Below are 51,929 nucleotides of genomic sequence, written 5' to 3'. Positions count from 1 at the left end.
GTCGTCGGCCGCGAAGAGGTCGCGTCCGTCCATGTCCGCAGCCAGTACGCCGAGCCCCGCGGCCTGCGCGGCCCGCACCGCCGCCAGCGGGTCGCGCTCGAGCGCGATCGGGAGGTGGAAGACCGATCCGACCGAGGCCCGGATCGTCTTCGGGTTGTAGAGGTCGACGGCGTCACCGGCGAGGATGACGGCGTCCGCACCAGCCGCGTCCGCGCAGCGGATCACGGTGCCGGCGTTGCCGGGGTCGCGCACGTCGGCGGCGATGACCACCAGGCGAGCGCCCGCGAGCACGTCGGCGAGGGGGCGATCGAGGAAGCGGCCCACAGCCACCAGCCCGGCTGGCGTCACCGAGTCGGAGAGCGACGCGAGTGCGCGGTCGTCGACGAGGGTGACGGCCGCGTCGCCCAGCAACCCGGCGTACTGCTCGGCGGCGGCGGGCGTCGCGAAGACCTCGACGACGCAAGCCGGGATCGACAGGGCGCCCTCGACGGCCTTCGGGCCATCGGCGAGGAAGAGCCGCTGCTCGGCCCGAAATGAGCGACGGGCGAGCTTCCGCGCCTCCTTGACCCGGCTGTTTCCAGCGGTCAGGGGAGTCGGGAAGCTCGCCACGTCAGATGCTCAGTCGTCGACAGGCGACAGTGGCTCAGGCAGAGGCCGGAGCGTTGACGTCGGCCGGAAGGGCAGCCTTCGCCTGGGCGACCAGCGCCGAGAACGTGGCGGCGTCGTTGACGGCCAGGTCAGCGAGGATCTTGCGGTCGACCTCGACGCCAGCCAGGTTGAGGCCCTGGATGAAGCGGTTGTAGGTCATGCCCTCGGCGCGCGCCGCGGCGTTGATGCGCTGGATCCACAGCTTGCGGAAGTCGCCCTTCTTCTTGCGACGGTCGTTGTAGCTGTAGACCAGCGAGTGGGTGACCTGCTCCTTGGCCTTGCGGTACAGGCGCGAACGCTGACCGCGGTAGCCGGAGGCCCGCTCGAGGGTTACGCGGCGCTTCTTCGCCGCGTTCACTGCGCGCTTGACGCGTGCCATGTCGTACTCCTTGGTGCTAGCCCCGCGCCTTCTTCAGGCGCAGGGAAAAGATCGGGGAAAAAGGGAAGGTCAGAGACCGAGAAGCTTCTTGGCGCGGGCGTTGTCGGCCTTCGCCAGCTCCACGGTGCCGGTCATGCGGCGGGTGACCTTGGAGGCCTTCTTCTCGAGGTTGTGGCGCTTGCCGGCCTTCTCCCGAAGGATCTTGCCGGAGCCGGTCACCTTGAAGCGCTTGCTGGCACCGGAGTGCGTCTTGTTCTTCGGCATCTCTTTGCTCTCTATCTCTACTGGTCGCGTGACGAGCGGGATCTCGTCAGAGGTCGATGTCGGGGTCGAGCGCCTCGTTGGCGCGCTTGGCCTTGCGGACCTTGGGCTCGGTCGGCTTCGTGGCGTCGCGCGAGGCCTGCTCGGCGGCCTGGTCGGCGGCGCGGGCGGCCATGCGCTCAGCCTTCTCCGCCTCCACGTCGACGATCGCGTCGGCCTTCTTCTTGTTCGGTCCGAGGACCATGATCATGTTGCGGCCGTCCTGCTTCGGGTTGGACTCCACGAAGCCGAGCTCCGCGACGTCCTCGGCCAGCTTCTGCAGCAGGCGGTAGCCGAGCTCCGGACGGTGCTGCTCGCGACCGCGGAACATGATCGTGATCTTGACCTTGTCGCCGGCCTTGAGGAAGCGGACGACGTGGCCCTTCTTCGTCTCGTAGTCGTGACCGTCGATCTTGGGACGAAGCTTCATCTCCTTGATGATCACGTTCGTCTGGTTACGGCGAGCGTCACGCGCCTTCTGGGCGTTCTCGTACTTGAACTTGCCGTAGTCCATCAGCTTGCAGACGGGGGGCTTGCCCATCGGCGCGATCTCGACGAGGTCGAGGTCAGCTTCCTGAGCGAGCTTCAGAGCCTCGTGCGTGGGCACGATGCCAACCGTCTCGCCATTGGGTCCAACGAGGCGGACCTCGGGAACCCGGATCCGGTCGTTGATGCGCAGCTCGGTGCTGATGTGTCCTCCTGGTGACTTGTCTGCTGGGCCGACCCGGAGGAAGAAAAAAGGCCTCCGCTCGCAAGCGAAGGCCAGTCGACGGGTGCCCCGCACGGATGCAGCACACCTCTCGCAGAAAATGACGTACGTCGTACGCCGCTTCCGCGGGACCGGACCCGACGACCTGTGGCGGTCGATGCGGGTGGGAAGCCTGAGCCTCCGCTTGGTGGACCTGTGTCGTTGTGCGAGCACGCGGGCGCAGATCGGTCGAGCACAAGACTAACGGATGATCCCGCTCACTCCGAATCGTGCCGCGCGACGGCGTCGGCTGGCGTGGCCGGTGCTCATTCGGCCGGCGCCGCCCAGGCCCACTCGCCCTCGACCTGGACCAGCTCCCAGCCGGCGGCGACACCCTTGAGGTCTGCCCCGGTCAGCGTGAACGGCACCGGTCCGGCGATGTCGACGAGCAACGCGACCGCCTCCTCCTGCAGCGCCGAGTTGGCCGCGACGGGAGCCGGCGCGGGCACCGGGCGGGCCTCGGCGTTCCATGCCGCGAGGCTCGCGGTCGAGGTGAAGGCGAGCAGCCCCTTCTCCCCCGCGGCGTTCTGGATCAGCACGGTCGCCATGTCACTCGACTTGTCGTGCGCCAGCCCGTTCTCGTCGTACTCGACCTCGCCGAGCAGCGCGACGACCGGGACCAGCAGGCGGCTCGGCTGCAGCGCACGGACCACCTCGACATAGGCACCCGGCTCCGCCGCTGCGTACGACGTGAGCGCGGCCGCGAGATCCGGCGCCTGGGAGCCGTCGTCGTCGGGGAAGTTGGCCTCGATGAGCTTCGCGCCGTCGAAGCGCCCGGTGTTGACCATGCGCCCAGCCTAGATGTCGCGGAGAAGGAGGCGCGGGTCGATCGCCGGCGTCCGCCACGGTTCGGGCAGACCTCTACTCTCGGAAGGCATGAGCGACGCGACCGCACGAGACATCATCGACCTCGCCCTGTCGCGCCCTCCCACGCTCGGCAGCGGGCGGCTCATCGCCGTCGACGGCCCGAGCGGCAGCGGCAAGTCCACGCTGGCGCGGCGGCTCCTCGCGGCCGCTCCCCCGGCGCTCAGCGCGCGGATCCTCCCCTTGGACACCCTGTACGCCGGCTGGTCCGGCCTGCCCGGCATCGGCGGCACGCTCGACGCACTGCTCCGGCCTCTCGCGCAGGGCCGGCCGGGCGAGGTCACGACCTGGGACTGGGAGGCCGACGCCCCCGGTGACGAGATCCGCGTGACCCCGGTCGACCTGCTCGTCGTCGAAGGCGTGGGCGCCGGGCACCGGCGCATCGCCGACCTGCTCACGACGCTGGTCTGGCTCTCCGGCGAGACGGGCGGGGCAGCCGGCCGCCTGGACCGCGCGCTCCGGCGCGACGAGCTGCTCCACGACGTCGCGGCGGCCGACCCGTCGGCGTACCGCGCGCGGCTGGAGGCGTGGCAGCGCGCGGAGGCGGCGCACTTCGCCGTGGACGCCCCCGCGGAAAGGGCCGACTTTTCCCTAGGCTGACTCCATGGTCAGCCCGTCGGGAGAGCAGTTCGAGATCAGCGCCGGTGGCTACCGCGCCGTCATCACGGAGAGCGGGGCCGCGCTGCGCGTGCTCACGTTCGAGGGCGAGGACCTCATCGACGGGTTCGCCGACGACGAGATGGCGAGCCTGGGGCGCGGCCAGCTGCTGATGCCGTGGCCGAACCGCCTCGAGGACGGGCAGTACTCCTTCGGCGGCGCCGACTACCAGCTCGCGCTCACCGAGCCGAAGCGCAACAACGCCTCGCACGGCCTGGCCCGCTGGGCCGCGTGGTCGGTGCTCGAGCACACCGACACCAGCGTCGCGCTGACCTACCGGCTGATGGCCCAGAGCGGCTACCCCTGGCTGCTCGACCTCCACGTCCAGTACGACGTCAGCGCCGACGGGCTCACCGTCACGCAGAGCGCGACCAACCTGAGCGAGGCCCCCGCGCCGTACGCCTCGGGTGCGCACCCCTACCTCACCGTGGGCGCGCCGCTGGAGGACTGCGAGCTGCTCCTTCCCGCCGGCACCCGCGCGCTCGCCGACCCCGAGCGGCTCCTGCCGGCCGGCAGCGAGGACGTCGAGGCCACCGATTACGACTTCCGCGTGTGGCGCCCGGTCAAGGAGACCGTGTTCAACGACGCCTTCACCGACCTGCGGCGGGGCCGCGACGGCCGCGCCGAGGTGGTCCTGCGGGCCGACCGCGCCGTCCTGCTCTGGGTCGACGAGCAGCACCGCTGGCTCCAGCTCTACAGCGCCGACGACGTCGCCGGCCACGCCCGTCGTTCGCTCGCGGTCGAGCCGATGACCGCCAACGCCAACGCCTTCCGCACCGGCGAGGACCTGGTCACCATCGAGCCCGAGGACACCTTCTCGGCCGTCTGGGGAATCCGCGCGGTCTGACCTGCCGGCAGCGCGCGCCGCTCAGCGAAGCTGAGTCAGCCGACGAGTGCCTTCAGCGCGACGTAGGCACGCTTCGCGCGCAGGCCGTCGGAGCCCTGGATCGCCATGACGGCGCAGGTGGTGCCGTCATCGAGGTCGAGCGAGAGCCACGGGGCGCCGGCCGGCATGCGGACGGCGACGATCTGTGCCCACTCGAAGCGGCGGGACCGGTAGCCGTTGACGACGGTCAGGCCGTCGCTCGTGGCCGTGGCGCGGCACCGCATGAGCCCCCACTCGACGGCGAGGAAGCCGCCGAAGAGGGCGATCGTGGTGATCCGCTGCCACAGCGTGAACTGCTCCCGCACCGAGGCCGGGAACGAGATCCAGGCGGCGACCAGGACGATGACCAGGGCGAGGCCGAAGATGCCCCCCGCAGCCCGGACGCCGAACGGGCGCCAGGTCCTCGGCAGGCTCACGCCCTCCGCGCCGCTGGTGGGGCCCGTCGCGGACATCAGAGCCGGCAGGCGTGGATGTCGGTGGTCAGGATGGCCCGGGCGCCGATGCCGTAGAGGTCGTCCATCAGCTTCTGAGCACCCTTGCGCGGGACCATCGCGCGGACGGCGACCCAGCCCTCGCGGTGGAGCGGCGAGACGGTCGGCGACTCCAGGCCCGGGGTCAGCGCGGTGGCGACCTCGACCTGGTCGGCACGGATGTCGTAGTCCATCATCACGTAGCTGCGCGCGACGAGGACGCCCTCGAGGCGGCGCAGGAAGACGTCGTAGTCCTCGCCGAGCTCGGCGCCCTCGCGGGTGATGAGCACGGCCTCGGACTCCAGGATCACCTCGCCGAACGTCGCCAGGCCGGCGGCCTTCAGCGTCGAGCCGGTCTCCACGACGTCGGCGATGACGTCGGCGACACCGAGCTGGATCGAGGTCTCGACCGCGCCGTCGAGGTGCACGACGGTCGCGTCGATGCCCTTGGCGGAGAGGAACGCCTCCACCACTCCGACGTACGACGTGGCGATGCGCTTGCCCTCGAGCTCGGCGAGCTCGGAGTACTTGCCGGCGGGACCGGCGAAGTGGAACTTCGAGCGGCCGAAGCCGAGGCTGCGGACCTCGTCGGCCTTGGCACCGGAGTCCTGCAGCAGGTCACGGCCGGTGATGCCGACGTCCAGCGTGCCGTCGGCGACGTACAGCGCGATGTCGCGCGGGCGCAGGTAGAAGAACTCGACGCCGTTCTCGGCGTCGATGAGCGCGAGCTCCTTGGTGTGCGAGCGCTGCCGGTAGCCGGACTCCTGGAGGACGGCGGAAGCAGACTCGGACAGCGACCCCTTGTTGGGGACGGCGATGCGCAGCATGAGAGGACCTCTCAGAGGTGGGAGTAGACGTCGTCGAGCGTCAGGCCGGAGGCGAGCATCAGGACCTGCGCGTGGTACAGCAGCTGGCTGATCTCGAGCGCGGTCGCTTCCTTGCCCTCGAAGCGGGCGGCCATCCAGGACTCGGCGGCCTCCTCGATCAGCTTCTTGCCGATCGCATGGACGCCGGCGTCGAGCTGCTTGACGGTGCCGGACCCCTCAGGACGGGTCTGGGCCTTCTCACTGAGCTCGGCCCAGAGCTCCTCGAACGTCTTCACGGGGCACAAGCCTACGGCGTACGCCGGGGTGCGGGCGCACCAGTCCGGCGCCCGGTCGAGTGGCCGGTCGAGTGGCCGGTCCGGCGACGCGTCCGCTACTCGGTGAGGGAGGCCGCCGGCAGCCAGTCGGCACCGAGCAGCGCGGCCACGTCGGCGAGCCCGGCGGTGTCGCCACCGACCGTGTCGGACGCCGCCGCGATGCGCTCGACCATGGCCCGCCCGACCTGCTCCTCGACGGTGTCCTCAGCCCACGCGATGTGCCACGGCGAGACCTGGTGGTCACGGTGGGTGCGCCCGGTGACCTGGCGCCCGGCGATGCCGGAGAAGCGGGCCTGGTGGAAGAGGCCGACGCGCGGCTCGGTCGACGCCTGCGTTCCGTCGGGGAGCGACTCCCCCGCGTGCAGGCTGATCGAGGCGACGGTTGTGAAGACGACGACCTTCGCCCTGCCCGTCTGGAAGCGGAGTCGCTCGGCCTCGGTGTCGAAGCGGTCACGCCCGTAGATGCAGGCGACCTCGAGCCCGGCATCGCGCAGCCTCTCGACGATCGGGTCGGCGGCGGTCTCGACGAACTCCACCGAGCAGGCCACCTGCCGCTCCTTCTCGACCTGCTGCGCGATCCACTGCACGGTGGAGTCGACGCGGATCAGGCCCGCCTTCTGCCGGAACCGCAACAGCGCGGCCCGGCCCTTCGCGGAGTTGCGGCCACGGCGGGCGAGGTCCATCTCGCGGCAGAACTCGCCCCAGCCGGCCTCGTAGGCCTCGCGCTCGGCCGGCGTCAGCTCGACGGGCAGCCCGGAGATCGGCACCGGCCCCCACGGTGCGGCGCGGTGGAGCATCGCGGCGGGCTCGGCGTCGGCGAGCCAGCCGCGCACGAGCTCGAGGTCACTGCGCCGGCGCTCGGGGTCGGTCGTCCAGGACGCCCCGTAGCGCCCGGGCTCGACACCCACGCCATGGCGTTCCAGCGCGTCGGCGAACGCCTCCGCCGGCGCGGTCGCCTTGTGCCAGGCGCTCATCGGCTCGTCGTGGACCTGGGCGTAGCCCGGCGCCAGATACGGCAGCTCGAGCGGGGTGTGGCCCGGCGTCGCGGTGGTCGCGATGACGAACGGCGCGGTGGCGTGGGGCTTCGCGAGCCCCGACACCTTCACCCACTGCTTCCACCGCTTCGTCGTCGTACGCCGCAGGGCGTGGGCCTCGTCGGCGACGACGACGTCCCAGGCGTAGGGGGCGACCTTCTCCAGCCGGTCCCAGGTGGTGACCACCCAGGTGAGGCCGGCGTCACCGAGCGCGTCGATCGTGCGGCACCAGTGGCCGATCGTGATCGCAGCCGGGCGGTCCGCGACGACGAGCACCTGCGAGCCACCCCGCAGCTCGGCTGCCGCGATCGCGCCCAGCACGGCCGTGACGGTCTTGCCGACGCCCGGCTCGTCGGCGAGGAGGAAGAGGCGCCCGCCGGCAGCCGCGCGCTTGGCGATCGCGTCGGCGCCTTCGTACTGCAGCTGGCGCGGGTCGAAGAGGTCGGTCGGCTCCGGCGTCGGCAGGGGGTCGCCCTCGTTGTGCAGGTCCTCGAGGAAGCGGCCGAGCGTGTGCGCCCGCGGGTGGTACGCCGCGAGGTGCGCCGGCAGCGAGCGGCCGACGTACACGTGCATCTTGACGGCGGAGTGCCAGCTGGCGCCCTCGACCGTGGTGCCGTAGGGGACGTCGAGGATCCAGAGCCGCTCCCCCGGGCCGACGAACGGAAGCGGGCGGGGCGTCGACTTCGCGCGCGACGAGGTGCTGCTGCGACGTCTCCGGGCCATTGCTGAATCCTCTCCCGGTGCGGGCCACGGAGCGCGCGACGACACGGCGGAGAAATGACCGAAGGCCCGAGACTTTGCAGTCTCGGGCCTTCGAGATTTCGCGTGCGCGAGGGGGGACTTGAACCCCCACCCACTATACGTGGACTAGCACCTCAAGCTAGCGCGTCTGCCTATTCCGCCACCCGCGCGAGATCGAGAGAAACTTAGCAGGAACATCGGGAGCAATGCACATCGGCCCCATGCGTTCCGGCTCACAGGACAGTCGACCCGGGCATGCCTCCCACGTCACAGCACTAGCCTGACCGCATGCAGGAGCCCTTTCGCGTCGCGTTCGTCGCCGGCGTCTCCCCGGACAAGTGGTCGAAGCGGTGGCGCGAGCGCTATCCGGAGGCTCCCCTCGACCTGACGATCACCGACGTGGCCGACCAGCTGGCCGTCCTCCGCGACGGACGAGCCTCGATGTCCTTCGTGCGCCTGCCGGTGGAGCGCGACGGCCTCCACGTCATCCCCCTCTACGAGGAGCTGTCGGTCGTGGTCGTCTCCGTGGAGGACGACCTGAGCCTCCACGAGGAGCTCACGGTCGCCGACCTGGCCGGCCACCAGCTGGTGACCGATCCCGCCGACCTGCCCGCGTGGGCGGAGGTCGCGACGGTCGAGCGGCTCCCCTACCCCGCGATGTCGGCGAGGGACGCCGTCGAGGTCGTCGCGTCGAGCGAGGGCGGCGTCGCCGTCCTCCCGATGTCGGTCGCGCGACTGCACCACCGCAAGGACGTCGTGGCCCGGCCCCTGGCCGACGGCCCGCTTCACCCGGTCGGCATCGCCTGGCGCGCGGACGACGAGGACCCGCGCCTCGAGACCTTCGTGGGCATCGTCCGGGGCCGCACCGCACAGAGCTCGCGCGAGACGCCGACGCCCGCCACCCCGAAGAAGAAGGTCGCGAAGAAGCCGCAGCAGCCCGCGAAGAAGACCGTGGCCAAGCGTGGCGCCCAGCCTGCCCGGAAGCAGGCCGCCCGCAAGGCGGCGCCGAAGCGCGGCAAGCGGCGCTAGCCCTCAGTCGAGCACGGCCTCCAGCCAGGCACCCAGCTCGCGGGCGGACCGGGCAACCATCGAGGGCCAGTCGAACGAGCCCTCGTCGGCGTTGTCGGAGACGTGCTTCGCCATCCGCAGCGGTACGCCGAAGCGCGCGGCCACGTAGGCCACGGCGTACCCCTCCATGTCGACGAGGTGCGCCTGCTCGGCGAGACGGGCACGGATGAGCGGGTCGGTGACGAAGACGTCGCCGGTCGCGAGCACGGTCGATCGCGCCGCGTCGAGGACCAGGCGCTCCTGCGGGTCGTAGCCCAGCGCACGGATCGCCTCGGCATTGATGTCGTGGTTGAGCACCACGCCGGGCTCGTGGAGCCCCACGACGTCGTCGCGCAGCGCGCCTGCCGTGCCGATGTTGACGATGACGAGGCGCGTCAGGTCACGCCCGGCGAGCGCCTGGGCGGTCGCAGTCGCCGCCGCCGTCTTGCCCAGGCCGGTCACGATGACCTCGAGGCCCGCCGGCACGTACGCCGCCTCGGCGCGCGTTGCCGACACGATGAGGGGCGTCAGACCCCGCGGCAGGATCTGGGTAGTGTCGATATCCGAGACGTGAGTCACGGCTTGAACCTAGCTGTGACAGCGTCACTCCTGCATGTCCCCTCTCGGGGTTCCACCAATCGGAAGGACTCACCATGCGCATCCAGCGTCTCGCCGCTGCTGCCGCCGCCACCGCCCTCGCCGCCTCCCTCGTGGGCTGCTCCGACGCGAAGGACGCCGCCGACAAGGCGAAGTCCGCGGCCTCCAGCGCCGCCTCGTCGGTCGGCACCCAGGCCAAGGAGAAGGCCTCCGACGCCGCCTCCAAGGCTGCCGACAAGGTCAAGGACCACGTCAAGGAGAAGGCCAGGGAGAAGGGCCGGGCGCTCTTCGAGGACGCGACGGCCAAGCTCAGCCCGGAGGCCCAGAAGAAGGTGGCGAGCCTCGCGACCGTCGGCCTCGGCGCCAAGGGTCAGCTCGCCGATGACGACGACTCCGTGACGGTCGCCGAGTTCTTCGGTGCACGCCAGGCGATGACCGCCGACACCGGCATGGACCGCACCGCCCTCGAGGCTGTCTCCGACGGCGCCGCGCTGCGCAACGCGACCGTCTACGTCAGCCGGTACATGAACAAGAAGATCCCGTTCTCGGTCGACGTCATCTCCTCCGAGAACGGCACCGTCGAGGCCTGCGTCGGCGCCAAGGCCGACCGCCCCCGCACGCTGACCGTCAAGGACGGCAAGGTCGTCAGCAACGTCGCGGGCGACCACACCTGCTGACCCTGCTCGTCCCCGCCGAGCGGCTCGCCACCTACTCGTGGCGGGCCGCTCCGCATTTCTGACGGGTGCATCTGCCAAGGTGCTCCCATGCACCTGATCGACCCCGGCTCGGCGGGCGAGCACGTCCAGCGTGCCGCCACGCTGCTCCAGTCCGCGCTGGGCACCGTCCCGGTGGCCGCCGGGCGCGCCTCCGGCCGGGTCAACCTGATCGGCGAGCACACCGACTACAACGGCGGCCTCTGCCTCCCGCTGGCGCTCCGCCACGCGACGTATGCCGTCGTGGCGCGGCGTCGCGACCACCTCGTCCGCGCGGTGAGCACGCTCGCACCCGGTGCGTTCGCCGGCGACCCGGCGAAGGCGAGCGGGTGGGCGGCGTACTCCGCGGGCGTGGTGTGGGCACTGCGCGAGGAGGGCGTCGACGTGCCCGGCGTGGACATCGCGGTCGCCTCCTCCGTGCCCGTCGGCGCGGGGCTCTCGTCCTCCGCCGCGCTCTCCTGTGCCGTCGCGATGGCCCTCGCGGCGCTCGTCGGTCCGATCGACCCCGAGGTGCTGCTGCGCGCGACGATCCGTGCCGAGCACGAGCGCGCCGGTGCGCCGACCGGCGGCATGGACCAGACCGTTGCGCTCCTGGCCACCCCGGGCGAGGCGCTGCTGCTCGACTTCGCCGACGGCAGCCGCACCCCGGTCGGCTGGGCGCCGCCCGACCTCGCGCTCCTCGTCATCGACACCTGCGCGCCACACGAGCTCTCCGACGGTCAGTACGCCACCCGGCGGGCGGACTGCGAGACGGCGGCCAAGGCACTCGGCGTGGGCACCCTCCGCGACGTCGACGAGGCCGACCTGGTGACCGCGCACGGTCCCTGGCTCCCGCTCGCGCGCCACGTCGTCACCGAGAACCGTCGCGTCGAGGAGTTCGCCCAGGCGATCGCCACCGGCGAGTGGGCCGAGGCCGGCGCACTGATGACGTCCAGCCACGAGTCGCTGCGCGATGACTTCGCGGTCTCCTGCGAGCAGCTCGACACCGCCGTCGACACCGCGCTCGCCCACGGCGCCCTCGGCGCCCGGATGACCGGGGGCGGCTTCGGCGGCTCCGCGATCGCCCTGCTCCCCCACGACCGCGTCGAGGAGACCGCCGAGGCCGTGCTCGCGGCGTACGAACGGCGGCACTGGCGCAAGCCGCGCTTCCTGCTCGCCTGACCGCGGAGCCCAGCCCCGCAACGCGACGACGGCCCGTCCCCCTCGGGGACGGGCCGTCGCGCGTGCGTCAGGCAGGACTCACTTGAGCTCGGAGCTCGACAGGCCCAGGACCCGGCGCGCCACGATCAGCTGCTGGATCTGCTGGGTGCCCTCGAAGATGTCGAGGATCTTGGAGTCGCGCGCCCACTTCTCGAGGAGCTCGGCCTCGGAGTAGCCGATGCCCGCGCAGAGCTCGACGCACGAGAGCGTGACGTCGGAGCCGACGCGACCCGCCTTCGCCTTGGACATCGAGGCCTCGAGCGAGTTGGGCTTCTTGTTGTCCGCCATCCAGGCCGCCTGGAGGGTCAGCAGGTGCGCCGCCTCCCAGTCCGCCTCGAGCTGGAGGAACTTCGCGGCGGCGGCGTGCTGCAGGGTGGCCGCCTTGTCGTAGTCGATCTCGACGCCGGCCTGCGCGAGCAGGTCGCGGGTCAGGTCGAGCGACGCCCGCGCGCAGCCGACCGCCATCGCGGCGACCAGCGGACGCGTGTTGTCGAAGGTCGCCATCGCACCGGCGAAGCCCTCCTGGACGTTGATCTCCGGGTTGCCCAGGAGGTTCTCCGCCGGGACACGGACGTCGGTGAAGGTGATGACGGCGGTGTCGGAGGCGCGGATGCCGAGCTTGTGCTCGAGCCGCTCCACCTTCACGCCCGGCATGTCCTTGGTGACGACGAACGACTTGATCGCGGCCTTGCCGAGCGACTTGTCGAGCGTCGCCCAGACGACGATCGAGTCGGAGCGCTCACCCGAGGTGACGAAGATCTTCTCGCCGTTGAGGACGTAGGCGTCGCCGTCCTTCTTCGCGGTCGTGGTGATCGCGGACGAGTCCGAGCCGAACGACGGCTCGGTGATCGCCATCGACGCCCAGGTGCCCTTGAACTTCTCCAGCTGAGCGTCCGTCGCGACGGAGGCGATGGCGGAGTTGCCCAGGCCCTGGCGCGGCATGGCGAGGGTCAGGCCCGTGTCGCCCCAGCACATCTCCAGGACGGAGAGGGCGGAGGCCATGTTGGAGCCGTTCTTGTTGGACGTGTCGTCGTCCGCGCTGCGGCGTACGCCGGTGGCGCCGGCGCCCTCGGAGGCACCCGACTGGTCCAGGCCGTCGGCCATGGCCGCCAGCATGTCGAGCTCCTTGGGGTACTCGTGCTCGGCGAGGTCGTACTTGCGCGACACCGGGCGCAGCATGTTCATCGCGACCTGGTGGACCTGGTCGACGAGCGCGCGGTGCTTCTTGGGGGTCTCGAGATAGATCATGGCTGTTTCTCCTTCATCTGAGCCGGGGCTCAGACGAGGACGCCTCCTTCCAGGATGCCGATGGCCCGCAGGTCGCGGTACCACCGCTCGACCGGGTGCTCCTTGGTGAAGCCGTGGCCACCGAGCAGCTGGACGCCGTCGAGGCCGATCTGCATGCCCTTGTCGGCACAGATCTTGCGGGCGAGGGCGACCTCGCGGCTGGCGTCGACGCCGCGGGCGATGCGGCTCGCGGCCTTGTAGGTGACCAGGCGCATCGCCTGGAGCTCGATCGCGATGTTGGCGACCATGAACGCGACCGCCTGGCGGTGGGCGATCGGCTCGCCGAACGCCTCGCGCGTCTTGACGTACGGCACGACGTAGTCGAGCACGGCCTGGCCGGTGCCGAGGGCGAGCGCGCACCACGCCAGGCGCGAGTAGCGCACGGCCTCGGTGTACGTCGAGCCGTCGGTCGCACCGAGGATCGCGTCGGCGTCGACGGTGACGTCGCGCAGGTGGACCTTGGTCAGGCTGGCTGCCTTGAGGCCCATCGCGGGGTCGGCCTCGATGCGGATGCCGTCAGTGCTCGCCTCGACGAGGACGAGGACGTTCTTGCCCTCGAGCGACGCGCCGATGATGAAGAGCTCGGCCTCGGCACCACGCGGCACGAACGACTTCACGCCGTTGAGGACCAGCTTGTCGCCCTGGCGGACGGCCGTGGTGGAGGGCTGGAAGACGTCGAAGAGGACGGCCGGCTCGGTGAGCGCCAGCGCGGCGGCCGGGACGTTGGCCGCCTCGGTGAACTCCGGCAGGTAGGTCTTCTGCTGCTCGTCGGTGCCCCACAGCGACAGGGCGGTGGCGACGGCGCCGGGCGCGAGCGCGGCGACGGCGATGCCCATGTCGCCCTTGGAGAGCGCCTCGTGCACCAGCGTGCCGGCCACGGCGGAGCGCTCCTCGGCGATGCCACCGAGCTCGGCGGAGACGCCGAGGATCGGCAGGCCGATCTCGAGCGTCGCGGCGAGGACGTCCTGCGGCGTCGCGGCGGCCTCGTTGGCCTCCGCGGCAACCGGGCGGACCGCCTCGGCGGCGAACTCCGACACGACGTCGACGAGCATCTGCTCGTCCTCGGTCGGGGTCAGGTCGAAGAGGCCCTTCGCCTGCGCCTTGGGCACCGTGGTGCCCGGGGCGCCCTTCTTGCCCTTGCGGGAGAAGGTGCGGCTGGCCGCAGCAGCGACCTTGAAGCCGCCACGCGTGCTCTGGAAGATGATCTCCTCCGCCTGCTTGCGCATCTTCAGCTTGTCGAGGAGGGGGCTCTGACCGAGCTTGTTGAGGGCGAGGATCGCGATACCCATCGGGTCGCGCTTCTCCTTGCTGGACAGGCCGTACTTGCCGCCTGCCCGCGAGACAGTGTTCTGGGACATGCGAGCAACTGTAACTCTCAGTTACACACTGCGCTACAGAGACGCGCGCCACACTTCGGGACCACTAGGATTCGGGGCATGTCCGACGCCGCCACTCCCCCGCTCACGCCCCACGGACCACTGCCCACCGGCGGCACGGTCCGCCCGATCACGCGCTGGGGCGAGCCCGTCATGCATCGCGCGCTGCAGCGCGTCACGGCGTACGACGAGTCGCTGCGGGCGCTCGTGGCCGACATGGTCGCGACGATGTACGCCGCGGAGGGCGTCGGCCTCGCGGCGAACCAGATCGGCGAGGACCTCGCCGTCTTCGTCTTCGACTGCCCCGACGCCACCGGCCAGCACGTCGCCGGCGTGGTCTGCAACCCCGTGGTGACCGTCCCGACGGGCAAGGCGCGCAAGCTCGACAAGGGCGACGAGGGCTGCCTCTCCTACCCCGGCGCGTTCGTGCCGTGCAGCCGCCCGGACTACGCCGCGGTCGACGGCTTCGGCCTCGACGGCGAGCCGGTGCACTTCGAGGGCGACGGACTGCTGGCGCGATGCCTGCAGCACGAGACCGACCACCTCGAGGGCACGGTCTTCGGAGACCGGCTCGCCTTCGGCGCCCAGAAGAAGCTGCGCAAGCAGATGGAGCAGGCGATCGAGGAGTTCCCGCTCACCTGGCCGGCCAACGAGGCCTGATCGGCCTCCTGATCAGCCCTTGCGGCCGGTGCCGTAGACCTGGCCGAGCATGAGGTCGGTGACGCCCTTGGGCATCACGTCGAACGAGCCGCGGACCAGGTGCGCGCCCTTGCCGACCGGGTAGACGGCCTTCGGCCGCTTCGCGGTGGCCACCTTGGCAATCTTCCGGCCGACGACATCCGGCGTGCACGACATCGCGGGGCCGTCGGCGGTCTCGAGCACCTTGAAGGCCCGTCGGGCCCAAGGCCCGTAGGCGGTGCCGCCGGAGGTCTCGAGCAGGGAGTCACGCGAGATGGTGTTCCACTCGGTGACGACCCCCGCGGGCGCGACGCACGAGACGGAGACGCCGAAGGGCGCGACCTCGAGCCGCATCGAGAAGCTGAGCCCCTCCACTGCGAACTTCGTCGCGTGGTACCACGCACCGAACGGCTCGTAGAGGCGCGCGCCGATGCTGGAGATGTTGATGATCCGGCCAGACCTCTGGGCCCGCATGTGCGGCAGGACCAGCTGGGACAGCCGTGCGAGGCCGAAGACGTTGACCTCGAACTGTCGCTTCGCCTCCTCGATCGGGACGTCCTCGACCGCACCGTAGGAGCCGTAGCCGGCGTTGTTGACGAGCACATCGATCCGCCCCTGCTCGGCGATGATCCGGTCGACGCAGGCGACCATCGAGGCGTCGTCGGTGACGTCGAGCGCCACGACGTGCGCGCCCTTCTCCCCGAGACCCGCCATCCGCTCCGTACGCCGCGCCGCGGCGTACACGGTGAAGCCCTTGCCGAGGAGCTCGACCACGGCGGACTCGCCGATGCCGCTCGAACCGCCGGTGACCAGTGCGACCTTCTTCGTCATGCGACGCACCCTAGCGAGCGCGAACCGGGCGTGGCGTCCGCCCGTGGGAGGAAGTTCAGGACGTCAACGCGTGGCGTAGAAGGTCACCGCGGTGGCAGCGGCGACGTTGAGCGAGTCGACGCCGGGCTCCATCGGGATCAGGACCCGGTGGTCGACCTGGGCCTCTGTCTTCGGGTGCACGCCGGCGCCCTCGGTGCCGAAGACGAAGGCGAGGCGCTCGTGCTGCATCGCGGCGAGCTCGTCGAGCGTGATCGCGTCGTCGGCCAGCGTGAGTGCCACCGGCACGACGTCGTGCTCGCGGAGCACGCGCAGGATGTCCTCCATGCCGCGGACCCTCGTCCAGGGCATCGCGTAGACGTTGCCCATGCTCGTCTTGCTGGCGCGGCGGTAGAGCGGGTCCGCGGCGCGCTCGGTGAGCACGACCGCGTCGACGCCGAGCGCGGCCGCGTTGCGGAAGATCAGCCCCACGTTGCCGTGGTCGACGAGGTCCTCGAGGACGGCGATCCGCAGCCGCCCCGGGCGGCCGACCAGCGAGGCGAGGTCCGGCAGCGGCTTGCGCTCGAACGACGCCAGCGCGCCGCGGTGCAGGTGGAACCCCGTGACCTGCTCGATCTCCCGCTCGGGCAGCACGAAGCAGGGCGCGTCGGTCGCAACGAGCACGTCGGCCAGCCCGTCGACCCACTTCGGCTGGAGCAGGAACGCGCGCGGGGTGAAGCCGGCCTCGGCCGCACGGCGTACGACCTTGGCGCCCTCGGCCAGGAAGAGGCCGTGCTCCGCCTCGAGCGAGACGCGCAGGTCGACGTCACGCAGGTCGCGGAAGTCCGCGAGCCGCGGGTCCGCGAGGTCGGCGACCTCGACGATCTCAGCCATGACGGGCCTCAGCGGCCGTAGTGCTCCGGGTTGGCCACCGCGACGACCTCGCCGATCACGATGATCGCCGGCGGCGTCACGCCCTCGGCCGCGATGTCGGCGGCGAGCGTGCCGAGGGTCGAGAGGACCACGCGCTCGTCGGGCATCGTGCCGTCCATGACGACGGCCACGGGCGTCTCGGCGGGGCGGCCGCCGGCGACGAGCGCGGCCGCGATCGCGGGACCGTTCTCGACCGCCATAAGCAGCACGACCGTGCCCTGCATCTGCGCGACGGCGGACCAGTTGACCAGCGAGTCGGGGTGCCCCGGCGGGATGTGGCCGGAGATCACGGTGAACTCGTGGGTCACGCCGCGGTGCGTCACCGGGATGCCGGCACGGGCCGGGACCGAGATCGACGAGGAGAGGCCCGGGATGATCGTGACCGGCACGCCGGCGGCGTTGCAGGCCTGGATCTCCTCGTAGCCACGGCCGAAGACGAAGTTGTCGCCGCCCTTGAAGCGGACGACACGCTTGCCGGCCTTCGCGCGGTCGACGATGACCTCGTTGATGAACTCCTGGCTGGCGTAGCGCCCACGCGGCAGCTTGGCCACGTCGATCAGCTCGACGTCGGGGGCCAGGTCGGCGAGGAGCTCGCGCGGCGCGAGGCGGTCGGCGACGACGACGTCGGCCGAGAGGATCGCGTTGCGGGCGGCGATGGTGACCAGGTCGGGGTCACCCGGGCCGCCGCCGACGAGCGTCACGCCCGGGGTCCGCGGGGTGTCGGAGTCCGAGCGGATCGCGGTGCCGGAGCGCATCGCCTCCATGATCTGGTCGCGCACCGCAGCCGAACGCCGCGGCTCGCGGTTGGCGAGGACGGCGACGGTCAGGCCGTCGTGACGGCCGACCGCGGGCGTCCAGGCAGTCGCCTCGGAGGCGTCGTCGGAGCGGACGCAGAAGATCCTGCGCTCCTCGGCCGCGGCAGCGACCTGGGCGTTGGTGTCGGCGTTGTCGGTCGCGGCGATGGCGTACCAGGCACCGTCGAGGTCGGCCGGCTCGAAGTCGCGGATGGTCAGGGTGATCTCGTCGGACATGCCCTCGATCGCCATCGTCGCCTCGCGGGCGACGACGTGGACGTCGGCACCGGCCGCGATCAGCGTCGGGATCCGGCGCTGGGCGACGTGGCCGCCGCCGACGACGAGGACCTTGCGGCCGGCGAGCCGCAGCCCGACGGGGTACGTCGGAACGTCGGCAGCCATCACTGGCCACCCGCCATGACGGACTCGAGGGTCGCCATCTCGTTGAGGATGCGCGCGGAGGCCTGGACGATCGGGGTGGCGAGCACCGCGCCGGTGCCCTCGCCCAGGCGCAGGTCGAGCTCGAGGAGCGGGCGCAGCGCGAGCTTCTCGAGCGCGATGCGGTGGCCCGGCTCGGCCGAGCGGTGGCCGGCGACGCAGTAGTCGATCGCGGTCGGGGCGATGCCCTGCGCGACGAGTGCGGCGGAGCCGGCGATCACGCCGTCGAGGACGACCGGGACGCCACGAGCCGCACCACCGAGGACGAAGCCCGCGATGCCGGCGTGCTCGAAGCCACCGACCTCGGCGAGCACGTCGATCGCGTCGGCTCCCTCGGCGATCCGCTCGACGGCGGACGCCACGATGCCGGTCTTGAGCGCGAGGGTCTCGTCGTCGATGCCCGTGCCGCGACCGGTCACGACGTCGGCCGCGGTGCCGGTCAGGGCGGCGATCAGGGCCGCCGACGGGGTCGTGTTGCCGATGCCCATGTCACCGGTGACCAGCAGGTCGGCGCCACCGTCGACGAGCTGGTCGGCGACGGCGATGCCTGCCTCGAGCGCCTGGATCGCCTCGTCGCGCGACATGGCCGCACCCTTGGCGAGGTCGGACGTGGCGGGACGGACCTTCTTCGACACCAGCTCGGCGCCGGGGCCCGTGCCCTCGGCGTACGGGCCGGCGACACCCATGTCGACGACGGTGACGGAGGCACCCGCGGCGCGGGAGAGGACGTTGATGGCCGCGCCACCGGCCTGGAAGACGTTGCACATCACGAAGGTGATGTCGGAGGGCCACGGCGTGACGCCCTGCGCGAGGACGCCGTGGTCGCCCGCGAAGACGCCCACAGCGGGCTTCGCCGGGACCGGCGGCGGGCAGGCGCGCGCGATGCCGGCGAGCTGGGCCGACAGCGCCTCGAGGACGCCGAGCGAGCCGGCGGGCTTCACCAGGCCGGCCTGCGCGGTCTCGGCGGCGGCGACCGCCTCCGCGTCGAGCGGCTGGATGCGGGCAATCGTGCTGCTCAGGACTTCACTCACGCCGGCCATTGTTCCGCAACACACCCTTGACCCCGACACCGTTCCACCGGCGGGGCACGTGGTCCTAGTCTCGTTCGCATGAGCCTCGACCGCCCTGTGCACCCCGATCCCTATGCGCTGCTGCCCTCCGTCCCGTCGTTCACGGTGACCAGCACCGACGTCGCCGACGGCCAGCCGCTGGACCAGGCCCAGGTCCACGCCGGCGGCAACACCTCGCCCCAGCTGAGGTGGAGCGGCGCGCCCGAGGGCACGAAGTCGTACGTCGTCAGCTGCTTCGACCCCGACGCCCCGATCGTCTCGGGCTTCTGGCACTGGGTGGTCTGTGACATCCCGGCCGACGTGACCTCGCTCGACACCGGCGCCGGCGCGGGTGACGCCTCGCTTCCCGCGGGCGCCTTCCACGTGCGCAACGACCGCGGCAGCCTCGACTTCATGGGGGCCGCTCCCCCGCAGGGCGACCAGGTCCACCGCTACTTCTTCGTGGTGACCGCCGTCGGCGAGGAGAAGCTGGGCGTCGACGCCTCCGCATCGCCTGCCGTCGTGGGCTTCAACCTGGCGTTCAAGACGCTGGGCCGCGCGATCATCACGGGCACCTACCAGTTCTGAGCGTCAGCCCCCGAGCAGCTGGTCGAAGCTGACGAAGTCCGCTGCCTCGGGGTCGAACTCGGTGCTCCCCTGCAGCTTCCGTGCCGGGGGTACGTCGGCCCGGGCCGACGGACCGTCGAGCAGCGCGACCAGCTCGGCCGCGGCGCGGTCCACACGCGCGGCCAGTCGGCTGCCCTGCTCGGAGGCGCCGTTCGAGCCGAAGTCCTCCGAGGCGGCGAAGACGCCTGTCGGCACCGGCGTCGCCTTGAGGTAGCTGAAGAGCGGCCGCAGGGCGTGCTCGAGCACCAGCGAGTGCCGGGCCGTGCCCGCCGTCGCGCCCATCAGCACGGGCTTCCCCTCGAGCGCCCCCGGCTCCAGGACGTCGAAGAACGTCTTGAAGAGCCCGGAGTAGGACGCGGAGAAGACCGGCGTCACCGCGATCACGGCATCCGCCTGCGCCACCGCCTGCACCGCCTGCGCGAGCGCACCCGAGGGGAACCCGGTCAGCAGGTTGTCCGCCAGGGCCCGGGCGTGCTCGCGCAGCTCGATGACCTCGATGCGCACGTCCTCGCCGCGCCCGACGAGCCGCTCCTCGACCGCCGCGGCGAGCTGGTCGGCCAGGATCCGCGTCGAGCTCGGGCTCGACAGCCCCGCCGACACGACCACGAGGTGACGCGTCATCGCGCGTCCTCCGCCCGGCTGCCGGTCGCGGCGTCGGCCCCGGCGTACACCGTCGCGTCGTGGGCTCCGCCGGCAGCAGCGACGCGCGCGCCGTGGGTCGGAGCGTCGGGGATGTGCGCCGGCCGGCCCTCCGCGAAGCCGGCCCGCAGGTCCGGGAGGATCTCGCCGAGCAGGTCCATCTGCTCCAGCACCGTCTTGATCGGCAGGCCGGAGTGGTCGACCAGGAAGAGCTGGCGCTGGTAGTCACCGACGTAGTCGCGGAAGCCCAGCGTGCGCTCCAGCACCTGCTGGGGCGAGCCGACCGTCAGCGGGGTCTGCGAGGAGAAGTCCTCCAGCGACGGACCGTGGCCGTAGACCGGCGAGACGTCGAAGTACGGGCGGTACTCCCGGACGGCGTCCTGGCTGTTCCTGCGCATGAAGAACTGCCCGCCGAGGCCGACGATCGCCTGGTCGGCGTCACCGTGGCCGTAGTGCTCGAACCGCTGGCGGTAGAGGCGGACCATCTGCTCGGTGTGCGAGGCCGGCCAGAAGATGTGGTTCGCGAAGAACCCGTTGCCGTAGTACGCCGCCTGCTCGGCGATCTCGGGGCTCCGGATCGAGCCGTGCCACACGAACGGAGGTACGCCGTCGAGCGGGCGCGGCGTCGAGGTGAAGCCCTGGAGGGGCGTGCGGTACTTGCCCTCCCAGTTGACGACGTCCTCGCGCCACAGCCGGTGCAGCAGGTCGTAGTTCTCGATCGCGAGCGGGATGCCGTCGCGGATGTCCTTGCCGAACCACGGGTAGACCGGGCCGGTGTTGCCGCGGCCGAGCATCAGGTCCATCCGGCCGTCGGAGACGTGCTGCAGGTAGGCGTAGTCCTCGGCCAGCCGCACCGGGTCGTTGGTCGTGATCAGCGTGGTCGCCGTGCTCACGATCAGCTTCTCGGTCTGGGCGGCGATGGCGCTGAGCAGGATCGGCGGGTTGCCCGGGGAGGCGAACGGCGGGTTGTGGTGCTCCGCGGTCGCGAAGACGTCCAACCCGATCTCCTCGGCCTTCTTCGCCAGGATGATCGTGTTCTTGATCTTCTCGTACTCGGTCGGCGTCGTGCCGTTCGTCGGGTCCGGCGTCACGTCGCCGACGGTGAAGATGCCGAGCTGCATGTCCATCACTCCTTGGTAGATGACATGTCAACCATATACCGTCCTCCCCCATTCCCTCCAGCCGGGAACCTAGACTCCAGCGCATGAGCGAGCGGCGGCCCGGCCCGCGGATCTTCCTGGCCACGGCCGTGCTCGTGCTGGCGGCCACGATCGCCCAGCTCGCCGTTGCGACGTTCGTGCCCGGCATCGAGCGGTTCGAGGGCAAGGCGTTCGGCGCCCGGCTGGCGGCGTACCCGGTGATGATGCTTGCCGTCCCGGCCCTGTGGTGGCTGCACCAGCGGCGCTCCGGCCTCTACTCCCCCGTGCCGTGGGCGGCCTTCACTCTCGTGATGGTGCCGTGCTGGTCGACGTCACCGGCAACACGCTCGACCTCTACGACACCGTCGTGTGGTGGGACGACCTCAACCACTTCATGAACTGGATCCCGCTGAGCGCCGGCATCGGCCTGCTGCTGACCACCGGCATCACGCGAGGCTGGCAGGTGGTGCTCCTGGTGGCCGGGATCGGGGCACTGCTGGCCATCGGGTGGGAGCTCGGCGAGTGGTACACCTTCATCCGCCGGGGCACCGAGCTCGATACCGCCTACGAGGACACCCTCGGCGACGAGGCACTGGGAACGCTCGGAGGCTTCGTCGCGGGTCTGCTCCTCGTGCTGCGCCGTCGCCTGACAGACTCCCCCGCATGACGCAGACCGACGTCCTGGGCGACCCGTACACCGCCGAGACCATCGAGCTCCCCGACGACGACGAGGGCCGTGTCGTCGCCACCCTCGTGAAGCGCCCGGCGCACGCCACGACGCGCAAGGCCGTGCTCTACGTGCACGGCTTCTGCGACTACTTCTTCCAGACCGGGTACGCCGAGTGGTGGACCGAGCGGGGCTACGACTTCTACGCGCTGGACCTGCGCAAGTACGGCCGCTCGATCCTGCCCCACCAGACGCCGAACTACGTGGCCGACCTCCGGGAGTACTGGTCCGAGCTCGACGCCGCGTGGCAGCGGATCACCGAGCGCGACGGTCATGACCACGTCGTCCTCAGCGCGCACTCCACGGGCGGGCTGACGGTGCCGCTGTGGGTGGCGGACCGGGCCGTCGCGACCGCCGGCATCGTGCTCAACTCTCCGTGGTTCGACCTGCAGGGCCCGGCGTGGATGAGGAGCTGGGGCACCTCGGTGATCCACGTGCTCGGACGCCTCGCACCGATGGCAGTCATGCCGCGCAACGTGAGCGGCACCTACGGCCAGAGCCTCCACCGCACCCTCGCGGGCGAGTGGGAGTACGACCTCGGCTGGAAGCCCGCCGACTCCTTCCCCGTCCGCTTCGGCTGGATCAGCGCGATCCGCAAGGGCCACGCCCGCCTCCAGGCGGGCCTCGGCCTGACCGTGCCGGTCCTCGTGCTCGCCTCGGCACGCTCGGGCTCGTCGCCCGTGGTGGACGAGGTCGCGCTCTCGAGCGACGTCGTGCTCGACGTCGCGCAGATCGGGCGCTGGGCTCCGACGCTCGGCACGGACGTCACCGTGGTGTCGATCGACGGTGGGCTCCACGACCTGGCCCTGTCGCGGCCCGAACCCCGGGGCCGCTTCTACGACGAGCTCGGTCGCTGGCTCGACGCTCACGTCGACTGAGCTGGCTGCGCCCGGCCGGGTTGGCCGAGCGGGCTGCGGTCAGGCGAAGAGGAAGCGCACCAGGGCGATGGTGCCGACGACCACGATCAGGGCGCGCAGGGCGGGCGCCGGGAGGCGGCGGCCCCACGAGGCCCCGAGCTGGCCACCGATGGTCGCGCCGACCGCGATGAGCGCGACGACGAGCCAGTCGATCGAGCCGAAGGCGGCGATCACGAAGACGGCGCCTGCGACGCCGTTGCCGAGGGCGGCGAGGACGTTCTTGACGCCGTTGAGCCGCTGGAGGGTGTCGTCGACACCGGCGCCGAGCACAGCCATGCAGAGCACACCCTGCGCGGCGCCGAAGTAGCCGCAGTAGACACCGACGCCGAGGATCGCGGGCCACACCCAGCCCGCGCCGTTCGCCGGGAGGCCACCGAGCCGCTCGTGGCGGCGCGCGACGGCGCGCGAGATGCGGGGCTGCAGGACGACGAGGACCAGGCCGAGCAGGACGAGCACCGGCACGATCGCCCGGAACGCCGCCGACGGCAGCACCAGGAGCAGCAACGCTCCGGCGGTCGCGCCGATCAGCGTCGCGGAGGCCAGGCGCATCACCCGCTCGCGCTGCCCGGCGAGCTCGCGGCGGTAGCCGATGGCGCCCGAGACGGACCCGGGGACCAGGCCGATGGCATTGGAGATGTTGGCGGTCACCGGGGGGACGCCGAACGCGAGGAGGGTCGGGAACGTCACCAGCGTCCCCGACCCCACCACGGTGTTGATCGTGCCGGCGGCGACCCCCGCGAGGAGGATCGCCGCCATCTCGAGCGGGCTCACGCCTTCTGGTCGCCCTCCGGCGCGAGCCGGCCCAGGCCGTCGAGCGCCTTGCTGAACTCGCTCGGCAGGATCCAGACCTTGTTGGCCGAGCCCTCGGCCAGCTTCGGCATCGCCTGGAGGTACTGGTAGGCCAGCAGCTTCTGGTCGGGGTTGCCGTCATGGATCGCCTGGAAGACCTGGGCGATCGCCTGGGCCTCACCCTGCGCACGGAGGATCGCAGCCTCGCGGTCACCCTCGGCCGTCAGGATCTGCGACGCCTTGGCGCCCTCGGCGGTCAGGATCGCGGACTGCTTGTTGCCCTCGGCGGTGAGGATCGCGGACTGGCGCTCACCCTCGGCCGTGAGGATCGCGGCGCGCTTGGAGCGCTCCGCGCGCATCTGCTGCTCCATCGCGTCGGAGATCGAGGCCGGCGGGTCGATGCCCTTGAGCTCGACACGGTTGACGCGGATGCCCCACTTGCCGGTGGCGCCGTCGAGCTCGCCACGCAGGCCGGTGTTGATCTGGTCGCGCGAGGTGAGCGCGTGCTCCAGCGTCATGCCACCGATGATGTTGCGGAGCGTCGTCATGGTGAGCTGCTCGATCGCCTGGATGTAGTTGGCGATCTCGTACGTCGCGGCGACCGGGTCATTGACCTGGAAGTAGATGACGGTGTCGATGGACACGGTCAGGTTGTCCTCGGTGATGACCGGCTGCGGCGGGAACGAGACGACGTTCTCCCGCAGGTCGATCATGTAGCGCACGTTGTCGATGAACGGCACCACCATGTTGAGGCCGGCCGGCAACGTCGCGTGGTACTTGCCGAACCGCTCCACGATCCCCGCGAACGCCTGCGGCACGATCCGGACGGTCTTCACGAGGAAGACCACCACCAGGATCAGGCCGAGCGCGAGGATGACTCCTACGGCTTCCATCTCACTCCCCCATTTCTTCCGGGCCCTCAACAGTCGGGCGAACGACGGCTGTCGCACCCCGGATCTCGATCACGTCGACCGGCTGGCCGGGCTCGAGCACGACGCCCGCGGCAGCCGTCGCCGTCCACGTCTCGCCGTCGAGCCGGACAGCGCCCCGCTCGTGCGCGGCGATGCGCGACGTGACGACCGCGCGCATGCCGACGTAACGGTCCTTGCCCAGGGGCGTCTCGGGCGAGCTGTGCAGCCGGCGCAGCAGCGCGGGGCGCACCAGGCCGAGCGCAGCGACGGCCGCGACTGCAGCGATCACGCACTGCAGCACCCCGCCGGCCCCCGCGAGCGCGGCGACGACGCCTGCCAGCGCGCCGGCCGCGAGCATCAGCAGGACGAAGTCCATGCTCGCGATCTCGGCGGCGGCCAGCACGAACGCGAGGGCCAGCCAGGCCTCCCACGCATGGTCCCGGATCCATTCCATGGCCGGAATCTATCGGGAACCACCAACGAATTGACACCGATCTCCCCAGGCCCCGCTCCCGGGCCGGGAAACGGCTGGTCAGCCGAGGTGGCGGTGCGAACGGCGCGCCTGCCAGCGGCCGTCCTCGTGGGTCACCCGCAGCGGCATCCCGAACGTCGCCGACAGGACGCTGTCGGTGATCACCTCGTCGATCGGGCCCGCCGCCATGACCCGCCCGTCCTTGAGGACGAGTGCGTGCGTGAAGCCGGGCGGGATCTCCTCGACGTGGTGGCTGACGAGCACGGTCGCCGGCGACGACTCGTCGTACGCCAGGACCGCGAGGGTCGAGACGAGGTCCTCGCGGCCGCCGAGGTCGAGGCCGGCGCCGGGCTCGTCGAGCAGGAGCAGCTCGGGGTCGGTCATCAGCGCGCGGGCGATCTGCACGCGCTTGCGCTCACCCTCGCTGAGGGTGCCGAAGGTGCGGTCCATGAAGCCACCGCAGCCGAGCTCGCTGAGCAGTGCCTCGGCCTGCGCGTGGTCCATCTCGTCGTACTCCTCGCGCCAGCGCCCCACCACGCCGTACGCCGCGGAGACGACGAGGTCGCGCACGGTCTCGCCGCGCGGGATCCGCTCGGCGAGGACCGCGCTCGTGAGGCCGATGCGCGGACGGAGGTCGAAGACGTCGACGGCGCCGAGCACCTCGCCGAGGATGCCGGCGACGCCGGACGTCGGGTGCATCTGCGCGGAGGCGACGGACATGAGAGTGGTCTTGCCCGCACCGTTGGGGCCGAGGAGGACCCAGCGTTCGCCCTCGCGGACGGTCCAGTTCACGTTGTCCAGCAGCAGGGCGTCACCCCGGCGGACGGTCACATCGGCGAACTCGATCACGGCGGACATGGGGACGACCCTATACAGGCGGCAGGCAGCGCCTAACCTTGCCCGTCGTGACCCTCTCCGACGCTGCGATCCTCTGCTGGTGGTGGAGCGCCTGGCGCCGCGGCGACGCCTCGCTCGACGACGCCGTGGACGCGCTCGACGGCTTCCACCAGTTCGTGGGGCTCCCGGGTCACCGCGAACCCGTCGGCCCAGTCTTCGCCTTCGCGGCACTGCGCGACCTCGGCGCCACGAGCGCCGGACTCGCCCTGCCCGACGACGGCGACCCGCTCGGCCTCGGCGGTCCTGCCGACTTCAACAAGGCGGCACTGGAGGCCCGGGAGGGCGTCGTCCTCGCCGGCGCCGGAGCGGGCCTGGTCCCCCACCGTGCGGGCCACGGCGTCACGTGGACGCTGCTGCCCGCCCAGCGGCGCCAGCTCCCCGACCTCGGCGAGGCCGACCGCGGCCTGCGGCTCGCCCTCGCGCAGACGGCCCACGCCTTCGACGGGCGCAACCTCGGCCACGACCACCCCGACCTCGCCGACGCCCTGCTCGACCTGCGCCGGCGCGACCCCCTCCCCGCTCCCCCCGGTACGCCGGCCGCGTCGGTCGAGCTCGCCGCCCGCGGCCTGCAGGCATTCGGGATCGCCACACTGGCGCCGCTGGAGGAGCTGCGCCCGCTCGCGGCCGCCGCCCGCCGGGCACTCGTCGCCGCCTGCTCTCCCGAGGTCTGGCCGCCCGGAGCCTGAGCCGCCACACCGCGGACTCGCCAGGACCGCCCGGGTCCTGATCGCGGCCACCTCGTGGGCCCACGGAGCGATAGCCTTCCGCCGTCATGACTGAAGCCAGCACCAGCCCCTCCGGCGCAGCCCCCGAGACCCTGCTGATCACGCTCATGGGCGAGGACCGCCCCGGCGTGACCTCGAGCGTCTTCGACACGCTCGCCGGCGCGGGCGTGACCGTCGTCGATCTCGAGCAGATCGTGCTCCGCGGGCGTCTCGTGCTCGGCGTACTCGTGACGGCGCCGCGCGACGCGCGCCGGCTCCGGGCCAGCCTCGAGTCGACGGCGGCCGCCCTCGGCATGCAGGTCTCGATCGAGCGGGGCACCGGCGACAACGCCGCGCGTCCCGACGGGCGCAGCCTCGTCACGCTCATCGGCGGACCGCTCAAGGCATCGGCCGTGGCCGGCGTCTCCGGCCGCATCGCCGACCTCGGCGCCAACATCGACCGGATCCAGCGGATGGCGCGCTACCCCGTCACCGCGATCGAGCTCCAGGTCTCCGGCGTCCCGACCGACGTGCTCCGCACCGAGCTGGTCAAGGAGTCGCGCAAGCGCGGCGTCGACGTCGCCGTCCAGGAGGCCTCGCTGCTGCGCCGCGGCGCCCGCCTCATCGTCATGGACGTCGACTCCACACTGGTCCAGGGCGAGGTCATCGAGATGCTCGCCGCCCACGCGGGCTGCGAGGCCGAGGTGGCCCGGGTGACCGAGGCCGCCATGCGCGGCGAGCTCGACTTCGAGCAGTCGCTGCGCGAGCGGGTCGCCCTGCTCGAGGGGCTCGACGCCTCCGCGCTCAACAAGGTCTACGACGAGGTCCAGCTCAACCCGGGTGCGCGCACCATGGTCCGCACGCTGAAGCGCCTGGGCTACCGCTTCGCGATGGTCTCGGGCGGCTTCTCCGCGGTCACCGACCGGATCGCCGCGGACCTCGGCTTCGACTACGCCCGCGCCAACGACCTCGAGGTCGTCGACGGCAAGCTCACCGGCCGCGTCATCGGCGCGGTCGTCGACCGGGCCGGCAAGGCCGCAGCGCTGCGTGAGTTCGCTGCCGAGCTCGGCATCGACGAGAAGTCCGTGATCGCGATCGGCGACGGCGCCAACGACCTCGACATGCTCAACGCCGCCGGCCTGGGCATCGCCTACAACGCCAAGCCGGTTGTGCAGGAGGCCGCCGACACGGCGGTCAACGTGCCGTACCTCGACACGATCATGTACCTCCTCGGCATCAGCCGCGAGGAGATCGTCGCCGCCGACGCGGCCGCGGGCATCGTGACGCCCGAACCGCTCGTCTGACCCTGCCCGGCAGCCGGATCAGCGGCCGGGGCGGAACGCCGTGAGGGCGCCGTAGCCCTCGCTCACGCGCGCCCACTCCACGTCGAACGTCAGGACCGCTGCGGACGCAGGCGGGAAGTCGCTGGCCAGCCGGGTGGTCTGCTCGGCTGCGCCCGTGCCGTCGGAGAGGACCTGCGCGAGGAAGTGGATCGTCGGGTTGTGCCCGAGCACCAGCAGGGTCGCGGCATCGGTTGCTGCGAAGCGGATCAGGTCGAGCGCCGTGTCCGGCCCCGCGGCGTACAGCCCGTCGTCGTACGCCGGCTGGAGCTGCCAGCCGGCGGCGTCGGCGAGCGCGGCCCACGTCTCGCGCGTGCGTCGCGCGCCGGAGACCAGCGCTGCGTCGGGCGTGATGCCCTGGTCGCGCAGCCACTCGCCGAGGACGCCGGCGGCCTCCGTGCCGGCCGGCGTCAGCGCGCGCTCGACGTCGGATGCGGCCCAGGACTCGGCCTGGGCGTGACGGACGAGGACCAGCGTGCGGGTGATCGCCGGGTCGCTCACTGGGTCACTCGTCGTCCTCGAGGCGGAAGCCGACCTTGAGGGAGACCTGGAAGTGGTCGACCTGGCCGTCGATGACGTGGCCACGGACCTGCGTGACCTCGAACCAGTCGACGTGGCGCAGCGTCTTGCTGGCCCGCTCGACGCCGTTGCGGATCGCCTGGTCGATGCCCTCGGGGGACGTGCCGACGAGCTCGGAGATGCGGTACGTGCGACTGGACATGGGCGGCCTCCAGGGCTGTGTCGAGATGATGGGGACGACCCTCGTGGCCGTCGACCCGGCCAGCCTAGCGACGCCGGCCGCGACGTAGGCTGGAGGCATGTCGGAACCGGTCAGGATCACCTCGGCGCCGATCTCGCCGGCCGACGAGATGGCAGGCCGGATGCGCCGCTACATCATCGCGATGACGATCCGCACGGTCTGCTTCATCGGCGCCATCGTCTTCCGCGACACGTGGGCGATGTGGGTGCTGCTCGTCGGTGCCGTCTTCCTGCCGTACGTCGCCGTGGTGCTCGCCAACGCGGTCAACCGGCGTGACGACGCCCCGATGGCGACCGTGCTCGACCCGACGCACATGCTCGAGCGCTGAGCCGGGATACTGGAGCCCTCATGGACTCCCCCGACATCCCGCTGACCTGCTCCGCGAAGGGCTGCGCCGCCGACGCTGCGTGGGCGCTCCGCTGGAACAACCCGAAGATCCACACGCCCGACCGCCGCAAGGCGTGGCTCGCCTGCGAGGAGCACAAGGCGTCGCTGACGGACTTCCTCGGCGCCCGCGGCTTCCTGCGCGAGACCGAGCCGATCGCCGACTTCGTCCCCGAGACACCCGCGTCGCCGGCAGGCGCGTAGGCCTCAGCCGCCGATCGCGCTCATCGGGCGATCGGGCTGGAGGAACGTCGGGTCCTCGATGCCGTGGCCGGGAGCCTTGCCGACCATCGCCGTGACCCAGCGATCGGCGATCTCCTCGTCGGTGGCGCCGGCACGCAGCGCGTCACGCAGGTCGGACTCCTGCCGCGCGAAGAGGCAGTTGCGGACCTGGCCGTCAGCGGTGAGCCGGACCCGGTCGCAGTCGCCGCAGAAGGGCCGGCTCACGCTGGCGATCACGCCGACCGTGCCCACCCCGCCGTCGACACTCCACAGCTCGGCCGGTGCGCTGCCGCGCGGCTCGCTCGCCGGCACCAGGTCGTACGCCGCGGCGAGGCGCTCGAGGATCTCCTCGGCGGTCACCATCTGGTCGCGCTGCCACGCGTGCTGGGCGTCGAGCGGCATCTGCTCGATGAAGCGGAGCTCGTAGCCGCGCTCGAGGCACCAGCCGAGCAGCTCGACGGCCTGGTCGTCGTTGACGCCGCGCAGCAGCACGGCGTTGACCTTGATCGGGCCAAGACCGGCCGCCTGCGCCGCCTCGAGGCCCGCGACGACGTCCTTGAGCCGGTCGCGACGGGTGATCGTGGCGAACGTGTCGGCGCGCACGGTGTCGAGCGAGACGTTGATGCGCGCGAGCCCGGCCTCGGCCAGTGCCCCGGCGACGCGGGCCAGGCCCAGCGCGTTGGTCGTCAGGCTCACCTCGGGCGCGGGGGCGAGCGCGGCCGTGCGCCGGACGATGTCGACCAGGCCGCGGCGTACGAGGGGCTCGCCGCCGGTGAACCGCACCTCCCGGATGCCGAGGCGCTCCACGCCGATGCGGACCAGACGGACCACCTCGTCGTCGGTGAGCACGGAGTCGTCGGGCAGCCAGTCGAGCCCCTCGGCGGGCATGCAGTACGAACAGCGCAGGTTGCAGCGGTCGGTCAGCGACACACGAAGGTCCGTGGCAACGCGACCGTGCCGGTCAGCGAGGGCCAGGGTCATGAGTCAAGGATAGGGCGGCTACCCTCGCCCCCGTGCGCTCGCTGTCGTTCCTGATCAGTCGACGATGGATCTGCTTCTTCCTCGTCGTCGTGCTGCTGGCGTATTTCGCGTGGTGGCTGGGCGAGTGGCAGTTCCACCGGCTCGAGGACCGCAAGGCCCGCAACGCCGTCGTGGAGCGCAACGAGACCGGCCCCCCGGCGTCGCTGCGCGAGGTCTTCGCGACCGACAGCGCGCTGCCGGCGTCGCGCGAGTGGCAGCGGGTCACCGCCACCGGCACCTATGACGCCGACCAGACGCTCCAGATCCGCTACCGCACCTTCGAGGGCAACGGTGGCGTCGAGGTCGTCACGCCCCTGACCACCTCGACGGGCGCGGTCCTGCTCGTCGACCGCGGCTGGCTGCAGACCGAGGGATCCACCGCGCCCGCCGCCGACGTGCCCGCTCCCCCGTCCGGCCAGGTCGTCGTCACCGGCTGGGCCCGGGTCGACGCCGGGGAGTCGTCGACGGTCGACAAGGAGAGCGGCGTGCTCTCCGCACGGGCCGTCTCCAGCACGGCGTACGCGAAGGTGACGGGGGCCGAGGTCTTCCGCGGCTGGCTGCAGCTGGAGTCCGAGTCGCCGAAGGCGACCGCGAAGCCCGCGCTGCGCCCCGGCGACCTGCCCGACCTCGGCAACGGGCCGCACTTCTTCTACGGCCTGCAGTGGTGGTTCTTCGGCATCCTCGCGGTCTTCGGCTTCGGCTACCTGGCGTACGACGAGTGGGCGGTGCTCGCGGGCCGTCGCCTGCCGCGCGACCAGCGGATCTCGAGGCGCTCCGACCAGTCGGCGTGAGCGCGGAGCGGGCTCAGGGCGCGCTCCGCGCAGGCTCAGAGTGAGCGCAGCGCTCCGCCGTCGACGGGAAGCATGACGCCCGTCAGGTAGGACGCGGCCGGGCTGAGCACGAACGCCGCGGCCCGACCGAACTCCTCCGGCTCGCCGTAGCGGCCGAGCGGGATCGTCGCGCTCGCCCGGGCACGGGCCGCGTCGGGGTCACCGCCGAGCGCGTCGAGCTCCTTGAGGCGGTCGGTGGCGATCCGGCCGGGAAGCAGCCCGTTGACGCGGATGCCGCGCGGGCCGACCTCGTCGGCGAGGTTCTTGGCGACCATCGCGAGACCGGGACGGAGGCCGTTGCTGATCGTGAGGCCGGTGATCGGCGACTTCACCGAGCTGCTGAGCACGAAGGCGATCGAGCCGCCGGCAGGCAGCGCCGCCGAGACTTCCCGGCCCAGGCGCACCGCCCCGAGGAAGACGCTCTCGAACGCCGTGGTCCACTGCTCGTCCGTGCTGCTCGCCACGGTGCCCGGCGCGGGGCCACCCACGCTCACGAGGGCGCCGTCGAGGCGGCCCCAGGTGTCCTGGGCGGCGGCGATGAGCCGCGCGGGCGCGTCGGCCTGGGCGTTGTCGGCGACGACGGCGACCGCGTGCGACCCGCCGAGCACGTCGACCGCGTGTGCAAGGCTCTCCTCGCTGCGTCCGCTCAGGACGACACGCGCCCCTTCGGCCACGAGCACCTCGGCGGTCGCCCGCCCGAGCCCGCGGGCTCCTCCGGTGACGATGAAGACGCGGTCGGCCAGCTGCAGGTCCATGCCGGTGAGCCTAGGGCGTACCTCGTCAGGGCATGGTGCGGCGCGGCGCGGGGAACCGGGAGGTGCTGGGTTGTTACATGGAGACGTTGGAGGTGGCGGCATGGCCGAGCACGAGCACGAGTGGCACCTGGCCGCCGTCGATTTCGAGGACACCGTGGTGGTGCGCGAGTACGCGTGCGCCGGCTGCCCCGAGGTGATGATCGGCGAGTAGCGCCCCGCCTCACGCGTGCGGCGGGGCGCTCACTCCTGGAAGAGCTTCCCGCGGAACGTCTTGTGCTGCGCCGCCTGCGCGAGCGGACGCACGACGAGCCGGTCGACGTTGACGTGCGGTGGCAGCCCCACGGCGAAGGCGATGCAGGCGGCGACGTCGTCAGCCACGAGTGGTCGGTCGACGCCGGCGTACACCGTGTCGGCGCGGTCGCCGTCGCCCCGGAAGCGGTTGAGGGAGAACTCCTCGGTCTGGACCATGCCCGGGGCGATCTCGACGACCCGGATCGGCTCCCCGTTGAGCTCGAGCCGCAGCGTCTCGCTGAGCGCGCTCTCGGCATGCTTGGCCGCGGTGTAGCCACCGCCGCCCTCGTAGCTGATCAGGCCGGCCGTCGAGGTCAGGTTGACGATCGTCGCATGCGGCCGAGCCCGCAGGACGGGCAGCAGCGCCTGGGTGACGCGCAGGGTGCCGAGCACGTTGACGTCGTACATCCGCTGCCAGTCGTCGAGCCGGCCCTCGGCCACCGACTCGAGGCCGAACGCCCCGCCGGCGTTGTTGACCAGCACGTCGATCTCGCCGACCTGGTCGACCAGTGTCGCGACCGACGCGTCGTCCGTGACGTCGAGCTGGACGGCGCGGCCGCCGATGGATGCGGCCAGCTCCTCCAGGCGATCGAGACGACGGGCGGCGACGATGACGTCGAGTCCGTCGGCGGCGAGACGGCGGGCAGTGGCGGCGCCGATGCCGCTGCTGGCACCGGTGACGAGGGCGGTGGTCATGCCCGCAACCTAGCCGCCTACCGGTTGACGTAGGCGAGCATGGCGACCCACAGCGCGATCGCGACGCTCACCACGAAGCAGCCGAACGGCACGACGCTCGAGCCACGGACGATGTCACGCTCCTCTGGCTCCTCCTGACGTCCGGCGTAGACGATCGCACCGATGCCGAGGGCCAGGAAGCCGACCGGCACGACGACGTACAGCAGGAGGTGGCTGGCGCCGCCGGCCGCTGCCTCCTGGACGACGAGCAGGGCCTCCACGGCGGCCAGGGCGAGCGTGAGCAGGAGGAACGTCCGGGTGTGGCGCGGCATGCCCGAAGCATGCCAGCCAGAGGGCATGATCTCGGTCATGTCTGGTCCGTGGGTCCTCGTGCTCGTCGCTGCCGCCGTCGGCCTCCTGGTGGTCCTGCGCGGGTCGAAGATCGCCGGCGCCGCGCTCCTGCTCGGCGCCGCCCTCGTCGCGGTGGGGACGGCCCACCTCTCGCTCCCCTCCCACTCCGACCGCACCCGGGCCGACCACCACCGTGGGCCGTGGGTGCTGCGCGTGACCCTCGACGAGACCGCTCCCGCAGCCCTGCCCCGGCGGCTCTCCCAGCGCTGGGTCGACGTGCCCAGCGTCGGCAGCGCCCGCCCCGACGCGCGGGGCCGGATCATCGTCCGCGGCACGCCCGGCGCCGGCTACGTGCAGATGAACGCCGTGAAGCTCGCCCTGCGCGACATGCCGCACGTCGAGTCCGTGGAGCGGCTCCGCTGAGGCCGGTGCGGCAGACTGGTCGGGTGTTCCGACAGCCGCCGCGCCCGCTGCCGCGCTGGCTCGTGCGCGTCCTCCCGTGGGTCTACCTCGCAGGCGCCCTCGCCCTCGTGCCGTGGACGCTCTACCTGGCGCTGACCCTGCCGACGAACTACGTCACCGCGCACTACCGCTGGACGTGGGTGGTCTTTGACGCCGGCCTGGCCGTCGCGCTCGGCTCGGTCGGCTGGTGCGCGTTCCGGCGCAGCCCGGCGATCATCATCGCCCTCGCCGTGGCGGCGGCCCTGCTCTTCACCGACGCATGGTTCGACGTCTCGAGCGCGCGGGGCGCCGACCACCGGCAGGCGCTACTCCTCGCGCTGCTGCTCGAGGTCCCCGGTGGCATCGTCTGCCTGCGGCTCGCCCACCGCGCGCTCTACCGGGTGCTCGATGCGATCCCCCCTCGCGAGGCGTGAGTCGCGCCCGCGTGGTTGTCGGATCGGGCTGGCGCCACTCGTCGTACGGGTGAAGGCTGCTCACCAGGGCAACCCGGGTTCACGAGGAGAAGTGCCATGCAGTTCCTGATCTCCGTCATCGACGACGGCACCGGTCGCGCCACCGCCACCGAGGACGCCGCGATCGACCGCTTCAACAGCAAGCTCCAGGACGCCGGCCAGTGGCTCTTCGCCGGTGGTCTGGGCGCGGCCGCCGGTGTCATCGACAACCGGGGCGACTCCCCCGTCGTCACCGACGGTCCGTTCGTCGAGTCGAAGGAGTACCTCGCCGGCTTCTGGATCATCACCGCCGACTCGGTCGAGGAGGCGATGGCGCTCGGCACCGAGGCGTCCGCCGCCTGTCACCGGAAGATCGAGGTGCGGCCCTTCCACTGAGGGAGGCCCACCCGCTCCGTCCTTCTGGCGCACGGTGAGGCGAAGGTGGGAGCCGGCGCGGAGCCGGCTCCCACCGACGAGCTCCTGCCGATGTGGTCGGACCACTGTTTACGGATCACGGTCGCCGCGCGGGTGGCCCGCGGGGCCCGTCCGCCCCAGGAGCGAGGCGAGGACCCAAGCGTCGGCCATCGCGCGACGCCGGGCAACCGGGATTCGCTAGTCGTCGTCCGTCAGCGCACGCGCGTACGCCGCAGCCGAGCGCTGGTAGCGCGGCAGGTGCGCGACCAGTGCCTCGATGCAGAGGCGCAGCGCCTCGTCAGGGCGCCCCGCGTCCCGGAGGGCGAGCGCGAGGAACACCGCCCGCGCGTCCCCGATCGACGGATCGGGCTCGGTCGCCTCGAGCATGGCGATCGCCTCGTCGAGCCGGCCGAGGTTGCGGAGTGTCGAGCCCTGCTGGATGTTGAGCTGCGCGAGGCGAGCGCCCGACAGGCCGCGCTCGCGCGCCGCGGCGTACAGCTCGTGGGCCTCGGCCTCGAAGCCGGTCGAGTCGTGGATCCCGCCCAGCTCGAACAGTGCGTCGGGGTCCTCGGGGCCGCGCTCGCCGGCGAGCTCACGCATGGCAGCGATCGCGGCCTCCGGGTCGTCGAGGTCGACCGTGCTCCAGAAGCTCGCGATGCGCGCTTCCCAGTCCTCCGCGTGCGCTGGCATGGAGCCACCCTACGGACGGATGCGCGCGTGACCGCCCACGCCTGTGCTCACCGGCGGGCAACAGGCGCGCGAGCACCTAGGGTTGTCGCCCGTGGCTGAGAAGGTGCGGTTCCCGAGCTCGACGGGCGAGATGCTCGCCGGACTGATCGACGAGCCCGAGGGCGAGGTGCGGGGCTGGGGCGTCTTCTCCCACGGCTTCACCCTCGGCAAGGACTCCCCCGCGGCCTCGCGGATCTGCAAGCAGCTCGCGGCCGAGGGCATCGGCATGCTCCGCTTCGACGCGATCGGCCTGGCTGACTCCGAGGGCGACTGGGGCGACGGCTCGTTCACCCACAAGGTCGACGACGTCGTGCGTGCCTGCGAGTTCATGGCCGAGCGCGGTACGCGTGCGCACCTTCTCGTCGGGCACTCCTTCGGCGGCGCCGCCGTCCTCGCCGCCGCCCACCGCACGTCGGCGGTGGCCGTCGCGACCGTGGGGGCGCCGTTCGACCCGCGGAACGTCGAGAAGCAGTACGACGCCGTCGTGGACCGCGTGCTGGAGAACGGCCAGGCCGAGTGGCTCGTGGGCGGCCGGGCGCTCACCCTCAAGCGCCACTTCGTCGAGGACGTCCGCGCGTCCGACACACGCCGCGACATCGCCTCGCTGGCGCGGCCGCTGCTGGTGCTGCACTCCCCCACGGACGAGACCGTGCCGATCGAGAACGCCGGCCAGATCTTCCGGTACGCGCACCACCCGCGCAGCTTCGTGGACATCGAGGGCAGCGATCACCTGCTCACCGCGCCCGGCCAGGGCAAGCGCGTGGGACGGATCATCAGCGCCTGGGCGGACGCCTACCTCAGATGACCGGCACGCGGCTCCCGACGGGCAGGACGCGGGCCGGGACGGTCAGTTCGAGCCGGCGCGCGCGAACTGCGTGGCGTGCAGCTCGGCGTACAGGCCGCCACCGGCGAGCAGCGACTCGTGCGTGCCCGACTGGACGACGGTGCCGCCGTCGACCACGAGGATCTGGTCGGCGTGACGGATCGTGGAGAGCCGGTGCGCGATGACGAGGGACGTGCGCCCCTCGAGGGCCGCGTCGAGCGCCCGCTGCACGGCCACCTCGGACTCGGAGTCGAGGTGCGCCGTTGCCTCGTCGAGCACGACGATCGCCGGCGCCTTCAGCAGCAGCCGCGCGATCGCGAGGCGCTGGCGCTCACCACCGGAGAGCCGGTAGCCCCGGTCGCCGACGACCGTCTCGAGGCCGTCGGGCAGCGCCCGCACCATCGGCGCGATCTGCGCCGCCTCGAGCGCCGCCCACACCTCCGCCTCGGTCGCGTGCGGCCGGGCGTAGAGGAGGTTGGCGCGCATCGTGTCGTGGAACATGTGCGCGTCCTGCGTCACGTAGCCGACCTGCGCCTCGAGCGACTCCAGCGTCACCTCGCGTACGTCGTGCCCTCCCACGCGGACGACGCCGCTCGTCGCGTCGTACAGCCGGGCGACGAGGTGCGTGAGCGTGGTCTTGCCGGCACCTGAGGGGCCGACCAGCGCGACCATCTGCCCGGGCCGGACCGTGAACGAGACGTCGTGGAGCACCTCGCGCACGTCGCGCGACTCCTTGCGCGCGACCGCCTCGAGGGAGGCCAGGGAGACGTCCTCGGCGCGCGGGTAGGTGAACGAGACGCCGTCGAACTCGATCGAGGCGGCGCTGCGGGGCAGCTCGACCGCGTCGGGAGCATCGGCGATCGACGGCTTCAGGTCGAGCACCTCGAAGACGCGCTCGAAGGAGACCAGTGCGGTCATCACGTCGACGCGCACGTTGGAGAGGCCCTGGAGCGGCCCGAGCAGGCGCAGGAGCAGCGTCGCAAGCGCGAGCAGCGTGCCGACCGAGAGCTGGTGCGAGATGACCAGGTGCCCGCCGACGCCGTACGCGACGGCGGTGGCGAGCGCCGGGATGAGCATGAGGGTCGCGGCGAAGATCCGCGTGACGAGGGCGATCCGGATGCCGAGGTCGCGGACGACGCCGGCCTTCGCAGCGAAGGTGGCGTCCTCCTCGTCGCGGCGGCCGAAGAGCTTGAGCAGCATCGCGCCGCCGACGTTGAACCGCTCGGTCATGGCATTGCCCATGTCGGCGTTGCCGTCCATCTGCTGCCGCGCGAGGCCGGCGAGCTTGCCGCCCACGACGCGCGAGCTGAGGAAGAGGATCGGGAAGAGGCACAGGCAGAGCAGCGTCACCTCCCACGACAGCGCGATCATCGCCACGCCGACCACGAGCACGCTGATGATGTTGGAGACCGTCGACGACAGCGTCGAGGTGAAGGCACGCTGGGCGCCCATCACGTCGTTGTTGAGCCGCGAGACCAGAGCGCCGGTCTGCGTCCGGGTGAAGAAGGCGAGCGACTGGCGCTGCACGTGTGCGAAGACCCGCGTGCGCAGGTCGAAGATCAGGCCCTCGCCGATGCGCGACGAGAGCAGCCCGGACGCGACCGAGAGCAGCGCGTCGAGGAGCGCGACACCGGCCATTGCGAAGGCGATGGTCGTGATCAGCCCGCCGTCGCCCTTGAGCACACCGTCGTCGACCATCCGCTGCACCAGCAGCGGCGAGACCACGACCAGGCCGGCGTCGACGACGGTCAGCACCAGGAACGACGCGATCAGGCGACGGTGCGGGCTGGCGAACGCGAGGATCCGGCGCAGCGTGTCGCGCGCCAGCTTCTTCTCGAGGATCGTCCGGTCCGTGCGGAGGTTCCGCATCATCGGGCCCATGCCCTGCATCCCGCTCACGTCGCCACCTCCTTCGCCATCAATCCGTCGGTCAATGCGTCACGCCAGCGACACGAGGTCGGCGTACTCGTCACTCCACAGGTCCTCGTCGCCGTCGGGGAGCAGCAGCACCCGGTCGGGCTCGAGGGCGTGGACGGCACCCTCGTCGTGCGTGACGAGGACGATGGCGCCTTCGTACGAACGGATCGCGGCCAGCACTTCTTCCCGGGACGCCGGGTCGAGGTTGTTGGTCGGCTCGTCGAGCAGCAGCACGTTGGCGCTCGAGACGACGAGGGAGGCCAGCGCGAGGCGGGTCTTCTCGCCACCACTCAGTACGCCGGCCGGCTTGTGCGCGTCGTCGCCCGAGAAGAGGAACGAGCCCAGCACCGACCGCGCCTCGGAGTCGGTGAGCTGCGGGGCGGCGTACTGCATGTTCTCGAGGACGGTGCGGTTGTGGTCGAGCGTCTCGTGCTCCTGCGCGAAGTAGCCGATCTTGAGGCCGTGGCCCGGGATCAGGCGACCGGTGTCGGGCTCGGTCACGCCGGCGAGCATGCGGAGCATCGTCGTCTTGCCCGCGCCGTTGAGGCCGAGGATGACGACGCGCGAGCCCTTGTCGATCGCCAGGTCGACGGCGGTGAAGATCTCCAGCGCGCCGTAGGACTTCGACAGGTCCTCGGCCATGAGCGGCGTCTTGCCGCACGGCTGCGGGGCGGGGAACTTGATCGCGGCGACCTTGTCGGACTGGCGCTCGCCCTCGATGCCGGCCTTGAGCCGCTCGGCGCGCTTGAGCATCGACTGGGCAGCCGAGGCGCCCGACGCGCGGGCGCGCATGCGGTTGGCCTGGTCGGTGAGGGTCTTCGCCTTGTTCTCCGCGTTGAGGCGCTCACGCTTGCGGCGGGCCTCGTCGGTCTCGCGCTGCTGGAGGTACGGCTTCCAGCCCATGTTGTAGATGTCGATGACGGCGCGGTTGGCGTCGAGGTGGAAGACCTTGTTGATGGTCGCGTCGAGCAGCCCCGTGTCGTGGCTGATCAGGATCACGCCACCGTTGTAGCGCTGCAGGAATCCGCGGAGCCAGACGATCGAGTCGGCGTCGAGGTGGTTGGTCGGCTCGTCGAGGATCATCGTCTCGGCGCCCGAGAAGAGGATCCGGGCCAGCTCGATGCGGCGGCGCTGACCACCGGAGAGCGTCTTCAGCGGCTGGTTGAGGATACGCTCCTCGATGCCGAGCGAGGCCGCGATCGTCGCCGCCTCGGACTCCGCCGCGTAGCCGCCGCCCGCGTGCATCTCGTCATCAGCCCGCGAGTAGCGCTTCATCGCCTTCTCGTAGACCTCGGGGTCCTCCGACGCCATGTCGACCTCGGCCTGCCGGAGCCGGCGTACGACGTCGTCGAGGCCGCGCGCGGAGAGGATCCGGTCGCGGGCGATCTGCTCGGGGTCGCCCGAACGCGGGTCCTGCGGCAGGTAGCCCAGCTCTCCCGACACGGTGACAGAGCCACCGGCGGGCAGGCTGTCGCCGGCGAGGATCTTGGTGAGGGTGGTCTTGCCGGCGCCGTTGCGCCCGACCAGACCGACCTTGTCGCCGGCTGCGACACGGAACGTGACGTCCTCCATGAGGAGTCGCGAACCGGCGCGGACCTCGAGGTTCTGGGCAGTGATCATTTCGACTGGTTAGTGTACGGGCGGAAGCTCGGTACTCCCCCATCGGAAGGGACCCACCTCATGCGGTTCAACCCCAAGGCTGACATCAGCGGAGGCGACGCGTCCGGCTCGCGAGGCGGCGGTGGCGGAGGTCTCGGTGGCCTCGGCGGCGGAGGCGGCCTCGGCGGCCTGCCGATCCCGGGCGGCTTCGGCATCAAGGGCACGATCGTCATCATCGTGCTCTACGTGATCCTGCAGATGTGCACGGGCGGCGGGCTTCCGGGTCCCAGCCTCGGCCAGGGCGGCTCGGGCAGCAACAGCGCGACCGACAACGGCGACTACGCCAACTGCAAGACCGGCGCCGACGCCAACAAGTCCCGCGTCTGCGAGCGCAAGGCGATCATGCTGTCGCTCGAGGTCTTCTGGAAGGGCCAGCTCGGCAGCCAGTTCCAGCCGGCCGACCTGCGCACCTTCAGCGGCCAGATCCAGACCGGCTGTGGCGCCGCGAGCGCCCAGATGGGGCCGTTCTACTGCTCGGCCGACGGCCACATCTACGAGGACCCGAGCTTCTACTCCTCGATGCTCGAGCAGATCGGCGGCAACGACGCGCCGTTCGTCGAGCCGTACGTCCTGGCCCACGAGTTCGGCCACCACATCCAGGACATCACCGGAGAGATGAAGAACGTCCGCACCCAGCAGGGCGCCGACAGCGACTCGGTGAAGCTCGAGCTCGAGGCCGACTGCTACGCCGGCGTCTGGGCCAAGGGCGCCATCGGCACGGACGACGGCAAGGGCCAGAAGATCTTCGAGTCGATCACCGACCAGGACATCCAGGACGCCATCGAGGCTGCGCGGGCGGTCGGCGACGACTCGATCCAGAAGAAGACGCAGGGCTCGGTCAACCCCGACTCGTGGACGCACGGTTCCTCGGAGCAGCGCATGAAGTGGTTCCAGACCGGCTACCAAGGCGGCGTCGACAGCTGCCGGGCGATCTGGGGCTGATCCGCCGGTACGCCGAGGGCGTCGCGGCCGACCTGGTCGCGGCGCCCTTCGCGTTGGGTCAGATCAGCGCCTCCAGCTGGGGGAACTGGCGCTGCAGCGCCTTGAGGTACGGCGCCACGCTCGGGTGGCGGTACTTTGCGGCGAGCGCGCCACTCCCCTCGGCTGCCCGGGCCAGCGCCCAGTCGGCGCGGGAGAGCGCGGTGTAGACGGCGGTCACCTGCGCGCCCAGCCGGGCCTGCTCGATCGTGGCCACGCCGTCGGGCAGACCGGCCACGTAGGCCTCCAGCAGCACGTCGAACTCCTCGCGCGCCGAGAGCGACCAGTAGCCGAGGTCGGCACCGACCGGGCCCGTGCCGAGGTTGGACCAGTCGATCGCCAGGACGGCGTCGCCGTCGCGCCCCAGCAGGTTGGCCGGCACCGGATCGCCGTGCTGCGCCACCTGCGGCAGCTCCGCGACCGCGGTCAGGAAGTGGCCCCTCCGCTGCCAGAGCCGGTCCGCGAGGTCGGCCACCGTCGTGCGGGCCAGCGTGGTCCAGCCGCCGCGACGCTCCGTGGCGGCGATCCGCTGGCCGAGCTGGTCGCGGCAGAGCCACGCGTGCTCGCCGAGATCGGCCCCGGCAAACCGGCCCAACGCCTGCGCCACGAACGGTCCGGGCAGCGGCTCGGGCGCCACCGCGGCGTACCAGAACGTGAGGCCGTCGGCGTCCTCCTCGAGCCGCACGAGCACCGGCCCGCGGAGCCCCGGCGTCGCCTCCACGACACCCGAGGCAGCGACGTCCGCCTGCCGCCGCCACCAGCCCACGGCGTACGGCGGGACGGGGTCCTCGTCGACGGGGGCGACGAGCCGCTTGACGACCATGTCGCCATCGCGCCAGACGCCCAGCGTCGACGCTCCCATCCCGCTCGGCAGGCGCTCCCAGTGCGCCTCGGGCTGCCACATGCGTCGCACGTTAGCGGGCGGACGTCCCTGACGTGCGGATCTGCCGGGGAACCGGTCGGCCGGCTTCCGCGTCGAAGCACCATGAAGGCCCTGCTCCTCGGACTCCTGCTGCTCGGCGCTCTGACCGGATTCAGCCTCCTCCCCACCGCGGAGGCACCCGCGCCCGCGCCGTACGTCGCTGACCTGATCGCCCCCGGCCCCGCGCTGCCCACGCCGGAGTGGTCGATCCAGCCGATACCCACGGACGGCTGGGACGACGGTCCGGCGGCGCTGCCGGGCCCGGACCTTCCTCCCCTCGCCCCGCCCCACGAGCGCCATTGACCTCCCCACGCGGCGGGAGGACGCTGCAGGGATGGACGAGAAGCTCCCCCTCTGGCCGACCGACGACATCGAGCGGATCCTCTGCGTGGTGGCCCACCCCGACGACATGGAGTACGGCGCGTCCGCGGCCGTCGCTGCCTGGACCGCCGCCGGGATCGAGGTCCGCTACCTGCTCCTGACCCGCGGCGAGGCGGGCATCGACACGATGCACCCCGACGAGTGCGCGGCCGCCCGCATGGAGGAGCAGCGCACCGGCTGCCGGGCCGTCGGCGTGGAGCAGGTGGACTTCCTGGAGCACCCCGACGGGATGCTCGTCTACAACCTCGACCTGCGCCGTGACATCGCCCGGGCGATCCGCGACTTCAAGCCCGACGCGGTGCTCACCGGCACGTGGCAGGTGGAGTTCATGGGCATGCTCAACCAGGCCGACCACCGCGCAGCGGGCATGGCCACGCTCGACGCGGTGCGCGACGCCGGCAACCGCTGGGTCTTCCCCGAGCTGGTCGGCCAGGGGTACGACCCGCACTCACCGCGCTGGCTCCTGGTCACCGGCGAGGATCACCCGACGCATGGCGTCGACGTCACCGGCGGCCCGGTCGAGGCCGGCGTCGCCTCACTGGAGGCGCACCGTGCCTACCTCGCGGCACTCCCCTGGCACCCGGCCCCGCGCGACCTGGTCGAGTGGATCACCAGCGCGCAGGGCAACGCCCTGGGAGTGACGAGCGGCGTGCTCTTCAGGGCCTGGGACTTCCAGGCGCCGCCGGAGATGTGACTAGACGTTGAAGCCGAGGGCGCGCAGCTGCTCGCGGCCGTCGGGGGTGATCTTGTCCGGGCCCCACGGCGGCATCCAGACCCAGTTGATCGTCACGTCGGTGACGAGGTCCTCGAGGGCCGCGTTGGTCTGGTCGGTGATGACGTCGGTCAGCGGGCAGGCCGCGGACGTGAGCGTCATGTCGAGGACGACGGCGTTCTCCTCGACGTGCACGCCGTAGACCAGGCCGAGGTCGACGACGTTGATCCCGAGCTCGGGGTCGACGACGTCCTTCATCGCCTCGGTGATCTGCTCGACAAGTGCCTCGGTCATGCCTTCTCCTCCTGGTTGCCGCCGGCAGCCCCGGTCTGGCCAATCGATTGCACGGTCGCGTCCTTCCAAGCCATCCACGACAGCAGCGCGCACTTCACGCGGGCCGGGAACTTCGCCACGCCGGCGAAGGCGATGCCGTCCTCGAGGACGTCCTCGTCAGGCTCGACCTGACCCTTGCCCTGCATGAGCTCCTGGAACTTGGCGTGGATCGCCATCGCCTCGTCCACGGGCTTGCCGTGGACCAGCTCGTAGAGCACCGACGCGGACGCCTGCGAGATCGAGCAGCCCTGCGAGTCGTAGGACACGTCCGCAACGCGGCCGTCCTCGATGTGCACACGCAGGGTGATCTCGTCGCCACAGGTCGGGTTGACGTGGTGCACCTCGGCCTCGAACTCCTCGCGGAGTCCCTTGCCGTGGGGGTTCTTGTAGTGGTCCAGGATGATGTCCTGGTAGAGCGCGTCGAGGTCCATAGGGTCAGCCCAACTTGAAGTAGCTGCGGGTGTATTCCAGGCCCTCGACCAGCGCGTCGATCTCGGCCGGCGTCGTGTAGAGGTACGACGACATCCGGGTCGAGGCCTGCACGCCGAAGCGCTGGTGCGCCGGCTTGGCGCAGTGGTGACCGGCACGCACCGCGACCCCACGCGAGTCGAGGACCTGCGCGATGTCGTGCGGGTGCACGCCCTCCAGCTCGAACGAGATGGCACCGCCACGCTGCGTGGCGTCGAGCGGACCCATCACCGTCAGGCCCTTGATCGTCTGCAGCCCCTCCAGCGCGTACGCCGTGATGGCCTGCTCGTGGGCGTGGATGCGGTCGAGACCGATGTGGCCGAGGTACTCCACCGCGGCACCGAGGCCCACGGCCTCGACGATCGGCGGCGTGCCGGCCTCGAAGCGGTGCGGGATGCCGGCGTACGTGGACTTCTCCATCGTCACGGTCGCGATCATCTCGCCACCACCGAGGAACGGCGGGAGCTGCTCGAGCAGGTCGCCACGACCCCAGAGGACGCCGATGCCGGTCGGGCCGACGACCTTGTGGCCGGTGAAGACCACGAAGTCGGGCCGCTCCTCGGGCACCATCGCGCTGAGGTCGATCGGCAGCTGCGGGGCAGCCTGCGAGGCGTCGACGACGACGAGCGCGCCGACGGCGTGGGCGCGCCGGGTCAGCTCGGCGACCGGGTTGATCGTGCCGAGCATGTTGGAGACCCAGGTGAAGGCGACGACCTTCGTGCGCTCGGTGATCAGCTCGTCGATGTTCGACAGGTCGAGCTCACCACCGTCGGTGAGGCCGAACCACTTCAGCGAGGCGCCCGTGCGCTGCGAGAGCAGCTGCCACGGCACGATGTTGGAGTGGTGCTCCATCTCGGTGATGACGACGTCGTCGCCCTCGCCGACCTGGAAGGGGCCCTTCCACGCGAGCACGTTGGCCACGAGGTTGAGCGCCTCGGACGCGTTCTTGGTGAAGATGACCTCGTCGCGCGAGGGCGCGCCGAGGAACGCCGCCACCTTGTCCCGACCGGCCTCGAACGCCTCGGTCGCCTCGGCACCGAGCTGGTGCATGGCGCGCGCGATGTTGGCGTTGTGCCGCTCGAGGTGGTCGACCATCGTGTCGATGACGACCTGCGGCTTCTGCGAGGTGTTCGCGGAGTCGAGGTAGACCAGCGGACGATCCCCCGCGAGCGTGCGCTCGAGGATGGGGAAGTCCTGCCGGATGACCGCTAGGTCACTCAGCAGGCCCGGGAGGGACAGGGCGGCGGTCATGTCAGACCGCAGCCTTGACGTACTTGTCGTAGCCCTCGGCCTCGAGCTGGTCGGCCAGCTCCGGGCCGCCCTCCTCGGCGATCTTGCCGTTGACGAAGACGTGGACGAAGTCCGGCTTCACGTAGCGCAGGATGCGGGTGTAGTGCGTGATCAGCAGGACGCCCTTGCCGTCGCGCTCCTTGAAGCGGTTGATGCCCTCGGAGACGACCTTGAGCGCGTCGATGTCGAGACCGGAGTCGATCTCGTCGAGCAGCGCGACCTTCGGGTCGAGGAGGTCCATCTGGGCGATCTCGTGGCGCTTCTTCTCACCACCGGAGAAGCCCTCGTTGACCGAGCGCTGCGAGAACGCCGGGTCGAGGTTCATCTGCTCGAGGGCGCCGTTGACGTCCTTGACCCAGGTGCGGAGCTTGGGAGCCTCGCCGTCGAGCGCGGTCTTCGCCGTACGCAGGAAGTTGGCGACGGAGACGCCGGGGACCTCGACGGGGTACTGCATCGCGAGGAAGAGGCCGGCCTTGGCGCGCTCGTCGACGGACATCTCGAGGACGTCCTCGCCGTCGATGGTGACCGTGCCGGAGGTGATCGTGTACTTCGGGTGACCGGCGATCGAGTAGGCGAGCGTCGACTTGCCGGAGCCGTTGGGGCCCATGATCGCGTGGGTCTCGCCGTCCTTGATGGTCAGCGTGACGCCCTTGAGGATCTCCTTCGCACCGTCCTCGGTGTCGACAGAGACGTGGAGGTCCTTGATCTCGAGGGTGCTCATGCGGGGGTGACTCCATTCAGGGTGGTCTCGATGTCGACGTAGACGTCGCCATCGCGGATCTCGACGGGGAAAGTGGCAACCGGCTCGGTGGCCGGGAAACAGGTGGGCTTGCCCGTGCGCAGGTCGAACGTCGACCCGTGCAGGTAGCACTCGACGGTGCAGGTGCCGGTCGCGTCGACCGCGACCTCACCCTCGCTGAGCGGGATGTTGGCGTGGCTGCACATGTCCTGCAGCGCGAACACCTCGTCACCGTGCTTGGCGAGCGCCAGGTCGTAGCGGTCGACGGTGACGCCGAACGCCTCGTCCTCGGGGATGTCGGCCAGGGCGGCCGCCTTGACGAAGGCCATCTCAGGCCTCGGCCAGGACGTTCTTGGCCAGCTCGGCCTCGACGGTCGCGAAGAGGCTCTCCTCGAGCTCCGGCACGTTGATGTGGCGGATCAGGTCGTTGAAGAAGCCGTGCACGACGAGGCGGCGGGCCTCCTTCTCGCTGACGCCGCGCGAGCGCAGGTAGAAGAGCTGGTTGTCGTCGAAACGACCCGTGGCCGAGGCGTGACCGGCGCCGGCGATCTCGCCGGTCTCGATCTCGAGGTTCGGCACGGAGTCGGCCTGGCAGCCGTCGGTGAGGACGAGGTTGCGGTTCTCCTCGTAGGTCTCGATGCCCTCGGCGACCTTGCGGATCAGGACGTTGCCGATCCACACGGTGCGGGCACCCTCACCCTGCAGCGCGCCCTTGTAGACGACGTTCGACTTCGTGTTGGGGGCCGTGTGGTCGACGAAGAGACGGTGCTCGATGTGCTGGCCGGCGTCGGCGAAGTAGAGGCCGAGCATGTCGACCGAGCCGCCGGCACCGGCGTACTCGGCCGTGGTGTCGTGGCGGACCACGGAGCCACCGAAGGTGACGTCGACGTGCTTGAACGACGCGTCGCGGCCGACCCGCACGTGGCGGTGACCGACGTGGACGGCGTCGTCGGCCCAGTCGTCGATGGAGACGACGGTGAGCTGCGCGCCGTCACCGACGACGATCTCGACGTTGTCGGCGAGCGTCATCGAGCCGGTGAAGCGCAGCACGACGGTGGCCTGCGAGAACGGCTCGGCCGTGATGACGACGTGCGACGCAGTCGCCTCGTCGTCAGCCGAGGTCGCCGTGCCCTTGACGTCGACGTAGACCGGCTGGTCCGCGACGAGCTCCTTGGGGATGCGGACCGTCAGGGTCCTGGCAGCGGCGTCCCAGGTGCGGGCGGCGATGCGGTCCCACGGGACCAGGCCGCTCACGCCACGACCGGCGTCGGCGGAGTCGACGACCGCAGCCTCGACACCCTCCGGGACGGTCAGGTCGGCGGAGAAGAACGAGCCACCCAGCGGCGCGTCGGCGTGGAGGCCACGCAGGCGCTTGAGCGGGGTGAACCGCCAGATCTCCTCACGACCGGTCGGGACCGCGTGGTCCGCCAGGTCGAAGGAGCCCTCCGGGTGCAGGTGGGACTCCACCTTGTCGAGCTCCAGGGCGGAGCTCAGGTTCTCAGTCACAGTCACTTGAAAGTTGCTTTCGTCGTACGTGGTCTCGACAGGCCGGACCACCGGGGAACCAAGGGGCAGCGGTGGCGATCAGCCGACCGCGCCCTCCATCTGCAGCTCGATCAGGCGGTTGAGCTCGAGGGCGTACTCCATCGGGAGCTCCTTCGCGATCGGCTCGACGAAGCCGCGGACGATCATGGCCATCGCCTCGTCCTGCTCCATGCCGCGCTGCATCAGGTAGAAGAGCTGGTCGTCGGAGACCTTCGAGACGCTCGCCTCGTGACCCATCGAGACGTCGTCCTCGCGGATGTCGACGTACGGGTAGGTGTCGGAGCGCGAGATCTGGTCGACCAGGAGCGCGTCACACAGGACGTTGCTCTTGGAGCCGTGGGCGCCCTCGTTGATCTGGATCAGACCGCGGTACGACGTGCGGCCACCGCCGCGCGCGACCGACTTGCTGAGGATGCTCGAGGAGGTGTTCGGCGCGGCGTGGACCATCTTGGCGCCGGCGTCCTGGTGCTGGCCCTCGCCCGCGAACGCGATCGACAGCGTCTCGCCCTTGGCGTGCTCGCCCATGAGGTAGACGGCGGGGTACTTCATCGTGACCTTGGAGCCGATGTTGCCGTCGACCCACTCCATGGTCGCGCCGGCCTCGCAGACGGCGCGCTTGGTGACGAGGTTGTAGACGTTGTTCGACCAGTTCTGGATGGTCGTGTAGCGGCAGCGGCCGCCCTTCTTGACGATGATCTCGACGACCGCGGAGTGCAGCGAGTCGGAGGAGTACACCGGCGCGGTGCAGCCCTCGACGTAGTGCACGTAGGCGTCCTCGTCGACGATGATCAGCGTGCGCTCGAACTGGCCCATGTTCTCGGTGTTGATCCGGAAGTAGGCCTGGAGCGGGATGTCGACGTGGACACCCTTCGGCACGTAGATGAAGGAGCCACCCGACCACACCGCGGTGTTGAGCGCGGCGAACTTGTTGTCGCCGACCGGGATGACGGTGCCGAAGTACTCCTGGAAGAGCTCCGGCTGCTCCTTGAGGGCAGTGTCGGTGTCGAGGAAGAGGACACCCTGCGCCTCGAGGTCCTCGCGGATCGAGTGGTAGACGACCTCCGACTCGTACTGCGCGGCGACACCCGAGACGAGGCGCTGCTTCTCCGCCTCCGGGATGCCGAGCTTGTCGTAGGTGTTCTTGATGTCCTCGGGCAGGTCGTCCCAGGTGGCGGCCTGCTTCTCCGAGGAGCGCACGAAGTACTTGATGTTGTCGAAGTCGATGCCGTCGAGGTCGGAGCCCCAGGTCGGCATGGGCTTGCGACCGAAGAGCTTCAGGCCCTTCAGGCGGAGGTCGAGCATCCACTGCGGCTCGGACTTCTTCGAGGAGATGTCGCGCACGACGTCCTCGTTGAGTCCGCGCTTCGCGTTGGCACCCGCGACGTCGGTGTCGGCCCAGCCGAACTCGTACTTGCCGATGCCCTTGAGCTCGGGGTTGAGCTCCTCGATGGCGTTGGGGGTGGTCGTCATGCCGACGCTCCGTCCTTCTTCCGGGGGATCTGGGGGATGCAGGTGGTGCACACGCCGTCGCCGTGCGCGATGGTCGCAAGCCGCTGCACGTGCGACCCGAGGACCCGGCTGAACGCCTCGGTCTCGGCCTCGCACAGCTGCGGGAACTCATGGGCCACGTGGGACACGGGGCAGTGCTGCTGGCAGAGCTGCTCGCCGATGGGGAGCTGCTGCACGCCCGCGGCGTAGCCACCGCGGGTCAGGACCTCGGCGAGCGCCTCGGCCGGGGAGAGCTCGGGACGCTCCGCGACGACCGTGGCGTAGTCACGCTCGATGAACTCCACGCGCTGGCGGGCGAAGGCGAGGACCGCCTCGTCTCCCCCGCTGTCACGGAGGAAGCGCAGCGCCTGCGTGGCGAGGTCGTCGTACTGGTTGTCGAGCTGGTCGCGGCCTGCCTGCGTGAGGCGGAACGCGCGGGCGGGACGGCCGCGGCCGCGGGTGCCCGGCAGCGTGCGCTGCTCGACCGACTCGAGGGTGCCGGCCTCGACCAGGTGGTCGAGGTGACGGCGTACGCCGGCCGGGGTGAGGTCGAGCGCGGCCGCCAGGTCGGCAGCCGTGCGGGGCCCCTGCTCGGCGATCACGCGGAGCACGCGCGCACGGGTCGGAGCGTCCCCTTCGGGGACGACCGTCGACAGCCGCTCGAATTGCACAACAACAGTGTGACGTTAATGCCCGCGCGACTCAACGAAGGGTCCCCTAAGTCACGTCGACGTGCGCTTCCGGAACGCCCGCAGGGCCAGCGGAGCCATCACGAGGGTGATCACGACCACCCAGATCAAGGTCGCGACCTCCGGGTGGTGCAGCGGGTACGCCGCGGAGGCCGGCACGCCGTCCGGGTCGTTGCCCCACAGCTGTCGCACGGACTGCACGAGGGAGCTGATGGGGTTCCACTCGGCGATGGCACGCAGCCACGGCTCCATCTTGTCCGTCGGCGCGAACGTGTTGGCCAGGAAGGTGATCGGGAACATCGTCGCGAACATCAGCCCGTTGACCGCCTCGACCGACCGCATCGCCGAGCCGACGAGGATCCCGACCCAGATCATCGCGAAGCCCCACGCGATCAGCAGCAGGTAGCCCAGCAGCGCGTCGAGGAGGCTCCCCCGGATCCGCCAGCCCACGACCAGCCCGGTCAGCGACATCACCACGAGCCCGATGCTGGAGTGGATCAGGCTCGAGATCGAACGGCCGACGAGGACGGCAGCCGGGTTGATCGGCAGCGACCGCATCCGGTCGACGATGCCCTTGTCGAGGTCGGCGGTCAGCCCCAGGGCCACGATGAACGACGAGAAGGTGATCGTCTGCCCCATGATCCCGCCGAGCAGCCACTCGCGGTAGCCCGACGGTGAGTCGGTGGGGATCGAGGAGCCGAAGACGTAGGCGAAGAGCAGCACGAACATCACGGGCTGGATGGTGACGTCGAGCAGCATCTCGGGCATGCGCTTGATGTGGGTCAGGTTGCGGCGGGTGATCACCAGCGACTGACGGAGCAGCCCGCCGCGGTGCAGCCCGCCCTCCGGCTCCAGCGACGGCCGGGCCTCCGGGTGGCCGGTCTGGTCGAGCGTCATGCGAGGGCCTCCTCGGGCTGGCCGGTCGCGGCGGTCTCGTCCTCGGCGCGGTGGCCGGTCAGGTGGAGGAAGACGTCGTCGAGGCTCGGCCGCTTGAGGCCGAGGTCATCGAGCTCGATCGCGCTGTCGGCGAAGAGCGCGGCGATGCGGGTCATGTCGGCCAGCCCGTTGGCGGCCGCGGTGATCTGGCGTGCGGCGGGGTCGACGTGGAGCTCGGGGACCGAGGCGCGGACCAGGCGCTCGGCCTCGTCGAGGTCGGCGGCGTGGGAGACGGTGACGACGATCGACGCCTTGCCCGCGGCGTCCTTGAGCTGGAGCGGCGTGCCCTGTGCGATGACCGTGCCGCGGTCGATCACGACGATGTCGTCGGCGAGGTGGTCGGCCTCCTCGAGGTACTGCGTCGTGAGCAGCAGCGTCGTGCCCTCGCGCACCAGGTCGCGCAGCACCTCCCACAGCTCCACGCGGCTGCGCGGGTCGAGGCCGGTGGTCGGCTCGTCGAGGAAGAGCACCGGCGGGTGGGCGATCAGGCTGACCGCGAGGTCGAGCCGGCGGCGCATGCCCCCGGAGTAGCCCTTGGCGATCCGGCCCGCGGCCTCGGTGAGCGAGAAGCGCTCGAGCAGCTCGTCGCTGCGCCGCTTCACCTCCGCGCGCGGCAGGCCATAGAGCGAGCCGATCATCCGGAGGTTCTCACGCCCGGTGAGCAGCTCGTCGACGGTCGCCGCCTGCCCCGTGAGTCCGAGCCGGGCCCGCACCTCGCCCGGGTGCTGCCGCACGTCGAAGCCGGCCACCCGGGCCGTGCCAGCCGTGGGCATCGTGAGTGTCGTCATCATCCGGACCGTCGTGGTCTTGCCGGCGCCGTTGGGGCCCAGCAGGCCGAGCACGGTGCCCTGCGGCACCCCGAAGCTCACGCCGTCGACGGCCAGGTTGTCGCCGAAGCGCTTGACGAGGCCATCGGCCTCGATCGCGAGCCCCGCCCCCCGTGTCGTGGTCATGATCACGACGCTAGCGACGCCCACCGACAACGGCATCCGACTTTCGTTCCTACACTTGCGCCGTGCCCGATACCTCCGCCCCCGCCGTCGAGATCGCGGGCCTCGTCATGCGGTACGGCGACAAGGTCGCCGTCGACGGACTCTCGCTCACGGTCGAGCGTGGCTCCATCACCGCCGTCCTCGGCCCCAACGGGGCCGGCAAGACCACGACGCTCGAGACCTGCGAGGGCTTCCGCAAGCCCCAGGGCGGTCGGGTGCGCGTCCTCGGTCTCGACCCCGTCGCCCAGCGGCGCGAGCTGCTCCCCCGCATCGGCGTGATGCTCCAGAGCGGCGGTGCGTGGTCCGGCGTCCGCGCGGAGGAGATGCTGCGCCACGTCGCGAAGCTCCACGCCGACCCCCTGCCCGTCGACATGCTGGTCGAGCGCCTCGGCCTCGGCGACTGCGGCAAGACCCCCTACCGACGACTCTCCGGCGGGCAGCAGCAGCGGCTCGGCCTGGCGATGGCCGTCGTCGGCCGCCCCGAGCTGGTCTTCGTCGACGAGCCGACCGCCGGCATGGACCCCGCCGCCCGGCGTACGACGTGGGAGCTGCTGCAGGAGCTCCGCACCGACGGCGTGACGATCGTGCTCACGACGCACTACCTGGACGAGGCCGAGCGCCTCGCCGACATGGTCCACATCATCGACCGCGGCACGCTGATCGCCTCCGGCTCCCCCGAGGAGCTGACGCGTGGCTCGTCCGCAACGGTCCGGCTCGTGGTCGATCGCGAGCTCGAGCCGTCCGCCTCGGACGCCCTGCGGGCCTCCATCAGCGACTGGAGCGC

At 71.2% G+C, this 51,929-nt stretch carries 64 protein-coding genes, 1 tRNA gene and 1 pseudogene (2 of these 66 only partly in view); 23 read left to right on the top strand and 43 right to left on the bottom strand.

The window, feature by feature from the left end:
- The 5 genes from IEX47_RS12995 to IEX47_RS12975 all read right to left on the bottom strand — a co-directional run.
- Positions 1-609, bottom strand: the 5' portion of a protein-coding gene (locus IEX47_RS12995; RefSeq protein WP_188784420.1) for a TrmH family RNA methyltransferase. The gene continues 177 nt to the left of window position 1, outside the view; the window shows 609 of its 786 coding nt (coding positions 1-609); it begins with the start codon at positions 607-609; its stop codon lies beyond the left edge, outside the window.
- A gap of 34 nt (positions 610-643) precedes the next feature.
- Positions 644-1,027 (bottom strand): 50S ribosomal protein L20, encoded by a 384-nt coding sequence (gene rplT / locus IEX47_RS12990; RefSeq protein WP_107699751.1) that lies wholly within the window; start codon positions 1,025-1,027, stop codon positions 644-646.
- 69 nt (positions 1,028-1,096) lie between these two features.
- On the bottom strand, positions 1,097-1,291 hold the full coding sequence (rpmI, locus tag IEX47_RS12985) for a 50S ribosomal protein L35 (RefSeq protein ID WP_107699752.1): 195 nt from the start codon (positions 1,289-1,291) through the stop codon (positions 1,097-1,099).
- 46 nt (positions 1,292-1,337) lie between these two features.
- The gene (gene infC, locus IEX47_RS12980) at positions 1,338-2,111 is read right to left on the bottom strand and encodes a translation initiation factor IF-3 (protein ID WP_373289223.1); all 774 of its coding nucleotides are present in this window, start codon (positions 2,109-2,111) and stop codon (positions 1,338-1,340) included.
- Between the two features lie 230 nt (positions 2,112-2,341).
- Positions 2,342-2,863 (bottom strand): SseB family protein, encoded by a 522-nt coding sequence (locus IEX47_RS12975; protein WP_188784419.1) that lies wholly within the window; start codon positions 2,861-2,863, stop codon positions 2,342-2,344.
- 88 nt (positions 2,864-2,951) lie between these two features.
- On the opposite strand from IEX47_RS12975, the gene IEX47_RS12970 reads away from it, so the two are divergent.
- Together IEX47_RS12970 and IEX47_RS12965 are read left to right on the top strand one after the other, a co-directional pair.
- A complete protein-coding gene (locus tag IEX47_RS12970; RefSeq protein WP_229662854.1) occupies positions 2,952-3,539 on the top strand; it encodes a uridine kinase family protein in 588 nt (195 codons plus the stop codon).
- Positions 3,540-3,543: 4 nt separating this feature from the next.
- Positions 3,544-4,443, top strand: a complete 900-nt coding sequence (locus IEX47_RS12965; RefSeq protein WP_188784418.1) for an aldose 1-epimerase family protein — start codon at positions 3,544-3,546, stop codon at positions 4,441-4,443.
- Positions 4,444-4,478: 35 nt separating this feature from the next.
- On the opposite strand, the gene IEX47_RS12960 is transcribed toward IEX47_RS12965, so the two are convergent.
- From IEX47_RS12960 to IEX47_RS12940, 5 genes are all read right to left on the bottom strand, one after another.
- A complete protein-coding gene (locus IEX47_RS12960; RefSeq protein WP_229662853.1) occupies positions 4,479-4,898 on the bottom strand; it encodes a PH domain-containing protein in 420 nt (139 codons plus the stop codon).
- A 35-nt stretch (positions 4,899-4,933) separates the two neighbouring features.
- Positions 4,934-5,779: an ATP phosphoribosyltransferase gene (hisG, locus tag IEX47_RS12955; RefSeq protein WP_188784416.1), complete on the bottom strand. Its 846-nt coding sequence runs from the start codon at positions 5,777-5,779 to the stop codon at positions 4,934-4,936.
- A gap of 11 nt (positions 5,780-5,790) precedes the next feature.
- On the bottom strand, positions 5,791-6,054 hold the full coding sequence (locus IEX47_RS12950; RefSeq protein ID WP_188784415.1) for a phosphoribosyl-ATP diphosphatase: 264 nt from the start codon (positions 6,052-6,054) through the stop codon (positions 5,791-5,793).
- A gap of 95 nt (positions 6,055-6,149) precedes the next feature.
- A complete protein-coding gene (locus tag IEX47_RS12945; protein ID WP_229662852.1) occupies positions 6,150-7,850 on the bottom strand; it encodes a DEAD/DEAH box helicase in 1,701 nt (566 codons plus the stop codon).
- 103 nt (positions 7,851-7,953) lie between these two features.
- Positions 7,954-8,038: transfer RNA gene (locus IEX47_RS12940), tRNA-Leu, on the bottom strand.
- A 118-nt stretch (positions 8,039-8,156) separates the two neighbouring features.
- Between IEX47_RS12940 and IEX47_RS12935 the strand changes: the two genes are divergently transcribed.
- Entirely contained in the window at positions 8,157-8,897 is a 741-nt protein-coding gene (locus IEX47_RS12935; RefSeq protein ID WP_188784414.1) for a LysR substrate-binding domain-containing protein, read from the top strand.
- Between the two features lie 3 nt (positions 8,898-8,900).
- Here IEX47_RS12935 and IEX47_RS12930 read toward each other — a convergent pair whose 3' ends face one another.
- A complete protein-coding gene (locus IEX47_RS12930; RefSeq protein WP_229662851.1) occupies positions 8,901-9,494 on the bottom strand; it encodes a nucleosidase in 594 nt (197 codons plus the stop codon).
- A gap of 74 nt (positions 9,495-9,568) precedes the next feature.
- Between IEX47_RS12930 and IEX47_RS12925 the strand changes: the two genes are divergently transcribed.
- Together IEX47_RS12925 and galK are read left to right on the top strand one after the other, a co-directional pair.
- A complete protein-coding gene (locus tag IEX47_RS12925; RefSeq protein ID WP_188784413.1) occupies positions 9,569-10,189 on the top strand; it encodes a hypothetical protein in 621 nt (206 codons plus the stop codon).
- 87 nt (positions 10,190-10,276) lie between these two features.
- Positions 10,277-11,386, top strand: a complete 1,110-nt coding sequence (gene galK / locus IEX47_RS12920) for a galactokinase (RefSeq protein ID WP_188784412.1) — start codon at positions 10,277-10,279, stop codon at positions 11,384-11,386.
- A 78-nt stretch (positions 11,387-11,464) separates the two neighbouring features.
- On the opposite strand, the gene IEX47_RS12915 is transcribed toward galK, so the two are convergent.
- Positions 11,465-12,673 carry an acyl-CoA dehydrogenase family protein gene (locus IEX47_RS12915; RefSeq protein ID WP_188784411.1) on the bottom strand — a complete coding sequence of 403 codons (1,209 nt, stop codon included), beginning with the start codon at positions 12,671-12,673 and terminating at the stop codon, positions 11,465-11,467.
- A gap of 29 nt (positions 12,674-12,702) precedes the next feature.
- Positions 12,703-14,070, bottom strand: a complete 1,368-nt coding sequence (locus IEX47_RS12910; RefSeq protein WP_188784410.1) for an acyl-CoA dehydrogenase family protein — start codon at positions 14,068-14,070, stop codon at positions 12,703-12,705.
- A 78-nt stretch (positions 14,071-14,148) separates the two neighbouring features.
- On the opposite strand from IEX47_RS12910, the gene def reads away from it, so the two are divergent.
- On the top strand, positions 14,149-14,748 hold the full coding sequence (gene def / locus IEX47_RS12905) for a peptide deformylase (protein ID WP_188784409.1): 600 nt from the start codon (positions 14,149-14,151) through the stop codon (positions 14,746-14,748).
- Positions 14,749-14,760: 12 nt separating this feature from the next.
- Here the strand turns inward: def and IEX47_RS12900 are convergent, their stop codons facing one another.
- The 4 genes from IEX47_RS12900 to cobT form a co-directional block, all read right to left on the bottom strand.
- Positions 14,761-15,597, bottom strand: a complete 837-nt coding sequence (locus IEX47_RS12900; protein ID WP_188784408.1) for an oxidoreductase — start codon at positions 15,595-15,597, stop codon at positions 14,761-14,763.
- 63 nt (positions 15,598-15,660) lie between these two features.
- Positions 15,661-16,467 (bottom strand): TrmH family RNA methyltransferase, encoded by an 807-nt coding sequence (locus tag IEX47_RS12895; RefSeq protein WP_188784407.1) that lies wholly within the window; start codon positions 16,465-16,467, stop codon positions 15,661-15,663.
- A gap of 8 nt (positions 16,468-16,475) precedes the next feature.
- Complete coding sequence (cobA, locus tag IEX47_RS12890) at positions 16,476-17,702, bottom strand: uroporphyrinogen-III C-methyltransferase (RefSeq protein WP_188784406.1); 1,227 nt, start codon at positions 17,700-17,702, stop codon at positions 16,476-16,478.
- Positions 17,702-18,769 (bottom strand): nicotinate-nucleotide--dimethylbenzimidazole phosphoribosyltransferase, encoded by a 1,068-nt coding sequence (cobT, locus tag IEX47_RS12885; protein ID WP_229662850.1) that lies wholly within the window; start codon positions 18,767-18,769, stop codon positions 17,702-17,704. The genes cobA and cobT overlap by 1 nt, the downstream gene beginning before the upstream one ends.
- 78 nt (positions 18,770-18,847) lie before the next feature.
- On the opposite strand from cobT, the gene IEX47_RS12880 reads away from it, so the two are divergent.
- Complete coding sequence (locus tag IEX47_RS12880) at positions 18,848-19,375, top strand: YbhB/YbcL family Raf kinase inhibitor-like protein (RefSeq protein ID WP_188784404.1); 528 nt, start codon at positions 18,848-18,850, stop codon at positions 19,373-19,375.
- A gap of 3 nt (positions 19,376-19,378) precedes the next feature.
- Here the strand turns inward: IEX47_RS12880 and IEX47_RS12875 are convergent, their stop codons facing one another.
- The gene (locus tag IEX47_RS12875) at positions 19,379-20,035 is read right to left on the bottom strand and encodes an FMN reductase (protein ID WP_188784403.1); all 657 of its coding nucleotides are present in this window, start codon (positions 20,033-20,035) and stop codon (positions 19,379-19,381) included.
- Positions 20,032-21,174 (bottom strand): LLM class flavin-dependent oxidoreductase, encoded by a 1,143-nt coding sequence (locus tag IEX47_RS12870; RefSeq protein ID WP_188784455.1) that lies wholly within the window; start codon positions 21,172-21,174, stop codon positions 20,032-20,034. The genes IEX47_RS12875 and IEX47_RS12870 overlap by 4 nt, the downstream gene beginning before the upstream one ends.
- Positions 21,175-21,257: 83 nt before the next feature.
- On the opposite strand from IEX47_RS12870, the gene IEX47_RS17995 reads away from it, so the two are divergent.
- Genes IEX47_RS17995 through IEX47_RS12860 form a run of 3 tightly spaced genes read left to right on the top strand, consistent with a single transcriptional unit; the run spans position 21,258 to position 22,797 of the window.
- On the top strand, positions 21,258-21,590 hold the full coding sequence (locus IEX47_RS17995; RefSeq protein WP_229662849.1) for a hypothetical protein: 333 nt from the start codon (positions 21,258-21,260) through the stop codon (positions 21,588-21,590).
- On the top strand, positions 21,512-21,859 hold the full coding sequence (locus tag IEX47_RS17990; RefSeq protein WP_229662848.1) for a DUF2238 domain-containing protein: 348 nt from the start codon (positions 21,512-21,514) through the stop codon (positions 21,857-21,859). The genes IEX47_RS17995 and IEX47_RS17990 overlap by 79 nt, the downstream gene beginning before the upstream one ends.
- On the top strand, positions 21,856-22,797 hold the full coding sequence (locus IEX47_RS12860) for an alpha/beta hydrolase (protein WP_188784402.1): 942 nt from the start codon (positions 21,856-21,858) through the stop codon (positions 22,795-22,797). The genes IEX47_RS17990 and IEX47_RS12860 overlap by 4 nt, the downstream gene beginning before the upstream one ends.
- Before the next feature lie 39 nt (positions 22,798-22,836).
- Here IEX47_RS12860 and IEX47_RS12855 read toward each other — a convergent pair whose 3' ends face one another.
- From IEX47_RS12855 to IEX47_RS12840, 4 genes and pseudogenes are all read right to left on the bottom strand, one after another.
- Positions 22,837-23,607: a sulfite exporter TauE/SafE family protein gene (locus IEX47_RS12855; RefSeq protein WP_188784401.1), complete on the bottom strand. Its 771-nt coding sequence runs from the start codon at positions 23,605-23,607 to the stop codon at positions 22,837-22,839.
- 29 nt (positions 23,608-23,636) lie between these two features.
- Positions 23,637-24,518, bottom strand: a pseudogene (locus tag IEX47_RS12850) (SPFH domain-containing protein); the annotation flags it as partial.
- A 1-nt stretch (position 24,519) separates the two neighbouring features.
- Complete coding sequence (locus IEX47_RS12845) at positions 24,520-24,990, bottom strand: NfeD family protein (protein ID WP_188784399.1); 471 nt, start codon at positions 24,988-24,990, stop codon at positions 24,520-24,522.
- Positions 24,991-25,068: 78 nt separating this feature from the next.
- Positions 25,069-25,866, bottom strand: a complete 798-nt coding sequence (locus IEX47_RS12840; RefSeq protein WP_188784398.1) for an ABC transporter ATP-binding protein — start codon at positions 25,864-25,866, stop codon at positions 25,069-25,071.
- A 47-nt stretch (positions 25,867-25,913) separates the two neighbouring features.
- Here IEX47_RS12840 and IEX47_RS12835 point away from each other — a divergent pair, with 47 nt between their 5' ends.
- On the top strand, positions 25,914-26,591 hold the full coding sequence (locus IEX47_RS12835; protein WP_188784397.1) for an Rv1486c family protein: 678 nt from the start codon (positions 25,914-25,916) through the stop codon (positions 26,589-26,591).
- Positions 26,592-26,677: 86 nt separating this feature from the next.
- A complete protein-coding gene (gene serB, locus IEX47_RS12830; RefSeq protein WP_188784396.1) occupies positions 26,678-27,913 on the top strand; it encodes a phosphoserine phosphatase SerB in 1,236 nt (411 codons plus the stop codon).
- A gap of 18 nt (positions 27,914-27,931) precedes the next feature.
- On the opposite strand, the gene IEX47_RS12825 is transcribed toward serB, so the two are convergent.
- A complete protein-coding gene (locus tag IEX47_RS12825; protein ID WP_229662847.1) occupies positions 27,932-28,450 on the bottom strand; it encodes a SixA phosphatase family protein in 519 nt (172 codons plus the stop codon).
- A gap of 4 nt (positions 28,451-28,454) precedes the next feature.
- Positions 28,455-28,670, bottom strand: coding sequence for a dodecin (locus tag IEX47_RS12820; protein ID WP_188784395.1), 216 nt, complete (start codon positions 28,668-28,670; stop codon positions 28,455-28,457).
- Between the two features lie 97 nt (positions 28,671-28,767).
- On the opposite strand from IEX47_RS12820, the gene IEX47_RS12815 reads away from it, so the two are divergent.
- Positions 28,768-29,037, top strand: a complete 270-nt coding sequence (locus tag IEX47_RS12815) for a DUF3099 domain-containing protein (RefSeq protein ID WP_188784394.1) — start codon at positions 28,768-28,770, stop codon at positions 29,035-29,037.
- A gap of 20 nt (positions 29,038-29,057) precedes the next feature.
- Positions 29,058-29,297, top strand: a complete 240-nt coding sequence (locus tag IEX47_RS12810; RefSeq protein WP_188784393.1) for a hypothetical protein — start codon at positions 29,058-29,060, stop codon at positions 29,295-29,297.
- A gap of 3 nt (positions 29,298-29,300) precedes the next feature.
- On the opposite strand, the gene moaA is transcribed toward IEX47_RS12810, so the two are convergent.
- Positions 29,301-30,296: a GTP 3',8-cyclase MoaA gene (moaA, locus tag IEX47_RS12805; protein WP_188784392.1), complete on the bottom strand. Its 996-nt coding sequence runs from the start codon at positions 30,294-30,296 to the stop codon at positions 29,301-29,303.
- Between the two features lie 32 nt (positions 30,297-30,328).
- Between moaA and IEX47_RS12800 the strand changes: the two genes are divergently transcribed.
- Positions 30,329-31,126, top strand: a complete 798-nt coding sequence (locus IEX47_RS12800) for an SURF1 family cytochrome oxidase biogenesis protein (protein WP_188784391.1) — start codon at positions 30,329-30,331, stop codon at positions 31,124-31,126.
- A 35-nt stretch (positions 31,127-31,161) separates the two neighbouring features.
- Here the strand turns inward: IEX47_RS12800 and IEX47_RS12795 are convergent, their stop codons facing one another.
- From IEX47_RS12795 to IEX47_RS12785, 3 genes are all read right to left on the bottom strand, one after another.
- A complete protein-coding gene (locus tag IEX47_RS12795; protein ID WP_188784390.1) occupies positions 31,162-31,920 on the bottom strand; it encodes an SDR family oxidoreductase in 759 nt (252 codons plus the stop codon).
- A gap of 240 nt (positions 31,921-32,160) precedes the next feature.
- Positions 32,161-32,907, bottom strand: a complete 747-nt coding sequence (locus IEX47_RS12790) for an SDR family oxidoreductase (RefSeq protein ID WP_188784389.1) — start codon at positions 32,905-32,907, stop codon at positions 32,161-32,163.
- 17 nt (positions 32,908-32,924) lie between these two features.
- Positions 32,925-33,218: a hypothetical protein gene (locus tag IEX47_RS12785; RefSeq protein ID WP_188784388.1), complete on the bottom strand. Its 294-nt coding sequence runs from the start codon at positions 33,216-33,218 to the stop codon at positions 32,925-32,927.
- 37 nt (positions 33,219-33,255) lie between these two features.
- Between IEX47_RS12785 and IEX47_RS12780 the strand changes: the two genes are divergently transcribed.
- From IEX47_RS12780 to IEX47_RS12770, 3 genes are all read left to right on the top strand, one after another.
- A complete protein-coding gene (locus IEX47_RS12780; RefSeq protein ID WP_188784387.1) occupies positions 33,256-33,660 on the top strand; it encodes a hypothetical protein in 405 nt (134 codons plus the stop codon).
- Positions 33,661-33,683: 23 nt separating this feature from the next.
- On the top strand, positions 33,684-34,112 hold the full coding sequence (locus IEX47_RS12775) for a hypothetical protein (RefSeq protein ID WP_188784386.1): 429 nt from the start codon (positions 33,684-33,686) through the stop codon (positions 34,110-34,112).
- 96 nt (positions 34,113-34,208) lie between these two features.
- Positions 34,209-34,526 (top strand): YciI family protein, encoded by a 318-nt coding sequence (locus IEX47_RS12770; RefSeq protein WP_188784385.1) that lies wholly within the window; start codon positions 34,209-34,211, stop codon positions 34,524-34,526.
- Positions 34,527-34,742: 216 nt separating this feature from the next.
- Here IEX47_RS12770 and IEX47_RS12765 read toward each other — a convergent pair whose 3' ends face one another.
- On the bottom strand, positions 34,743-35,234 hold the full coding sequence (locus IEX47_RS12765; RefSeq protein WP_188784384.1) for a tetratricopeptide repeat protein: 492 nt from the start codon (positions 35,232-35,234) through the stop codon (positions 34,743-34,745).
- A 91-nt stretch (positions 35,235-35,325) separates the two neighbouring features.
- On the opposite strand from IEX47_RS12765, the gene IEX47_RS12760 reads away from it, so the two are divergent.
- Positions 35,326-36,078, top strand: coding sequence for an alpha/beta hydrolase family protein (locus IEX47_RS12760; RefSeq protein WP_188784383.1), 753 nt, complete (start codon positions 35,326-35,328; stop codon positions 36,076-36,078).
- A 42-nt stretch (positions 36,079-36,120) separates the two neighbouring features.
- Here the strand turns inward: IEX47_RS12760 and IEX47_RS12755 are convergent, their stop codons facing one another.
- Together IEX47_RS12755 and IEX47_RS12750 are read right to left on the bottom strand one after the other, a co-directional pair.
- Positions 36,121-37,986: an ABC transporter ATP-binding protein gene (locus tag IEX47_RS12755; RefSeq protein WP_229662860.1), complete on the bottom strand. Its 1,866-nt coding sequence runs from the start codon at positions 37,984-37,986 to the stop codon at positions 36,121-36,123.
- 48 nt (positions 37,987-38,034) lie between these two features.
- On the bottom strand, positions 38,035-39,633 hold the full coding sequence (locus IEX47_RS12750) for an ABC-F family ATP-binding cassette domain-containing protein (RefSeq protein WP_188784382.1): 1,599 nt from the start codon (positions 39,631-39,633) through the stop codon (positions 38,035-38,037).
- Between the two features lie 60 nt (positions 39,634-39,693).
- On the opposite strand from IEX47_RS12750, the gene ypfJ reads away from it, so the two are divergent.
- Positions 39,694-40,614, top strand: coding sequence for a KPN_02809 family neutral zinc metallopeptidase (gene ypfJ, locus IEX47_RS12745; RefSeq protein WP_188784381.1), 921 nt, complete (start codon positions 39,694-39,696; stop codon positions 40,612-40,614).
- Between the two features lie 58 nt (positions 40,615-40,672).
- Here the strand turns inward: ypfJ and IEX47_RS12740 are convergent, their stop codons facing one another.
- Positions 40,673-41,554, bottom strand: a complete 882-nt coding sequence (locus IEX47_RS12740) for a phosphotransferase (RefSeq protein WP_188784380.1) — start codon at positions 41,552-41,554, stop codon at positions 40,673-40,675.
- Positions 41,555-41,635: 81 nt separating this feature from the next.
- Here IEX47_RS12740 and IEX47_RS12735 point away from each other — a divergent pair, with 81 nt between their 5' ends.
- Positions 41,636-41,875 (top strand): hypothetical protein, encoded by a 240-nt coding sequence (locus IEX47_RS12735; protein WP_188784379.1) that lies wholly within the window; start codon positions 41,636-41,638, stop codon positions 41,873-41,875.
- Between the two features lie 31 nt (positions 41,876-41,906).
- On the top strand, positions 41,907-42,647 hold the full coding sequence (locus tag IEX47_RS12730) for a PIG-L deacetylase family protein (RefSeq protein ID WP_188784378.1): 741 nt from the start codon (positions 41,907-41,909) through the stop codon (positions 42,645-42,647).
- Here the strand turns inward: IEX47_RS12730 and IEX47_RS12725 are convergent, their stop codons facing one another.
- The 10 genes from IEX47_RS12725 to IEX47_RS12680 all read right to left on the bottom strand — a co-directional run bounded on the left by IEX47_RS12725 (position 42,648) and on the right by IEX47_RS12680 (position 51,106).
- The gene (locus IEX47_RS12725; protein ID WP_188784377.1) at positions 42,648-42,959 is read right to left on the bottom strand and encodes a metal-sulfur cluster assembly factor; all 312 of its coding nucleotides are present in this window, start codon (positions 42,957-42,959) and stop codon (positions 42,648-42,650) included.
- Positions 42,956-43,429 (bottom strand): Fe-S cluster assembly sulfur transfer protein SufU, encoded by a 474-nt coding sequence (gene sufU, locus IEX47_RS12720; RefSeq protein ID WP_188784376.1) that lies wholly within the window; start codon positions 43,427-43,429, stop codon positions 42,956-42,958. The genes IEX47_RS12725 and sufU overlap by 4 nt, the downstream gene beginning before the upstream one ends.
- A 4-nt stretch (positions 43,430-43,433) precedes the next feature.
- Positions 43,434-44,717, bottom strand: coding sequence for a cysteine desulfurase (locus IEX47_RS12715; protein ID WP_188784375.1), 1,284 nt, complete (start codon positions 44,715-44,717; stop codon positions 43,434-43,436).
- Between the two features lies 1 nt (position 44,718).
- Complete coding sequence (sufC, locus tag IEX47_RS12710; protein WP_188784374.1) at positions 44,719-45,477, bottom strand: Fe-S cluster assembly ATPase SufC; 759 nt, start codon at positions 45,475-45,477, stop codon at positions 44,719-44,721.
- Positions 45,474-45,824 carry a non-heme iron oxygenase ferredoxin subunit gene (locus IEX47_RS12705; protein ID WP_188784373.1) on the bottom strand — a complete coding sequence of 117 codons (351 nt, stop codon included), beginning with the start codon at positions 45,822-45,824 and terminating at the stop codon, positions 45,474-45,476. The genes sufC and IEX47_RS12705 overlap by 4 nt, the downstream gene beginning before the upstream one ends.
- A gap of 1 nt (position 45,825) precedes the next feature.
- Complete coding sequence (sufD, locus tag IEX47_RS12700; protein ID WP_444544084.1) at positions 45,826-47,001, bottom strand: Fe-S cluster assembly protein SufD; 1,176 nt, start codon at positions 46,999-47,001, stop codon at positions 45,826-45,828.
- Positions 47,002-47,079: 78 nt separating this feature from the next.
- The gene (gene sufB / locus IEX47_RS12695) at positions 47,080-48,510 is read right to left on the bottom strand and encodes a Fe-S cluster assembly protein SufB (RefSeq protein ID WP_188784371.1); all 1,431 of its coding nucleotides are present in this window, start codon (positions 48,508-48,510) and stop codon (positions 47,080-47,082) included.
- The gene (locus IEX47_RS12690; RefSeq protein WP_188784370.1) at positions 48,507-49,199 is read right to left on the bottom strand and encodes a helix-turn-helix transcriptional regulator; all 693 of its coding nucleotides are present in this window, start codon (positions 49,197-49,199) and stop codon (positions 48,507-48,509) included. Before IEX47_RS12690 ends, sufB begins: the two co-directional genes overlap by 4 nt.
- A 51-nt stretch (positions 49,200-49,250) precedes the next feature.
- On the bottom strand, positions 49,251-50,114 hold the full coding sequence (locus tag IEX47_RS12685) for an ABC transporter permease (RefSeq protein ID WP_188784369.1): 864 nt from the start codon (positions 50,112-50,114) through the stop codon (positions 49,251-49,253).
- Positions 50,111-51,106 carry an ATP-binding cassette domain-containing protein gene (locus IEX47_RS12680; protein ID WP_188784368.1) on the bottom strand — a complete coding sequence of 332 codons (996 nt, stop codon included), beginning with the start codon at positions 51,104-51,106 and terminating at the stop codon, positions 50,111-50,113. The genes IEX47_RS12685 and IEX47_RS12680 overlap by 4 nt, the downstream gene beginning before the upstream one ends.
- Positions 51,107-51,168: 62 nt before the next feature.
- Between IEX47_RS12680 and IEX47_RS12675 the strand changes: the two genes are divergently transcribed.
- Positions 51,169-51,929, top strand: the 5' portion of a protein-coding gene (locus tag IEX47_RS12675) for an ABC transporter ATP-binding protein (RefSeq protein ID WP_229662846.1). Its footprint extends 94 nt past the window's final position; the window shows 761 of its 855 coding nt (coding positions 1-761); the start codon lies at positions 51,169-51,171; its stop codon lies off the right edge, out of view.

Source organism: Nocardioides phosphati (genome assembly GCF_014646375.1).
In the GTDB taxonomy this organism is placed as follows: domain Bacteria; phylum Actinomycetota; class Actinomycetes; order Propionibacteriales; family Nocardioidaceae; genus Nocardioides; species Nocardioides phosphati.
This window is presented reverse-complemented; position numbering and strand designations above follow the sequence as displayed.

What these genes read in the sequence shown, in the direction of transcription:
- rplT (WP_107699751.1), bottom strand. Translation starts at nt 1,027, where the DNA reads ATGGCACGCGTCAAGCGCGCAGTGAACGCGGCGAAGAAGCGCCGCGTA.
- rpmI (WP_107699752.1), bottom strand. Translation starts at nt 1,291, where the DNA reads ATGCCGAAGAACAAGACGCACTCCGGTGCCAGCAAGCGCTTCAAGGTG.
- IEX47_RS12975 (WP_188784419.1), bottom strand. Translation starts at nt 2,863, where the DNA reads ATGGTCAACACCGGGCGCTTCGACGGCGCGAAGCTCATCGAGGCCAAC.
- IEX47_RS12970 (WP_229662854.1), top strand. Translation starts at nt 2,952, where the DNA reads ATGAGCGACGCGACCGCACGAGACATCATCGACCTCGCCCTGTCGCGC.
- IEX47_RS12965 (WP_188784418.1), top strand. Translation starts at nt 3,544, where the DNA reads ATGGTCAGCCCGTCGGGAGAGCAGTTCGAGATCAGCGCCGGTGGCTAC.
- hisG (WP_188784416.1), bottom strand. Translation starts at nt 5,779, where the DNA reads ATGCTGCGCATCGCCGTCCCCAACAAGGGGTCGCTGTCCGAGTCTGCT.
- IEX47_RS12945 (WP_229662852.1), bottom strand. Translation starts at nt 7,850, where the DNA reads ATGGCCCGGAGACGTCGCAGCAGCACCTCGTCGCGCGCGAAGTCGACG.
- IEX47_RS12935 (WP_188784414.1), top strand. Translation starts at nt 8,157, where the DNA reads ATGCAGGAGCCCTTTCGCGTCGCGTTCGTCGCCGGCGTCTCCCCGGAC.
- IEX47_RS12925 (WP_188784413.1), top strand. Translation starts at nt 9,569, where the DNA reads ATGCGCATCCAGCGTCTCGCCGCTGCTGCCGCCGCCACCGCCCTCGCC.
- galK (WP_188784412.1), top strand. Translation starts at nt 10,277, where the DNA reads ATGCACCTGATCGACCCCGGCTCGGCGGGCGAGCACGTCCAGCGTGCC.
- IEX47_RS12915 (WP_188784411.1), bottom strand. Translation starts at nt 12,673, where the DNA reads ATGATCTATCTCGAGACCCCCAAGAAGCACCGCGCGCTCGTCGACCAG.
- IEX47_RS12910 (WP_188784410.1), bottom strand. Translation starts at nt 14,070, where the DNA reads ATGTCCCAGAACACTGTCTCGCGGGCAGGCGGCAAGTACGGCCTGTCC.
- def (WP_188784409.1), top strand. Translation starts at nt 14,149, where the DNA reads ATGTCCGACGCCGCCACTCCCCCGCTCACGCCCCACGGACCACTGCCC.
- IEX47_RS12900 (WP_188784408.1), bottom strand. Translation starts at nt 15,597, where the DNA reads ATGACGAAGAAGGTCGCACTGGTCACCGGCGGTTCGAGCGGCATCGGC.
- IEX47_RS12895 (WP_188784407.1), bottom strand. Translation starts at nt 16,467, where the DNA reads ATGGCTGAGATCGTCGAGGTCGCCGACCTCGCGGACCCGCGGCTCGCG.
- cobA (WP_188784406.1), bottom strand. Translation starts at nt 17,702, where the DNA reads ATGGCTGCCGACGTTCCGACGTACCCCGTCGGGCTGCGGCTCGCCGGC.
- IEX47_RS12880 (WP_188784404.1), top strand. Translation starts at nt 18,848, where the DNA reads ATGAGCCTCGACCGCCCTGTGCACCCCGATCCCTATGCGCTGCTGCCC.
- IEX47_RS12875 (WP_188784403.1), bottom strand. Translation starts at nt 20,035, where the DNA reads ATGACGCGTCACCTCGTGGTCGTGTCGGCGGGGCTGTCGAGCCCGAGC.
- IEX47_RS12870 (WP_188784455.1), bottom strand. Translation starts at nt 21,174, where the DNA reads ATGCAGCTCGGCATCTTCACCGTCGGCGACGTGACGCCGGACCCGACG.
- IEX47_RS17995 (WP_229662849.1), top strand. Translation starts at nt 21,258, where the DNA reads ATGAGCGAGCGGCGGCCCGGCCCGCGGATCTTCCTGGCCACGGCCGTG.
- IEX47_RS12860 (WP_188784402.1), top strand. Translation starts at nt 21,856, where the DNA reads ATGACGCAGACCGACGTCCTGGGCGACCCGTACACCGCCGAGACCATC.
- IEX47_RS12845 (WP_188784399.1), bottom strand. Translation starts at nt 24,990, where the DNA reads ATGGAATGGATCCGGGACCATGCGTGGGAGGCCTGGCTGGCCCTCGCG.
- IEX47_RS12840 (WP_188784398.1), bottom strand. Translation starts at nt 25,866, where the DNA reads ATGTCCGCCGTGATCGAGTTCGCCGATGTGACCGTCCGCCGGGGTGAC.
- serB (WP_188784396.1), top strand. Translation starts at nt 26,678, where the DNA reads ATGACTGAAGCCAGCACCAGCCCCTCCGGCGCAGCCCCCGAGACCCTG.
- IEX47_RS12820 (WP_188784395.1), bottom strand. Translation starts at nt 28,670, where the DNA reads ATGTCCAGTCGCACGTACCGCATCTCCGAGCTCGTCGGCACGTCCCCC.
- IEX47_RS12815 (WP_188784394.1), top strand. Translation starts at nt 28,768, where the DNA reads ATGTCGGAACCGGTCAGGATCACCTCGGCGCCGATCTCGCCGGCCGAC.
- IEX47_RS12810 (WP_188784393.1), top strand. Translation starts at nt 29,058, where the DNA reads ATGGACTCCCCCGACATCCCGCTGACCTGCTCCGCGAAGGGCTGCGCC.
- moaA (WP_188784392.1), bottom strand. Translation starts at nt 30,296, where the DNA reads ATGACCCTGGCCCTCGCTGACCGGCACGGTCGCGTTGCCACGGACCTT.
- IEX47_RS12795 (WP_188784390.1), bottom strand. Translation starts at nt 31,920, where the DNA reads ATGGACCTGCAGCTGGCCGACCGCGTCTTCATCGTCACCGGAGGAGCC.
- IEX47_RS12790 (WP_188784389.1), bottom strand. Translation starts at nt 32,907, where the DNA reads ATGACCACCGCCCTCGTCACCGGTGCCAGCAGCGGCATCGGCGCCGCC.
- IEX47_RS12785 (WP_188784388.1), bottom strand. Translation starts at nt 33,218, where the DNA reads ATGCCGCGCCACACCCGGACGTTCCTCCTGCTCACGCTCGCCCTGGCC.
- IEX47_RS12780 (WP_188784387.1), top strand. Translation starts at nt 33,256, where the DNA reads ATGTCTGGTCCGTGGGTCCTCGTGCTCGTCGCTGCCGCCGTCGGCCTC.
- IEX47_RS12770 (WP_188784385.1), top strand. Translation starts at nt 34,209, where the DNA reads ATGCAGTTCCTGATCTCCGTCATCGACGACGGCACCGGTCGCGCCACC.
- IEX47_RS12765 (WP_188784384.1), bottom strand. Translation starts at nt 35,234, where the DNA reads ATGCCAGCGCACGCGGAGGACTGGGAAGCGCGCATCGCGAGCTTCTGG.
- IEX47_RS12755 (WP_229662860.1), bottom strand. Translation starts at nt 37,986, where the DNA reads ATGCAGGGCATGGGCCCGATGATGCGGAACCTCCGCACGGACCGGACG.
- IEX47_RS12750 (WP_188784382.1), bottom strand. Translation starts at nt 39,633, where the DNA reads ATGATCACTGCCCAGAACCTCGAGGTCCGCGCCGGTTCGCGACTCCTC.
- ypfJ (WP_188784381.1), top strand. Translation starts at nt 39,694, where the DNA reads ATGCGGTTCAACCCCAAGGCTGACATCAGCGGAGGCGACGCGTCCGGC.
- IEX47_RS12740 (WP_188784380.1), bottom strand. Translation starts at nt 41,554, where the DNA reads ATGTGGCAGCCCGAGGCGCACTGGGAGCGCCTGCCGAGCGGGATGGGA.
- IEX47_RS12735 (WP_188784379.1), top strand. Translation starts at nt 41,636, where the DNA reads ATGAAGGCCCTGCTCCTCGGACTCCTGCTGCTCGGCGCTCTGACCGGA.
- IEX47_RS12730 (WP_188784378.1), top strand. Translation starts at nt 41,907, where the DNA reads ATGGACGAGAAGCTCCCCCTCTGGCCGACCGACGACATCGAGCGGATC.
- IEX47_RS12725 (WP_188784377.1), bottom strand. Translation starts at nt 42,959, where the DNA reads ATGACCGAGGCACTTGTCGAGCAGATCACCGAGGCGATGAAGGACGTC.
- sufU (WP_188784376.1), bottom strand. Translation starts at nt 43,429, where the DNA reads ATGGACCTCGACGCGCTCTACCAGGACATCATCCTGGACCACTACAAG.
- IEX47_RS12715 (WP_188784375.1), bottom strand. Translation starts at nt 44,717, where the DNA reads ATGACCGCCGCCCTGTCCCTCCCGGGCCTGCTGAGTGACCTAGCGGTC.
- sufC (WP_188784374.1), bottom strand. Translation starts at nt 45,477, where the DNA reads ATGAGCACCCTCGAGATCAAGGACCTCCACGTCTCTGTCGACACCGAG.
- IEX47_RS12705 (WP_188784373.1), bottom strand. Translation starts at nt 45,824, where the DNA reads ATGGCCTTCGTCAAGGCGGCCGCCCTGGCCGACATCCCCGAGGACGAG.
- sufB (WP_188784371.1), bottom strand. Translation starts at nt 48,510, where the DNA reads ATGACGACCACCCCCAACGCCATCGAGGAGCTCAACCCCGAGCTCAAG.
- IEX47_RS12685 (WP_188784369.1), bottom strand. Translation starts at nt 50,114, where the DNA reads ATGACGCTCGACCAGACCGGCCACCCGGAGGCCCGGCCGTCGCTGGAG.
- IEX47_RS12680 (WP_188784368.1), bottom strand. Translation starts at nt 51,106, where the DNA reads ATGACCACGACACGGGGGGCGGGGCTCGCGATCGAGGCCGATGGCCTC.